This is a genomic window from Collinsella aerofaciens (assembly GCF_039752955.1).
Classification (GTDB): domain Bacteria; phylum Actinomycetota; class Coriobacteriia; order Coriobacteriales; family Coriobacteriaceae; genus Collinsella; species Collinsella aerofaciens_BI.
This window is the reverse complement of the sequence record NZ_JBDMHB010000003.1, coordinates 36,350-94,020: the sequence shown is the minus strand read 5'-3', so window position 1 is coordinate 94,020 and position 57,671 is coordinate 36,350. Positions and strand designations below refer to the sequence as shown.

Annotated in this window: 52 protein-coding genes, 1 pseudogene and 1 riboswitch (1 of these 54 cut by a window edge); of the genes and pseudogenes, 17 read left to right on the top strand and 36 right to left on the bottom strand. The window is 58.7% G+C overall.

Annotated features, from left to right (window positions below):
• The 9 genes from ABHR75_RS01695 to rnd all read right to left on the bottom strand — a co-directional run.
• Positions 1-904, bottom strand: the 5' portion of a protein-coding gene (locus tag ABHR75_RS01695; protein ID WP_138112164.1) for an acetate/propionate family kinase. The gene continues 275 nt to the left of window position 1, outside the view; 904 of the gene's 1,179 nt are visible here — the first part of the coding sequence; it begins with the start codon at positions 902-904; its stop codon lies beyond the left edge, outside the window.
• A 164-nt stretch (positions 905-1,068) separates the two neighbouring features.
• On the bottom strand, positions 1,069-2,247 hold the full coding sequence (locus tag ABHR75_RS01690; RefSeq protein WP_138112162.1) for an acetate/propionate family kinase: 1,179 nt from the start codon (positions 2,245-2,247) through the stop codon (positions 1,069-1,071).
• A gap of 120 nt (positions 2,248-2,367) precedes the next feature.
• A complete protein-coding gene (locus ABHR75_RS01685) occupies positions 2,368-3,528 on the bottom strand; it encodes an MFS transporter (RefSeq protein ID WP_138112160.1) in 1,161 nt (386 codons plus the stop codon).
• A 119-nt stretch (positions 3,529-3,647) separates the two neighbouring features.
• Complete coding sequence (locus tag ABHR75_RS01680; RefSeq protein WP_346963482.1) at positions 3,648-4,538, bottom strand: LysR family transcriptional regulator; 891 nt, start codon at positions 4,536-4,538, stop codon at positions 3,648-3,650.
• Positions 4,539-4,579: 41 nt separating this feature from the next.
• Positions 4,580-4,915: a histidine triad nucleotide-binding protein gene (locus ABHR75_RS01675; RefSeq protein ID WP_035137921.1), complete on the bottom strand. Its 336-nt coding sequence runs from the start codon at positions 4,913-4,915 to the stop codon at positions 4,580-4,582.
• A gap of 155 nt (positions 4,916-5,070) precedes the next feature.
• Complete coding sequence (gene xseB, locus ABHR75_RS01670) at positions 5,071-5,337, bottom strand: exodeoxyribonuclease VII small subunit (protein ID WP_006234311.1); 267 nt, start codon at positions 5,335-5,337, stop codon at positions 5,071-5,073.
• Between the two features lie 42 nt (positions 5,338-5,379).
• Positions 5,380-6,831: an exodeoxyribonuclease VII large subunit gene (gene xseA / locus ABHR75_RS01665; RefSeq protein ID WP_411161047.1), complete on the bottom strand. Its 1,452-nt coding sequence runs from the start codon at positions 6,829-6,831 to the stop codon at positions 5,380-5,382.
• A 115-nt stretch (positions 6,832-6,946) separates the two neighbouring features.
• Entirely contained in the window at positions 6,947-7,651 is a 705-nt protein-coding gene (locus tag ABHR75_RS01660) for a zinc metallopeptidase (RefSeq protein WP_138112154.1), read from the bottom strand.
• A gap of 64 nt (positions 7,652-7,715) precedes the next feature.
• Positions 7,716-8,849, bottom strand: coding sequence for a ribonuclease D (gene rnd, locus ABHR75_RS01655; protein WP_117797979.1), 1,134 nt, complete (start codon positions 8,847-8,849; stop codon positions 7,716-7,718).
• 98 nt (positions 8,850-8,947) lie between these two features.
• On the opposite strand from rnd, the gene ABHR75_RS01650 reads away from it, so the two are divergent.
• The 5 genes from ABHR75_RS01650 (at position 8,948) to ABHR75_RS01630 (ending at position 15,760) form a co-directional block, all read left to right on the top strand.
• Entirely contained in the window at positions 8,948-9,865 is a 918-nt protein-coding gene (locus ABHR75_RS01650; RefSeq protein WP_022094107.1) for a diacylglycerol/lipid kinase family protein, read from the top strand.
• 409 nt (positions 9,866-10,274) lie between these two features.
• Positions 10,275-12,077 carry a C69 family dipeptidase gene (locus tag ABHR75_RS01645; protein ID WP_175406014.1) on the top strand — a complete coding sequence of 601 codons (1,803 nt, stop codon included), beginning with the start codon at positions 10,275-10,277 and terminating at the stop codon, positions 12,075-12,077.
• A gap of 408 nt (positions 12,078-12,485) precedes the next feature.
• Positions 12,486-13,058: a hypothetical protein gene (locus tag ABHR75_RS01640; RefSeq protein WP_225093417.1), complete on the top strand. Its 573-nt coding sequence runs from the start codon at positions 12,486-12,488 to the stop codon at positions 13,056-13,058.
• Positions 13,059-13,269: 211 nt separating this feature from the next.
• A complete protein-coding gene (locus ABHR75_RS01635; RefSeq protein ID WP_346963481.1) occupies positions 13,270-15,021 on the top strand; it encodes an ABC transporter ATP-binding protein in 1,752 nt (583 codons plus the stop codon).
• Entirely contained in the window at positions 15,014-15,760 is a 747-nt protein-coding gene (locus ABHR75_RS01630) for an energy-coupling factor transporter transmembrane component T family protein (protein WP_022094111.1), read from the top strand. Before ABHR75_RS01635 ends, ABHR75_RS01630 begins: the two co-directional genes overlap by 8 nt.
• A 124-nt stretch (positions 15,761-15,884) precedes the next feature.
• Here ABHR75_RS01630 and ABHR75_RS01625 read toward each other — a convergent pair whose 3' ends face one another.
• Entirely contained in the window at positions 15,885-16,631 is a 747-nt protein-coding gene (locus ABHR75_RS01625; protein WP_035137908.1) for an aspartate/glutamate racemase family protein, read from the bottom strand.
• An 84-nt stretch (positions 16,632-16,715) separates the two neighbouring features.
• A complete protein-coding gene (locus ABHR75_RS01620) occupies positions 16,716-17,972 on the bottom strand; it encodes a carboxylate--amine ligase (RefSeq protein ID WP_035137907.1) in 1,257 nt (418 codons plus the stop codon).
• Between the two features lie 234 nt (positions 17,973-18,206).
• Here ABHR75_RS01620 and ABHR75_RS01615 point away from each other — a divergent pair, with 234 nt between their 5' ends.
• Both ABHR75_RS01615 and ABHR75_RS01610 read left to right on the top strand, forming a co-directional pair.
• Entirely contained in the window at positions 18,207-18,839 is a 633-nt protein-coding gene (locus ABHR75_RS01615) for an MOSC domain-containing protein (protein WP_238057665.1), read from the top strand.
• 233 nt (positions 18,840-19,072) lie between these two features.
• Positions 19,073-20,206 carry a coiled-coil domain-containing protein gene (locus ABHR75_RS01610; protein WP_195520508.1) on the top strand — a complete coding sequence of 378 codons (1,134 nt, stop codon included), beginning with the start codon at positions 19,073-19,075 and terminating at the stop codon, positions 20,204-20,206.
• A 37-nt stretch (positions 20,207-20,243) separates the two neighbouring features.
• On the opposite strand, the gene ABHR75_RS01605 is transcribed toward ABHR75_RS01610, so the two are convergent.
• The 6 genes from ABHR75_RS01605 to ABHR75_RS01580 form a co-directional block, all read right to left on the bottom strand.
• On the bottom strand, positions 20,244-21,623 hold the full coding sequence (locus ABHR75_RS01605; RefSeq protein WP_346963480.1) for a serine/threonine protein kinase: 1,380 nt from the start codon (positions 21,621-21,623) through the stop codon (positions 20,244-20,246).
• A 98-nt stretch (positions 21,624-21,721) separates the two neighbouring features.
• The gene (locus ABHR75_RS01600) at positions 21,722-22,144 is read right to left on the bottom strand and encodes an XRE family transcriptional regulator (RefSeq protein ID WP_346963479.1); all 423 of its coding nucleotides are present in this window, start codon (positions 22,142-22,144) and stop codon (positions 21,722-21,724) included.
• 32 nt (positions 22,145-22,176) lie between these two features.
• Positions 22,177-22,620 carry an FxLYD domain-containing protein gene (locus ABHR75_RS01595; RefSeq protein ID WP_195245727.1) on the bottom strand — a complete coding sequence of 148 codons (444 nt, stop codon included), beginning with the start codon at positions 22,618-22,620 and terminating at the stop codon, positions 22,177-22,179.
• A gap of 164 nt (positions 22,621-22,784) precedes the next feature.
• The gene (locus ABHR75_RS01590) at positions 22,785-23,108 is read right to left on the bottom strand and encodes a hypothetical protein (protein WP_346963478.1); all 324 of its coding nucleotides are present in this window, start codon (positions 23,106-23,108) and stop codon (positions 22,785-22,787) included.
• A gap of 29 nt (positions 23,109-23,137) precedes the next feature.
• Complete coding sequence (locus ABHR75_RS01585) at positions 23,138-23,479, bottom strand: HigA family addiction module antitoxin (protein ID WP_346963477.1); 342 nt, start codon at positions 23,477-23,479, stop codon at positions 23,138-23,140.
• Positions 23,480-23,643: 164 nt separating this feature from the next.
• Entirely contained in the window at positions 23,644-24,831 is a 1,188-nt protein-coding gene (locus ABHR75_RS01580; RefSeq protein WP_346963476.1) for an N-acetyldiaminopimelate deacetylase, read from the bottom strand.
• A gap of 144 nt (positions 24,832-24,975) precedes the next feature.
• Positions 24,976-25,144, top strand: a riboswitch (Lysine riboswitch).
• A 65-nt stretch (positions 25,145-25,209) separates the two neighbouring features.
• Here ABHR75_RS01580 and dapA point away from each other — a divergent pair.
• Genes dapA through dapD form a run of 3 tightly spaced genes read left to right on the top strand, consistent with a single transcriptional unit; the run spans position 25,210 to position 29,011 of the window.
• Positions 25,210-27,519: a 4-hydroxy-tetrahydrodipicolinate synthase gene (dapA, locus tag ABHR75_RS01575; RefSeq protein WP_346963475.1), complete on the top strand. Its 2,310-nt coding sequence runs from the start codon at positions 25,210-25,212 to the stop codon at positions 27,517-27,519.
• Positions 27,512-28,252 (top strand): 4-hydroxy-tetrahydrodipicolinate reductase, encoded by a 741-nt coding sequence (gene dapB, locus ABHR75_RS01570; RefSeq protein ID WP_195569093.1) that lies wholly within the window; start codon positions 27,512-27,514, stop codon positions 28,250-28,252. Before dapA ends, dapB begins: the two co-directional genes overlap by 8 nt.
• Positions 28,253-28,291: 39 nt before the next feature.
• Positions 28,292-29,011: a 2,3,4,5-tetrahydropyridine-2,6-dicarboxylate N-acetyltransferase gene (gene dapD, locus ABHR75_RS01565; RefSeq protein WP_229065262.1), complete on the top strand. Its 720-nt coding sequence runs from the start codon at positions 28,292-28,294 to the stop codon at positions 29,009-29,011.
• 245 nt (positions 29,012-29,256) lie between these two features.
• Here dapD and ABHR75_RS01560 read toward each other — a convergent pair whose 3' ends face one another.
• The 5 genes from ABHR75_RS01560 to ABHR75_RS01540 all read right to left on the bottom strand — a co-directional run bounded on the left by ABHR75_RS01560 (position 29,257) and on the right by ABHR75_RS01540 (position 36,076).
• A complete protein-coding gene (locus ABHR75_RS01560; RefSeq protein WP_022094136.1) occupies positions 29,257-30,261 on the bottom strand; it encodes a nucleoid-associated protein in 1,005 nt (334 codons plus the stop codon).
• 111 nt (positions 30,262-30,372) lie between these two features.
• Positions 30,373-31,533 carry a DUF2974 domain-containing protein gene (locus ABHR75_RS01555; RefSeq protein ID WP_006234342.1) on the bottom strand — a complete coding sequence of 387 codons (1,161 nt, stop codon included), beginning with the start codon at positions 31,531-31,533 and terminating at the stop codon, positions 30,373-30,375.
• A gap of 129 nt (positions 31,534-31,662) precedes the next feature.
• The gene (locus ABHR75_RS01550; protein ID WP_006234343.1) at positions 31,663-32,613 is read right to left on the bottom strand and encodes an L-lactate dehydrogenase; all 951 of its coding nucleotides are present in this window, start codon (positions 32,611-32,613) and stop codon (positions 31,663-31,665) included.
• 201 nt (positions 32,614-32,814) lie between these two features.
• Positions 32,815-33,978, bottom strand: a complete 1,164-nt coding sequence (locus ABHR75_RS01545; RefSeq protein WP_006234344.1) for a pyridoxal phosphate-dependent aminotransferase — start codon at positions 33,976-33,978, stop codon at positions 32,815-32,817.
• Between the two features lie 118 nt (positions 33,979-34,096).
• The gene (locus tag ABHR75_RS01540; RefSeq protein WP_346963474.1) at positions 34,097-36,076 is read right to left on the bottom strand and encodes an NAD(+) synthase; all 1,980 of its coding nucleotides are present in this window, start codon (positions 36,074-36,076) and stop codon (positions 34,097-34,099) included.
• Between the two features lie 203 nt (positions 36,077-36,279).
• On the opposite strand from ABHR75_RS01540, the gene ABHR75_RS01535 reads away from it, so the two are divergent.
• Positions 36,280-37,242, top strand: coding sequence for a hypothetical protein (locus tag ABHR75_RS01535; protein ID WP_346963473.1), 963 nt, complete (start codon positions 36,280-36,282; stop codon positions 37,240-37,242).
• Positions 37,243-37,382: 140 nt separating this feature from the next.
• Positions 37,383-38,690, top strand: coding sequence for a hypothetical protein (locus ABHR75_RS01530; RefSeq protein ID WP_346963472.1), 1,308 nt, complete (start codon positions 37,383-37,385; stop codon positions 38,688-38,690).
• Between the two features lie 46 nt (positions 38,691-38,736).
• Here ABHR75_RS01530 and ABHR75_RS01525 read toward each other — a convergent pair whose 3' ends face one another.
• The 5 genes from ABHR75_RS01525 to ABHR75_RS01505 form a co-directional block, all read right to left on the bottom strand.
• The gene (locus ABHR75_RS01525) at positions 38,737-39,138 is read right to left on the bottom strand and encodes a hypothetical protein (RefSeq protein ID WP_346963471.1); all 402 of its coding nucleotides are present in this window, start codon (positions 39,136-39,138) and stop codon (positions 38,737-38,739) included.
• Positions 39,116-40,243 (bottom strand): hypothetical protein, encoded by a 1,128-nt coding sequence (locus ABHR75_RS01520; protein ID WP_148345610.1) that lies wholly within the window; start codon positions 40,241-40,243, stop codon positions 39,116-39,118. Before ABHR75_RS01520 ends, ABHR75_RS01525 begins: the two co-directional genes overlap by 23 nt.
• A 280-nt stretch (positions 40,244-40,523) precedes the next feature.
• Complete coding sequence (ettA, locus tag ABHR75_RS01515) at positions 40,524-42,203, bottom strand: energy-dependent translational throttle protein EttA (RefSeq protein WP_055251458.1); 1,680 nt, start codon at positions 42,201-42,203, stop codon at positions 40,524-40,526.
• Between the two features lie 177 nt (positions 42,204-42,380).
• Positions 42,381-43,085: an SdpI family protein gene (locus ABHR75_RS01510; RefSeq protein ID WP_195503310.1), complete on the bottom strand. Its 705-nt coding sequence runs from the start codon at positions 43,083-43,085 to the stop codon at positions 42,381-42,383.
• Positions 43,078-43,356, bottom strand: coding sequence for an autorepressor SdpR family transcription factor (locus ABHR75_RS01505; protein ID WP_022094448.1), 279 nt, complete (start codon positions 43,354-43,356; stop codon positions 43,078-43,080). Before ABHR75_RS01505 ends, ABHR75_RS01510 begins: the two co-directional genes overlap by 8 nt.
• Before the next feature lie 179 nt (positions 43,357-43,535).
• Between ABHR75_RS01505 and ABHR75_RS01500 the strand changes: the two genes are divergently transcribed.
• Positions 43,536-44,333, top strand: a complete 798-nt coding sequence (locus tag ABHR75_RS01500) for a tRNA threonylcarbamoyladenosine dehydratase (RefSeq protein WP_346963470.1) — start codon at positions 43,536-43,538, stop codon at positions 44,331-44,333.
• 14 nt (positions 44,334-44,347) lie between these two features.
• On the top strand, positions 44,348-45,130 hold the full coding sequence (locus tag ABHR75_RS01495; protein WP_346963469.1) for a TatD family hydrolase: 783 nt from the start codon (positions 44,348-44,350) through the stop codon (positions 45,128-45,130).
• A gap of 124 nt (positions 45,131-45,254) precedes the next feature.
• Here ABHR75_RS01495 and ABHR75_RS01490 read toward each other — a convergent pair whose 3' ends face one another.
• From ABHR75_RS01490 to ABHR75_RS01455, 8 genes are all read right to left on the bottom strand, one after another.
• Positions 45,255-46,118: a PfkB family carbohydrate kinase gene (locus tag ABHR75_RS01490; protein ID WP_215673803.1), complete on the bottom strand. Its 864-nt coding sequence runs from the start codon at positions 46,116-46,118 to the stop codon at positions 45,255-45,257.
• Positions 46,119-46,132: 14 nt separating this feature from the next.
• Entirely contained in the window at positions 46,133-47,101 is a 969-nt protein-coding gene (locus tag ABHR75_RS01485) for an SIS domain-containing protein (RefSeq protein ID WP_022094440.1), read from the bottom strand.
• Positions 47,102-47,162: 61 nt separating this feature from the next.
• Positions 47,163-48,014, bottom strand: a complete 852-nt coding sequence (locus ABHR75_RS01480) for a sugar phosphate isomerase/epimerase family protein (protein WP_195503316.1) — start codon at positions 48,012-48,014, stop codon at positions 47,163-47,165.
• Between the two features lies 1 nt (position 48,015).
• Positions 48,016-49,599, bottom strand: coding sequence for an amidohydrolase (locus ABHR75_RS01475; RefSeq protein WP_346963468.1), 1,584 nt, complete (start codon positions 49,597-49,599; stop codon positions 48,016-48,018).
• Between the two features lie 9 nt (positions 49,600-49,608).
• Positions 49,609-51,072 carry a YfcC family protein gene (locus ABHR75_RS01470; RefSeq protein WP_346963467.1) on the bottom strand — a complete coding sequence of 488 codons (1,464 nt, stop codon included), beginning with the start codon at positions 51,070-51,072 and terminating at the stop codon, positions 49,609-49,611.
• Between the two features lie 218 nt (positions 51,073-51,290).
• Positions 51,291-52,034 carry a GntR family transcriptional regulator gene (locus tag ABHR75_RS01465; RefSeq protein ID WP_217749971.1) on the bottom strand — a complete coding sequence of 248 codons (744 nt, stop codon included), beginning with the start codon at positions 52,032-52,034 and terminating at the stop codon, positions 51,291-51,293.
• Between the two features lie 150 nt (positions 52,035-52,184).
• Positions 52,185-52,844 carry an HAD family hydrolase gene (locus ABHR75_RS01460; protein ID WP_308196326.1) on the bottom strand — a complete coding sequence of 220 codons (660 nt, stop codon included), beginning with the start codon at positions 52,842-52,844 and terminating at the stop codon, positions 52,185-52,187.
• A gap of 64 nt (positions 52,845-52,908) precedes the next feature.
• Positions 52,909-53,751, bottom strand: coding sequence for a Cof-type HAD-IIB family hydrolase (locus tag ABHR75_RS01455; RefSeq protein WP_346963466.1), 843 nt, complete (start codon positions 53,749-53,751; stop codon positions 52,909-52,911).
• A 489-nt stretch (positions 53,752-54,240) separates the two neighbouring features.
• Here ABHR75_RS01455 and ABHR75_RS01450 point away from each other — a divergent pair, with 489 nt between their 5' ends.
• The 3 genes from ABHR75_RS01450 (at position 54,241) to ABHR75_RS01440 (ending at position 57,109) form a co-directional block, all read left to right on the top strand.
• Positions 54,241-55,131: a hypothetical protein gene (locus ABHR75_RS01450; protein ID WP_346963465.1), complete on the top strand. Its 891-nt coding sequence runs from the start codon at positions 54,241-54,243 to the stop codon at positions 55,129-55,131.
• A gap of 63 nt (positions 55,132-55,194) precedes the next feature.
• Entirely contained in the window at positions 55,195-55,812 is a 618-nt protein-coding gene (locus tag ABHR75_RS01445; RefSeq protein ID WP_346963464.1) for an ATP-dependent Clp protease proteolytic subunit, read from the top strand.
• On the top strand, positions 55,805-57,109 hold the full coding sequence (locus tag ABHR75_RS01440; protein ID WP_346963463.1) for a VirD4-like conjugal transfer protein, CD1115 family: 1,305 nt from the start codon (positions 55,805-55,807) through the stop codon (positions 57,107-57,109). The genes ABHR75_RS01445 and ABHR75_RS01440 overlap by 8 nt, the downstream gene beginning before the upstream one ends.
• A 141-nt stretch (positions 57,110-57,250) precedes the next feature.
• Here the strand turns inward: ABHR75_RS01440 and ABHR75_RS01435 are convergent.
• Positions 57,251-57,671: pseudogene (locus tag ABHR75_RS01435) on the bottom strand (glucose-6-phosphate isomerase); the annotation flags it as partial.

Below are 57,671 nucleotides of genomic sequence, written 5' to 3'. Positions count from 1 at the left end.
GCATGGCCTTGTAGGCGAACATGTCGAAGGCGAGCAGGCAGCGCTCGTCACCCTCGGAGGCGCGCGTGCGGATGTCGCGGGCGTCGTTGGAGATACCCGAGATGGCAAGCAGACCGGACTGCTTGTTCATCATGTCGTCGACTTCCTGGTAGCTGTAGCCGCCCTCGCGCTGCAGGTAGCACACGGTGGCCGGGTCGATGGAACCGCAACGGGTGCCCATCATCAGGCCGTCGAGCGGCGTGAGGCCCATCGTGGTATCGCGGCACACGCCGTCCTCAATAGCGGCGAGCGAGGCGCCGTTGCCCAGGTGGCACGAAAGCAGACGGTGGCAGCGCGTGCCCAGGATCTCCTTGGCCATCATCCACTCGTAACGGTGGCTCGTGCCGTGGGCGCCGTACTTGCGCACGTGATACTTGTCGCACACGTCCTTGGGCAGCGCGTAGGTGTAGGCGACCTCGGGCATGGTCATGTGGAACGAGGTGTCGAAGACGGCCACGTTGGGCAGCTCCGGATACTTCTCGCGGCAGTATTCGATTGCCGCGGCCTCGCCGTAGTTGTGCAGCGGGGCGAGCGGGGCCACCTCAAGAATCTTAGCCATGACCTCATCGTCGACGACCGCGGAATCATCGAAGTGCCAGCCGCCCTGAACGATACGGTGGCCGATGCCATCGATCGTAAAGTCGGTCTTCTCGAGCTCCTCGAGCACGCGAGCGATAGCAGAGCGATGATCGGGGAAGGGAACCTCCTCGGTCTGCTTGGTGCCACCGTTCTCGGAGTGACCAAAGACGCCCATCTCCGATCCGATACGCTCGCAGTTGCCCTTGGCGAAAACCTCGCGGGTATCGGTATCCAAAAGCTGATATTTAAGGCTCGAGCTGCCGGCGTTGACAACAAGTACGTTCATGAGACTCCTTCGTGATTACAGTACGGTCGGCAAACCTATAAGGCGGCCGTACCTTTAATAAGAAGTTATCAGAATTCAATAAATATCTATTAAGCTCTTCGCCCAAAGAGCATAAAAGGGGGCTGAACGGCACAAGGCCATCCAGTCCCCTCCCCTTGCATCAATTACTTACCGCTAACGATGCGCTCGACGTCGGAAGCGATCATGAACTCCTCATCCGTGGGGATAACGAAGATCTTGACCTTGGAATCCTTGGCGGACAGGCACCAAGCGCCGTCGCCGCGCAGGGCGTTGCGGGCATGGTCCATCTTGACGCCCATGAAGGCCAGACGGTCGGCCACGCCGGCGCGGACAGCCGGAGCGTGCTCACCGATGCCGGCGGTAAAGACCAGGGTGTCCATGCCGCACATGGAAGTGGCCATCTCGGCGGCCTTGGCGGCAATCTTGTAGACGAACATATCGAAGGCGAGCTGGGCCTCGGGGTCGCCGGCAGCGGCGAGCTCCTCAACGTTGCGGCAGTCGTTGGTCTTGCCGCCGGTCACAGCCAAAAGGCCGGACTTCTTGTTCATCATCTCGTCGACCTCGTCGAAGGTGAACCCGCCTTCGCGCTGCAGGTAGCACACGGTAGCAGGGTCGATGGAGCCGCAGCGGGTGCCCATCATGACACCGTCGAGCGGCGTCAAGCCCATGGTGGTGTCCATGCACTTGCCGTCCTCGATGGCGCACAGGGAAGCACCGGAACCGATGTGGCACACGACGACCTTGCGAGCCTCGCCGTTGGTCATCTCGGCAACCTTCTTGGAGATGTAGCGGTAGCTGGTGCCGTGGGCGCCGTACTTACGGATGTGCAGCTTGTCGCAGACGTCCTTGGGCAGGGCGTAGGTCTTGGCGACCTCGGGCATATTGAAGTGGAAAGCAGTGTCGTAGACCGTGACGTTGGGCAGGTCGGGATACTGCTCCAGGCAGTACTCGATAACGTTGGCCTCGGGGTTATTGTGCAGCGGGGCGAGCGGAGCGACCTCGCGAATCTTGGCGAGAACGTCCTCGTCGACGAGGGAGGAATCGCCAAAGTACCAACCGCCCTGAACGATGCGGTGGCCGATGCCCTCGATCTTGACGCCGTTGGCCTCGAGGTCCTTCAGGACGACCTCGATGGCGACCTTGTGGTCGGGGAACTCGATGTTCTCGGTCACCTTCTTGGAACCGTTGGCAGCGTGGGTGAAGGTACCGCCGGTAAAGCAGACGCGCTCGCAGGAGCCCTTTGCGGACACCTTGTGGGACTTGGTATCGATGACCTGATACTTAAGCGTCGAAGATCCTGCGTTGACGACCAGAACGTTCATGTGTCTCCCTACTAACAGGCGGTGTGGCGCCGCCAGGTTACATACGCTTCAATAATAAACCCAAACGCCCTCGCGCTCGGGTTTATTGCGTTGATATATAAGTTATCGGTGCCCAAATACTCATGGCCTTTGACTTGTAAGACGAAAGAGCGCGGGGATATACACCAAAGAAGATATCCCGAGCGCTACAAGCAATATGACTCGAATGCCCGCGATGCTGCTCAACGCAGCATTGAACAGATAGAAAAGGATAGCGCCCACCGCCACCATCTGGCTTTGGACCGAAATTAGTGAACAGCGCATCGAAGAATCGACAGCATTTTGAAAAATTGAGTATTTAATTGGCGCAAATAACGAGTAAGCGACCGTCTGCAGTACATAGAACACGGGCAGCAAATAGACCGGAGTAAAGGGAATCAAAAACAGAGCAGTCAGGGAAAGGCGCACGATGCCGCAAATACGCGCAAAACGGCCCTTGTCGACATGAGCAATCACACTGGGCACAATAAGCCCCATGGAGGCCGAGGCAAGGAGCTGGACCGCAATGATCACACCCGAAGCGACGGCATTCATTCCGCGACCCGCAAGCAACAGTGAGAAAAAGTCTTCCAGGGCGACAAAAGCAAATGCCTGAGAGCAGTCCATGATGAACGCTGAACGAAGAATGCCGTTACGCGCAATAGCGGCACCGATCATCTTCGGGCTAATTCCACGCTTAGGTGTCGCTGCAGTGTCCCCTCTTCGCATCTCAGGAATGCAGACAACGACAACCAACGTCAACACCATTGCGATGATATCTGCCGAAAGACCAATGAGATATGCACCGACAGACGAAATGAAACCGCCCACGCAAGCGGAGATGGCATAAGAGGCATAGAAAACAAATCGCTCAACGACATTAAGTCTTACGAGCTGGTCCTGAGAGACGCTGTCAATGTAGATCGCTTCTATGGATCCGCTCACACATGCAACTGCAAATCCTTTGAGAGCAAACGCGCCGATTAAAAGCAAAGGAGAACGGGTGAAAAGTAGGGCGGCGTAGTATCCAAGCATTCCCACGACGCCAACGAGACCGCTTGTCTTTCGTCCAAACCTGTCAGCAATATAACCAGTAGGAACCTCAAGAATGAACTTACTCACTTGGTATGCAATCATCATGCTAGAAATCGCTACCATCGAGAATCCGACGAATTCAAGGTAAACCGTCAGAAAATACAAAATGGTGCTGAAGTTCGACAGAAAAACGAACGTCATATAAAGCAAAACCGTACGGTTTTTCATGCTCCGCCCTCCAAGAGCCAGCAATCTAAATCAGAATCTTGGAAAAGCATGAGGGCAAAGCTGTCAGCTATGTGTTACAAGGCGTCAATAATCACTTGACGTCTCGAAGCCAATTAATTTCACGAAGCAAGATGACGCAATAGGTGCAGAAAAACCGTCTGGTGTCGATCGGTCCAGGCATTTTGTCGATAGCAAAAATAGATGGGCAAGGCCACGTCATGCGAGGCTTCAATGGAGCACTCACTCACTTCTGATCCATCCGATGCGAGAGAGGACCCAGACAAACTCAATATCAATCCCCCGGCTTGAAGAAACTCAGCCTGAGCCCTGCTTCCGTATTCAACATCACGGAAGCGAAAAATGACGAGCTGGGCTTCAGGGCATTGGTTAATCGCATTGAGACAGGGTGACAAATTAATGGGAACAGCGAGCCTGCCGCTCAGTAGCTCGCGAATGGTCATGGCGCCCACAGATTGATGACCCGCTGGACACGAAAGAACCTTGAGCTCCTTTTCACCCAAGTATTTCGAAGAAAGGACGCTGTCCCTTGGTTCCTCAAATGAGATGGCCGCGTCCGAAATTCCAAGCATAAGCGACTCAAAGCATGTGGCCGTTGGCTGATGCCAAACATCAAGGTGAATCTGGGGGTGCGAGCTTTCAAACGAGTCATACCAGTTTTCGGAAAAAAGACGCCCCCGCCCGTGAAGACAGGGGGCGTAAAGACGGAAGTGGCCGTCGGGCGAAACGCCGCCGTTCCCCGATTGAGCGTACTTTTTGAGATCGTCGACTTGTGCCAGGATCACGCGTGCACGACACGCAAATTCTCTGCCCGCCGGAGACAAAACAGCCTCCCCCGCCGATCGGTCGAGCAAAACAATCTGATACTCAGATTCCAACTTTTTGATTGCCGACGAAACGGCCTGTGGGCTCACGTGAACGGCGCGAGCCGCTTTGCGCACGCCGCCGTAGTTCGCTACCGCTTGAAGGTATTCGAGTTGAGAAAGCTGCATAGGTTACTCCAAAGGCAGCCAAGGCGACGGGCTGTGCGTCCTCAGATGAGGTTCTCGCCCAGGTTCTTGCCGCCGAGGACGTGCATGTGGAAGTGCATGACGGTCTGACCGGCGTTGACGCCCTTGTTGGAGATGACGCGGAAACCGTCCTCCAGGCCCTTGGCCTTAGCGACCTCCTGGATGGCATGGGCCATGGCGCCCATGGTCTCGGCAGGCACGTTGTCGGCGATGTCGCTGTAGTGCTTCTTGGGGATCACGAGCGTGTGGACCGGCGCCTGGGGGTTGAGGTCGTCGAAGGCGATGACCTGGTCGTCCTCGTAGACAACAGTCGAGGGGATCTCGTGGTTGGCGATTTTACAGAAGATGCAATCACACATGGCTGGTTCCTTTCTTACAGACCAAGGTAGTCTTTTTGGGACGGGGCTTTTTTGACTACTTTTTCGCAAAAGCAAGTGCTCGGCGAGCCGTCGCCAAAGGGTAGTCAAAAAAGCCCCGTCCCAAAAAGACTACCCCAAAGTGGGCTGTGGGATGGTTAGAACGAGAGGTTGTCGTCGGTGTTGGCGGCTTCGCCGTCGGCGAGCACGTCGTTGCCGTCGACGTCCTTAAGAAGCACCGAGACCTTCTGCTCGGCATCGGACAGGCGGGTGCGCAGGCTCTTGAGGAGCTCGACGCCGCGGGTATAGCTCTCGAGCGACTCCTCGAGCTCCATATCGCCCGACTCCAAGCTGCGGATGATGAGCTCCAGCTCCTGCGAGGCCTGCTTGTACGTAAGCTGCTCGACCGGGGTCTTCTCTGCCATATCTGTTTCCTTTCCTAAAGGTTTATCGCTATGAAACGCGGGTTACTCGACCGTATCGACCGTTGCAGCCACGTTGCCGTCTGCCATACGCACGCGGATGGCATCGCCGGGCTTAAAGCTCTTGGCGCTCGTAGCCACACCATCATCGCTGTACGCGATGGAATAGCCGCGGGCAAGTACCTTGAGCGGCGACAGGGCATCGAGCGAAGCCGCTGCACGGCCCAAGTCGGAAGCTGACTTGTTGAGCATTGTGCGCCCCTGATGCTCCAGACGGGAACTCGCAAGCGTGAGCGCATGGCGTTTGCCATCGAGCCCCGAGGTGCTTGCGATCAAGCGCTCGGGCAGACGCTCGAAGTTGGAGCGGAAGGCCCCAACCGAACGCGTTATGGCGCCCGACAGTCGATCGGCAGTCAGCGCAAGCTCGGACTCGCGACGCTCGACCATAAACGTTGGATCGTTGAGGCACGGGCGGCACGCGGCCGCATCGAGCGCGTCAACCAAACGAGCCGTATAGGTGTCCCAGGCACGACGACCGCGCTGGTCGAGCATTTCCAGATCGACCTGATCCGACCCGATCATCGAAGCCATCGCGGCACCCAGACGTTGATGGCGCGTCTCGAGCACGTCGGCCAACTCCGTCATAGCCGGCGCCACCGATTCTGCCGCTGCCGTTGGCGTGGAGGCGCGACGGTCGCTCACCATGTCGCAAATCGAGGTATCGGGCTCATGGCCAATGCCGGTCACCACGGGCACGGGGCAAGCCGCCACCGCACGGGCAAGCTCCTCGTCGTTAAAGGTCATGAGGTCCTCGAAGGAGCCGCCGCCACGGACAAGCAAAATGCAATCGGGCGCCGGCGTAATGGCAGCGGCGCGGCGCAAGCCTTCAATAAGCTCTGCCGGCGCGCCCTCGCCCTGGACCTTTGCGCCCACGCAGACAAGCTCGACGAGCGGGTTGCGACGGCGCAGCGTACGCTTGACGTCGTCGATCACGGCGCCCGAAAGCGAGGTGACGACCGCCACGCGTGAGCAGAACACCGGGATACGGCGCTTGCGCGCTTCGTCCATCAGGCCCTCGCGGCGGAGCTTTTCGGCCAGTTGCGCCACTTGTTGACGCAGCAGGCCCTCCCCCGCCAGCGAGAATGAGCGAGCGACAAAGCTCATGCGACCCGTAGGCTTGTAGAGATTGAAGCTGCCCTTAAAGCTTACCTGCATGCCGTCGCGCAGATCGAAGGTGCGCTTAAGGTAGGCGCCCTTCCAGATGATGCAGTCGACGGCCGCCGAGTCGTCCTTAATCTGGAAGTAGCAGTGGCCGCTTCGGGCATTGGGACCACGAAAACCCGTGACCTCACCCAAAACGCTCAACTGCGGAATGGCATCGAGCGCGCCGGCGGCGATCTCCACCGCTTGGCTCACGCTGAGCTCTTTGCGCTCCTGCTCGTCCGATCCGTCGAACTCGGCGGAAACGGTATTGCCGGTCAGATTCCAGCCTGCCACGCAGCCCCCTTTCGTCATCGAGCACAAGGGCTTCGACCCTGCGCAGATTCAAGTCCAACACATAGTACAGCGCCGCGGGGACAAGAATCTCCGCGGCGCCTGTCAAGCCAACTTGTTATCGGTTGGAGTTTCTGTTGTAGCGAGCCATCAGGTAGAGCAGCTGAATAATCGAGGTGAGCGCCGCCGCCACGTAGGTGAGCGCGGCCGCCGTCAGGACCTTCTTGGCACCGTTGACCTGCTTGGAGCTCATGCCCGACTGCTCGATATACGCCACGGCGCGTCGGCTGGCATCGATCTCGACCGGCAGCGTAACCAGCTGGAACAGCACGCTAAACGAGAAGAAGACCAGCGCGAGGGTCGTGAGCCCCGCGATGTTCATGAACAGGCCCATGAGCAGCACGATCGTCCAGGTGTTCTGGGTAAAGTTGACGACGGGAACCAAAGCGGTACGTACCTTCATCATGGCATAACCACTTTGACGCTGGGCAGCATGGCCCGCCTCGTGACAGGCCACGGCAACGCTTGCAACCGACCCGCCCGAACGGTTGGCATCCGACAGATACAGGTTGTTGTCCTGCGGGTTGTAATGATCGGTGAGCTCGCCGGCAACGCCCTTGATACCCACGGCGTTGCAACCGTTGGCATCGAGCATGCGACGAGCGACCGTGGCACCCGTGTCGCCGTCCGAGCGAACCTTGGACCACGTCTTGTACGTCGAGTTGATATAGCTCTGCGCGGCAAGGCCAAGCACCGTGCAGACAAGAACAACCAGCAGGTACAGCGGGTCAATGCCAAAGCCGTATCCATAGTAATAAGGCATGCGAATTCCTCCGAATCGAGTTACACGTTGGAGGCATTCTACCCACTCAGCCGGCTAGGCTTCCCTATAACAGTTCAATCTTTCCGTCCTTCACGGTGAGCCCCATATTGCCGGAAAGCAGATCGTCCAGACGCGAACCCACGAGCTCAAAGCGCCAGCCTTCGCGCAGGGGGCTCTGCTCGGGATGCTCAATATAGTCGGCCAGGTCATCGCGCGAGGCAATGACCGAGGTCGCCACGCCCGAGCGCTCGGCAACCAGGCGAATGAGCGCATACATCAGGTCCGTCACGCTCTCCAACTCCGGCGAAATCTGACGGTGCCCGCGCACCATGAGCGGCAGGCGATCGTGTGGGCAGCTCGCACCGCGCTTAATGGCCATGAGCGCGCCGTCCACGTCGCGCTCCCCCAGCTGGTCGGTACCGCGAATGCTGCGGAACTCCTCAACACGAACGGGATTACGTTTAACCAGGGCCAGCAGCGTATCGTCGGACATGACCCACTTGCGCGGGATGTTGCGGCGCTCGGCGCGGTCCTCGCGCCAAGCGGCAAGCTCGCGTGCGATGCCCAACTGGTGACGGCTACACGAGTTGATGCGCTTGACCTTGCGAAACGCCTCATGGCGGTCGGCGCGGTAGTGCGACTCGTCGGCCAGCGGACGCAACTCGTCGAGCACCCAGTCCACCCGGCCCAGCTCGCGCAGGCGACTCATCATCTCGGTATAGGCGACGATCAAGTACTTGACGTCATCGATCGCGTACTCGACCTGCTTATCAGTCAGCGGGCGGCGCGACCAGTCGGTCAGCGACTCGGTCTTGGGCAATGAGACGCCACAAAACGTCTGCACGAGCGCGCCGTAGGAAATCTGCTGGCGCTCGCCCAAAAAGGCGGCGGCCACCTGCGTGTCAAAAATGGGACGCGGCAGCACGCCCACGGTATGGAGCATGACCTCCATATCCTGCGAGCAGGCGTGGAAGACCTTAGTCACGCTCTCGTCGGCCATAAGCTCGGCAAGCGGCGACAGGTCGTCGATCACCAAAGGATCGACCGCGACGCTCTCGGCAGGGGTGGCAATCTGAACCAAGCACAGGCGCGGATGGAACGTGCGCTCGCGCAAAAACTCGGTATCGACGGCAATCGCGTCGAACTCACGGGCGCGCTGGCAAAAGTCGAGTAGAGCCTGATGTGTGGAAATGTACATATCAACCCATCGAATAAGGTTAGGCCCGAAAAACACGGGTAGGATATCGGCATTGCCTTACAACTATACTCGGTTAGTCACAGAACGGGAACGTAAGTATGCGCTGCCTTATCATCCACAACCCGGCATCGGGCCCCAGCTCAGATGAAATCTACGCATTCACGCACGCCCTCGCGCAGGGCGGCGACGAGGTCGTGATGCGTTTTATCGGCGATGGCATGGAGCCCGAGGACGCCGTGGCAGACGTGCGCGAGTTTGATCGCGTGGTCGTTTCGGGCGGCGACGGCACCGTCTCCAACGTGCTCGACCAGATGCGCGGATGCGGTGTCCCCACGCTCGTCTTCCCCTCCGGCACAGCCTGCCTGTTCTTCAACAACATCGGCAATGCCCCCGAGGCAGCGGCGCTTGCCAAGGCTTGCCGCGCCGGTCGCACGGTCAAAGTGGACATGGGCGAGCTCTTTTGGCTCGACGAGAACGGCAACGAGAAGCGCCACGGCTTTATCATCATCGCCGGCTCGGGCTTCGACGCCGAGATCATGATGAAGGCCGCCCCCGCCAAAAACGACATCGGCGAGATCGCCTATTTCCTGTCGGCGCTCGCCACACCCAACCCCACGGTGGCGCATTTTACGATTGAGCATGACGGCATTGTCGAGGAGCTCGATGGCATCTGCTGCATGGCCGGCAACACCTCGGTCATTCAAAACGACATCAACCTGTTCCCCGACTGCCGCATGAACGACGGCATGGTCGACATCGCGGTCATCGAGCCCGTAAAAACCGTCCAGCTCCTGCCCACTGTGATCACCGCCGCGCTCGACCCCGCCGGCAAGGTGCTCGGCCGTCCGCAGTTCAAGATCATCCAGACCAAGGAAGCCAAAATCACCTGCACGCCGTCGCTGGGCATGCAGTTCGATGGCGAGATCATCTCCAGCAACTCGGGCGTCTTTGGAGCCCGCGCGCTTCCGCAATGCCTCGACCTCATCGTCGACGAATTCTCCCCGCTCGGAAAATAGGAGGACCCCATGAACGACAATCCCCTGCTCGGCTTTATCGTCATTGTTCTGGCCATGCTCGTCGGCTATGCGATTAACGTGATCCACCGCCGGAAGAAGTAATTCCACATTGGTATGATATTCATCCAATTATCGTCTCCCCTGTTGTTTATGCATTTGCACGACAGCGGGGGTTTTTCTTTGTGCCCCGTGCAAGGCGCTTTATTCAGGTACAGTAATTGCAGGGCGTCTTTATTTAAATAAAGCTAGATAATGAGTATTCTTGTCCGCTCATCGCATATTTTAGGACGCTCATCGAGTATTTCATCGAAATAGATGAATACTATTGAGACTTCCTATAGGCTAATAGATGTATTTATTAGCTGAAATCCTGCACGGTTCCGCGGGGTTTCAACGGTTGGGAGGGATTATGAGGTTTACTCATCCTGTCAACACGCTCAAAAAGCTCGGCTGCGGCCTTGCGTTTGGAGCAACGGCCATCATGGCCATGCCGACTTCGGCACTCGCCTGCACCCAGATCTACATGGGCAGCAAGCTCACGGCAGACGGCAACACGTACTACGGCCGTTCCGAGGACTTCGGTCCGCGCTATGTCAAGCACTTTGGCATTGAGCCCGCACACAAGGACGGCAACGAGTACACCTCGGTCGAGTCCGGTTTTGAGTACAAGTCCAAGGGCGCAACCTACCGCTACACCTTCGTTCGCGACAACCCCTCGCAGTGGGAAGATCGCTACGACGCATATTCCGAGGCAGGCATCAACGAGAAGGGCGTCTCCTGCTCTGCCACGCTGAGCACCTCCTATAACGAGAAGGCCGAAGAGGCCGACCCCATCACCGAGGAGACTGGCATTGGCGAATACAGCTATGCCAGCGTCATCCTGGGCGAGAGCGCCACGGCCCGCGAGGGCGTCGAGCTCATCGGCAGCCTGATCGACGAGCAGGGCGTCTGCTCCAACGACCAGATCATCATCGCCGACAGCACCGAGACCTGGTTGTTCGCCGCGCTTTCCGGCCATCAGTGGATTGCTATGAAGCTCGCCGATGACATCGCCTCGCTCAACCCCAACATCGGCAACCTCACCTATAACGTCGACCTCGATGACACCGAGAACTGTCTCCATTCCGAAGGCATCGAGTCCATGCCTAAGGAGAAGGGCTTTGCCGAGTACACCGACGGCAAGTTCGACGTCGCCAAGACCTACGGCGAGGAGATTAGCGAGGCCGGTATGCACCAGTGGTCGCGCTATATCCAGGGTCGTGATTACTTCATGGCTCCGCTTGCCGAGGGCACCGACTACGAGATCGTCAAGGACGAGCGCGAAGAGGCTCGCGCCACGACCGGCGCCCTGGTCCACGAGATGCAGCCGCTGTTCTTCCAGCCCGGCAAGTCCGACTGGAACACCTTTGAGATGATTCGTTCCTTCGCCGCTCGCGGCGAGAATGTCGCCGGCCTCAACGCCAACACCGACGGCGCCTATGCCATCGGCTCCAACCGCAACACCGAGATCCACACCTTCCAGATCCGTCAGGGCATGGACCCCGAGATCGCGACCATTCAGTGGGAGATGCTCTCCAACGCCGAATTCTCCGTCGCCATCCCCTTCTACTCCGCACTGCTCACCGAGGTCAGCCCCTACTTCAGCGATCAGGATGTCTCCTTCGATCACTGCGAAGAGGAAGACGTCGTGAACAACGAGGAGCCCAAGAACTCCATCAACTACGTCCTCATGGACATCAACACGCTCGCCTATGAGAACCGCGACCACTGCGCCACCGGCGTCCGCGCCTATCTCGACGCCCTGCAGAAGGAACTCATCGAGCAGAACCTGACCGTCGACGAGGCCATGCAGGCCGAAGAAGGCACCGAGGCCCGTACCGCCCTGGCCAACAAGGCCGGCAAGGCTGCAACCAAGAACACCTATGTTAAGTGCAAGGCCATGCTCGAGGAGATGCGCGACTACCTCAAGGAGGGCGATTTCTCCGAGGAGTTCGTCCCGAGTGACTACGATGCTGACAACGACTGCCTGGTCGAGTCCATCACCTACGCCGACGAGGCCCTTTCCGATGAGGACGTGGCCGAGCCCGAGGCCGAAGAGGAAGAGGCCGCCGAGGAGAAGTCCGAGGGCAACAACATGGCCGCCATGGCCGTTGGCGCCGTCGTCATCATCGGTGTCTGCGCCTACGTGATCTATCGTCGCAAGAAGGCCTAAGACCCTCATGTCCTAGCTGAGCGGGCGGGGCACATGAGTCACCTCACCCGCTTAGCCCGCTCTTATTGACCGACGGGAAACCCGCCTGAAATCTTTTCAAAAAAGATTCCCCCGCACACACTTCGCTGTGCTATAGTGCAGCGCAACAGCAACTAGGTGCGACCGCGCCATGGCATCACGAAAGGAGTCACCAATATGAAGGACACGATGACGTCTCTCAACAACTGGTGGTGGCGTGATGCGAATACGATCGGTCGACAGTGAGTCTCTCATGCCTGTTTTTGCGCTCTAGGTGATTGGAAGGCCTCCGGTTTCGACCGGGGGCCTTTTTCTATCTCGAGCCCGATCGCATTCGCATCACGCGCCTCCGCTTTTCTCTTGCACTCCCCTTCCGAAAGGATTTTCACCATGTCTCAGAACACCACCGCCGCCCAGCCCCGCACCGTCCAGACCGCCGACCGCGGCAAACTCGATGTCCGCGCCCTCGTCCTGCTCGCCATCCTGCTCGCCGCCGGCTTCATCCTCAACTTCACCGTCGGCAAGGCAATCTCGGGCATCTCGGGCGGCATGATCAGCCCCGAGTTCATCATCTCGGCCTTCTGCCTCACCATCCTGGTCGTTCGCCCCAACATCGGTCAGGCGCTCGTCATTGGCCTCATCTCGGCTGCCGTGATCCAGATCACCACCACTTCGCCGTTCGTCGATTTTGCCGCCGAGGGCATCGCCGCCATGCTCATGGCCGGCATCGTCAACGCCGCCGGCAAGAACGGTCAGGTCAAGCCCGCCATCGCCATTGTCGCAACCTTCCTGACCACCTTTGTCTCCGGCGTCATCTTCATGATCATCAAGATGGCCATGCTCGGCGTGGTCGGCGAGCTCGCCGCCGCCATGCTGCCCGTCGTTGCCATGACCGCCGTCTTTAACGCCATTCTGGTCGGCGCCCTCTATCTGCCCATCCAGAAGGCCCTGAAGCTCAACTAACCCGCTCGGCTTTACGAGCCACCCCATCTTGGCGTTCATTCGTCGCTCGCGTACCCAAGTACGCTTCGCTCCTCTTTCACGCCAACCTGAGGCCCCTCGTAAAGCCGTCTCCGTGCTTCACCACCAAAGACTGTCCCAAACGGCTAGCTCTTGGGACGTTCTTAAACGACTAGTCATTTAAGAACGTCCCCAATGACTATGAAAGATATCCATGGAAACGATCATCAACGTCGACGACGTCTCGTTCTCCTATGGCACGCAGACCGAGCAGGCGCTCAGCCACATCTCGCTCAGCGTGAACAAGGGAGATTTCATCGGCATCATCGGGCCCTCGGGCGCCGGCAAGTCCACGCTTGCCGCCTGTCTGTCGGGCGCCGTGCCCCACCACTACACCGGCACGTTCTTTGGGTCCGTCATGGTCGACGGCCACGACACCTGCGAAGTCTCGCTCACCGACGTGTCGCAAATCGTCGGCAGTGTGCTGCAGGATATCGACACGCAGATGGTCGCTTCGGTCGTCGAGGACGAGATGCTCTTTGGCCTCGAGAACTTTGGCGTTCCCCACGACCAGATCGAGCAGCGCGTGAGCGAAACGCTCGAGACCGTCGGCATCAGCGACCTGCGCGACCGCGAGATCGCAACCCTCTCGGGCGGACAGAAGCAAAAGGTAGCCATCGCCGCCATCCTCGCCATGCGCCCGCGCGTCTTGGTTCTCGACGAGCCCACCGCGGCACTCGACCCCGCCAGCTCCACGTTGGTCTTCGAGACGCTGCGTGAGGCAAACCGCGCACTTGGAATCACCATCGTCGTCGTTGAGCAAAAGGTCGCCCTGCTCTCGGAGTACTGCAACCGCGTGCTCGTGCTCAACCATGGCGAAATCGCGCTGCAGGGCGAGCCACACGAGGTCTTCGCACATACCGACGAGCTCCGTGCCATCGGCGTCGACTGCCCTCGCGTCACGCGTATCTTCAATAGCCTCGAGGCCGATGGCCTGGTAAGCGGTACCCCTTGCTTGGATGTCGATGAGGCCGAACGCCTGATTTCGGGCATCGTCGACCCCGCACACGCAGCCATCGAAGCCCAGGCGCCCACCGGTTCCCCGCATGCACCGTCGTTGCGTCCTCATGCCAAGGACGCCGAACCCGTGCTCACCTTCGACCATGTTGAGTTTGCCTATCCCAATGGCGGCGCCGCCGTACACGACCTTAGCCTGACGCTCTATCCTGGCGAGCTCGTGGGCATCGTCGGCCAGAACGGTGCCGGCAAGACCACGCTCACCAAGCTGCTCACGGGCCTGCTTAAGCCCGCCTCGGGCAGCGTGCGCGTTACGGGCCTGGATACTGCCGCGGTCCCCACGAGCCGTATCGCCCGCGAGGTCGCAACGCTCTTCCAAAACCCCGACCGCCAGATCTGCAAGGACACCGTGCTCGACGAGGTCGCCTTTGGCCTGGAGCTTGCCGGCATCGACCGCACCGAGGCTCTGCGTCGTGCTCAACTCGTCATCGACCGCTTTGGCCTGCCTGCCGACGAGGCGCCCTTCTCGCTGTCGCGCGGCCAGCGCCAGATGGTGGCACTCGCCTCCGTCGTGGTCGTAGAGCCCAAAATCGTCGTGCTCGACGAGCCCACGAGCGGCCTTGACTACCGCGAGTGCATGACCGTCATGGAAACGGTGCGTACCATGGCCGAGCGCGGCTGCGCCGTAATCATGGTCTGCCACGACATGGAAGTCGTCTCCGACTTTGCCGAGCGCATTGTGGTAATGGCCGACGGCTGCATCCTCGACCGCGGCCGCACGCACGAGCTATTCTCGAACATCGATCTCATGCGGCGTGCCTACGTGGAGCCTCCCCAGGTTATTGAACTCTCGCGCCGTCTGGCATCTTCCGTCTCGCCCGCTTTTGCGCAGGTGAGCGAGGTCACCGATGTCGTTCGAATTGCCAAGGAGATGGTCCACCGTGGTTAACGTCATCGACTACATGCCGGGCGATACGCTGCTGCATCGCCTGAATCCCGTCGTCAAACTGGGCCTCGCCGCCGCCATCATCGTCGGCATCTTCTTGTCCGACACCTATGTGGCGCTGCTGGGCTTTTTGGCACTCACCCTTGCGCTGGGTGCCTATGCCGGCGTCGTCGACCGTCTGTTCTCGCTGCTCAAGTTGCTGATTCCGCTCGCGCTTATCATGCTGGTGCTCCAGCTGGCCTTTATGCGCGATGGCAACGTGGTGTGGGGCTTTATCACCGACACGGGTCTCATCACAGGATCGAAGGCCTGTCTGCGCCTGCTGGGTGTGGCGTTACCGCTCATCCTCATGCTCATGGTGACCAAGCTCAACGACCTTGCCAACGCCTGCGTCGAGGTGCTGCACGTGCCGTATCGCTATGCCTTCACCTTTACCACGGCGCTGCGCTTTGTGCCGGTGTTTGGTCAGGAGATGAACGCCATCATGGAGGCGCAGACCGCACGCGGCGTCGAGTACGACACCAAGAACCCCATCAAGAAGCTTAAGCTCATGCTGCCACTGTGCGTGCCGCTGCTCATCTCGAGCGTGGGCAAGACCGATGCCACAGCCTTGGCGGCAGAACAGCGCGGCTTCTATCTGCGTACGCGCGCCAGCTCGTACAAGCGCTACCCCATCAAGGGCCTAGACATCGCCGTGCTCATCGTCAGCATCGCCCTCATCGCCATCGGCTTCCTGTTCTAGTTCACCACTGACAGCAACCGCCCAACGCAAAAGGCCTCGGCTCGCACCAAACGAGCCGAGGCCTTACTGTTTCACCAGATAAAACCTACCAAAATTAACCTGTCCCTTTTTGACAGGTCGGAAGCTAGAGGCGGTAGGGGGCACCGCTACGGATGATGGATTCGCGCACCAGGACATCCATGGCGTCGAGGGTGATCTCGGGCATCTCTCGGTACTTCTGCAGCACCGAGAGCTCGGTGCAGGCCAGAATGACGCGGTCGCAGCCGCTACGGGCGAACTCCCACATCACGCGGTCGAACTTATCCATATCGGGCTCACGTCCGGCCTTCACATCATCGTAGATAAGCGACATCACATCGTTCTGACGTTTCTCGCTGGGATAGACGACCTCAACACCCGCAGCCTTACATTCGCGGCCGTAGACGCCCGCGCCCACGGTGCCATCGGTGCCCATGATGCCGATCTTATGCACCGGCTCGGCCGGCACACTCAGGTTGGGGTCGAACTCGCACTCCCCCATCACCGCACCCGCAAGGGCATAACGAACCGACTCACGCGGCATGTGGATAATCGGCACCTTCGTAAACGACTGGATCTGGTCGTAGAAGTAGTGCGACGTGTTGCAGGGAATGGCAATGTGCGCACAGCCCAGCGACTCGAGTGCCCGGGCACACTCTTTCATGGTCGCCAGCAGCTTGGCATGCTCGCCGGTCTTAATGGCCAGCGTGCGGTCGGGCATGGTCGACTTGGAGAGCACCACCATGTCGATATGTTCCTGATCGCAGGCAGCAGCCGTATGACGCACCACTTGGTCGTAGTAATACGACGTGGCCTCGGCGCCCATGCCGCCGATAACTCCCAGCTTTTCCATCGCCGCCTCCTTGGTGACGCTTGCGCAATTGCGCGTATCATACCCGCGCCCGCCCGATGCAAACCGGACGGGCGCCGCACTCATCTACTTGTAATACGTCTTGAACAGCTTAAAGTGGCGCAGCTTGGTGTGCCACATGCGCAGCCAGCGGTTAAAGACAAAGTCGCCCTTCATAAACGAAGGGTCGGCGCCCTTGCCTTCCTTGTCCAGGCGATGCACCTTAGCGCGCAGCTCGGGATCCTTGACGTACTTGTCGACGACGCCCATGGGGACGACCATCCACAGGGCCTCGTCCTGCGCCGTCACAAACTCCGGCTCAAACGGGCGGTTGAACACATACTCGTCCACCACATACTTGGCAACGTTAAAGCCGCTGTTGGTAACGTAGTAGTTGCTGCGACCCTGGCGCGTGTTGAAATCGAAGAACTTAAACGAGCCGTCGCGCTCGTCGTACTTAACGTCAAAGTTGGAATAGCCCACAAAGTGAAGGTCCTCGAGCAGCTTGCGCACGCCGCCCATGAGTTCGTCGTTAGGCTCGGTAATGATACAGGCATGGTTGCCGACACCGTGGGGCTGATGCTCCTCGAGCAGCACATGGCCCAGGCACATCATGCGGACCTTACCGTTGCGGTCGGAATAGCTGGTGAGCACGCGCATGTACTCGTCGTTGCCGGGCACGCGATCCTGCAAGATCAGATCGTCGGTGTAGCCGCTGGCATACGAATCGCGAATGACCTGTTCCAGCTCGGCGCGGTCGGCAATCTCATAGGCCTTCTTCTGGCCCTCGAACTCATGCTGCCACCACATGATGCCGTCAGAAGGCTTCAGAATCATCGGGTAAGGAAAATCGATCTGGTCGAGCACTTCGGCAGGCGCCTCACCCTGAGCATTGAGCATCGCCTTGGTAAAGGTAAACGTGTGTGGATAGGGCACGCCATGCTTCTCGCACAGCTCGTAGAAGATCTCCTTCTTCTGGCACTGCTCGAGCATGCTGTAGGGCGCGTAGGGAGCGACGATGTTATCCGCCAGCTCATGAGCATCCTTGGCTTGAGCCACGAGAGCGACATAGTTGTCGCCGCAGCCCACAAGGACAATAGTCTTGTCGGCATGCGCTTGGGCAATGCCGTTGACGGTTTTGAGCATCACGGGCATGGTGTCGATATCCACGTTGGGCGTGTAGTCGATAATCTGGCTGCGGTACGCGGGACCCGTCTGATACTTGCCAAAGACCAGACTCTTGACCTGGTACTCCTCGTAGAAGGCGCGCGCCACCGAATAGGCGTTGATGTCGCCACCAAGCAGCACGGGAATGAACTCGCGCTCTGTAAATTGCAATGCCATGGAAACTTCCTATCATGAACTGCCCACACAACGGGCGGTCTTTGCGCAACTGATTTATTCTAGCGTGCCAAGCCGCCGGCGCCCAAAGCTCCACCGTATCTATGGCAATCGACGTAATCGTCCAGCACGAAGGCCAGCACGAAGACGGCGCTCACCGTTGTATGACAATGGGCAATGAACCTACCATTGTTGTAGGATTCAGCGTATTGACATCCTCAAACGAAAGGCGCACACGTGCCCCAAGACCATCCGACCGATAATCCCATCCTCAATGCCGCGAAGCGCGAGCTGGCGGAACGTGCGAAAGCGACCGCTCCCCTGTGCATGGCAAACGACGCCTACAACGGACCCGCCCGCATCGTCTCGATCAACACGTCGGCGCACAAGGGCACGCGCAAGTCGCCCGTCGCCGATGGACACGACACCGTTATAGAGCAATTTGGCCTCGCCACCGATGCGCACGCCGGGCATTGGCACCGCCAGGTCTCTTTTTTAGCCGCGGAGTCCATCCAGACGGCGCAGGCACGCGGGCTCGACGTACACGAGGGTGACTTTGGGGAGAACTTCACAACCCGGGGCATCAACCTGCTCTCGCTCCCCTTGGGCACGCAGCTCAAGCTTGGCAGCGAGGTGCTTGTCGAAATCAGCCAAATCGGCAAGGCCTGCCACACACGCTGCGCCATCTACTATCTCGCCGGCGACTGCATCTTTCCCCACGAGGGCGTTTTCGGCGTGGTACTAAAGGGCGGAGAGGTCTACGCCGGCGACGATATCCAGGTAATCAAACTCGGCGACGGCACCTGTTCGTTCACCCCCGCCGAGGCCCTCGAAGAGATTGAGCGGGCTCGCCAGAAGGGCACGCTGTAGTTATAAAACCCCACGTTGAGATGGCTTTTACAGCCCAAAACTCCTCTCAAACAGAGCTCTGTAACGTTAAAGTTGAACTCTATGGTTTCTCAACAATTCATCATAACTGCAGGTCAAAGCCAAGCCTTAAGTTCAACTTGACCCTTTGGAACCTTTAAGGTTCAAGTTGAGGTCGAAAGCAGTAGTAGAATACCGTTCGAACCATAACCTACGATTGATTGCAGAGGGACTGGATGCAGCATTCGAATCATCGCACCGCAGCGTTCATTGCGTCGAAGCCGGCTCGTATCATCACGAGCGCCGTGCTCGCCGTTGCGCTGACGGCCACGCCGATGCTCTCCCCCGTTGCGGCGTATGCCGCCTCGCAGGCAACGCAGGACCAGCTTTCCGCAGCCCAGCAGAAGATCGAAGCCGCCACGAGCGCATACAACGACGCCCGCACCAAACTCGATGACCTGCAAAAGCAGATTGACTCCAATGAGGCAAGCATCGAGGAAATCGAGGCCAAGCTTCCCGAGCAGCAGGCCAAGGCAAGCTCCGCCATGCGCGATCTGTACAAGTATCAGAAGGGCACCAATCCCATCGTGAGCTTCCTGGTCAACGCACAGAGCCTGGGTGAGTTCATCACGACCTGCAAATACACCAACCAGATCACGAGCTCGAGCGTCGACGAGATCGAACAGCTCAATAACATGCAAACCGAACTCGAGCAGAACAAGGCTGAGCTCCAGCAGGCCAAGTCTCAGCTTGAGGCAGAGCAGAAAAACGCCGAGGATGCGCTGGCACAGGCCCAGCAGCTCCGCAGCGAGGCACAGGCAAAAGCCGAGCAGGAAAATGCCGCCGAGCTTGCCAAGCTTGAGGCCGATAAGGCCGCTGCCGCCGAGAAGCTCTCGGGCGAGGGCGTAAGCGGCAGCAATTCCAGCAGCCAGGCCACCAACACCAACACCACCATCGACACCACGGTGAACAACGCCAATACCGGTAGCTCCGATTACGATTCGTTCATTAATGAGTGGACGAGCCGCATCGACAATTATCTCGCCGGCTCCCCCATGGCAGGCCAGGGCTATAACTTTGCCGTCGCCGCTTGGAATACCGGTGTCGACCCCCGTTGGTCCCCCGCCATCGCCTGCATCGAGAGCACCAAGGGTGCTTATTGCGCCAATTCTTACAACGCCTGGGGCTGGAGTGCCCGTGGCGGCGGTTGGCGCAGCTTTGGCAGCTGGAGCGAGGGCATCTCCGCTCACGTTGCCTATCTGGGCGCCAACTACGGCTCCACCCTTACCCCGGCAGCAGCCAAAAAGTACTGCCCGCCCACGTGGCAGGACTGGTACAACAAAGTCGCCGCTCAGATGAACCGCATCTAAGTGCAACTGCAAAGGGCCCCAATGGGGCCCTTTTCTTTTAGGTAGCGGAGGTATCGACGACGCCGGTCGCATTGGCAACCGCGACTATGACGATCATGCATAGGAGCAGCACACCCAATGCCTTGAGCCAGAGTTTCGCGAGTTTCTTGCCGCGATAGCTGTCGAGCAGCGCGAATCGCCGACGAAGACGACGCTTGTCGAACAGCGCAAAATGCATAAGCACCATAAGGCCATCGACAAAGAAAAAATACTCGATTATGAGAAGCCACGTCGGGTAGCTTTGGTTTGCTCCCGTGGGGTGAAAGACGGCAAAGTGACTTCCGGCAAAGAACACAAGCAGCGAGAAGAAGACGAGCGTATTCCAAATGCGCCCCAGAGACTCCGGAACGCGAGAGAGCAGACCGCATGCAGTGGAGGCGGCAGGCCTAGGAAGCCCTGTGGGGTTCTGGAGTCCTTGGAGCGTCAACACCGTCTCCGAGGCCGGAGTACGGACAAGCACAGGCGCAGGAGGCCGCACGGGGCGACTTAGATCGTATGCCGCGCGCGTCGCCCGTCCCAACGCTTCCGCGCTCGCAAAACGCTTGACCGGGTCGAGCGCCATCGACATGCAGACGGCATCGGCAAGTGGAGTGGGAATGCCGCATGCCTCACATTGCTCGCGCATGTCGAGCCCTGGTTTAGGGTCGACTCCCGTCAAGCAAAAGAACAACAGGGCCCCAAGTGCGTAGACATCGCTGCGCACACTCGTCTGCCCAAACCCATACTGCTCGGGCGGCGCATAGGGTCGCGTGCCAAACTTGACGGTGTCAGCATCGGCGCCATCGCGCCATACGCGCGCGATCCCCAGGTCGATAATCACCAGCGATGAAAATGCCAGGCCGTCATCAGGCGTATAGTTGGCACCTGTCACGATGATATTCGACGGCTTGAGGTCGCGATGGATCACCGGCGCCGACGTCTCCCCCACCATTGCAAAACCGGCATGGAGCTCGCCCACGGCATCGCATAGGGCAGGATACAATTCACGCGCATAATCGGGGGTGGCTCCCAGACGGTCCACCAGCGCCCCGAGTGTCTCCCCTTCGATGTATTCCATAACCACGTTGAGCTCGTCGCCCACACGACGACAATCGACGATTCTGGGCAGGTGCTCAAAACGCCTGCCTGCCCGCTGAGCGGCAAACAGACGCTCGTATGCCCCGCCGATTTGAGCCGAGGCATCGATGCGTTTACGAACAAAGGGACCGAGCGAACCACCGCCGGTTCCTTCAAAGTACACGAGCTCGGTTGTTTCGACGGACGAGCGCTTAAGTACACGCTCCACGCGATAGCTGTCGTCGCGATCGAGCGACGCCAGGTGCTCGGCAAGCGCTGCGGTCAGCTCGTCATCGGAATATGTTGGGCTCTGAGTATCCATAGCCTCCATCATAGCGCAGGGCGCAGACACCCCATGGCATCTGCGCCCCGTTCGTTTGCGTCGTTGTTCGGCAGCTCCGCCAGCTCAGATATCAACCGCTAACTCACCGTCTCCTCGCCAAAGCGATACAGCTCCTCGTTGACCTTTTGGAGGCTGCACCCGCGATCGATACAAAAGATGATAATCGCATCGCGGCGGTCCTTGCAGTTAAGGACGCTTACCCCGGCAGCCGTCAGCGCACGGTTGGTCTCTTTGAGCGTCAGCGCCATCGCAAAGGCAATCTGCAGCACCTTATTGCGGCTCGGATACCGCGCACCGGTAAAGATCTGATACCCAAAGGTCTCATTGAGATCGGCCATACGAACCACGCGCGAGCGCTCCAAGCCCTTTTCCTGCAGTAGCTGCTTCAGGTAGTTCGAAAGCGACGGAGCGGCAAAGTCGTGTTCTTTGATATAGCCATCGATGTTCGGCGCATCGAGAAGCTCATTGAGCAACTCCTCGGTCAGCTTTTTATCGGACATACGACTTCACCTCCCCCAGTGCATGCAACATGCTAGAAACCGCTTACGTCCGAACGCTCCCAGCTAGCAACCTGGTCGGGAGACACCGTACCCAGCGCCTCGAACTTCCAGGAGCCGCCCGCCTTCAGATGATTGGTGTTTGCAAGAGCCGTTCCAACCTGGTTGCCATCGGCATCATACAGAACATATTCAATCTGAATGTAGCTCTTTTCCTTGTCCGTGTTATTGGTCAGGGTGCCCGTGATCTTATAGGTAAACTGATTGGAAGTGTCTTCAGCCTCGTCAGCAATGGTATACGGTTCTTGCGGTTCTTTTTGCTCCTTAGCCTGCTGTGTCGTCTCGGCAGGTTTTGCCGAATCGCTCGCAGACGAATCGGTTGAGTTGCCGCCCATAGAGCCCACGGCACCGACAATAACCAGCACCACGATGATGCCTAGGACAATCTTACCGATTGGCTTCTTTCCCTCTTTTGCCATTATTCATCCTTCCTACGATCCGGCTACCGTGCCGGCACACAGCACATCGTAGGAAGGATTAAACTTGAATTCATTAGCTGAGAGCTAAGGCTGCGGTAAACGGCCAATGCAGTTATCCAAACGTTGGGCAAACGCACTTTGCGCAACCGTCTGCTGGCAGCGCATCAACCCACCGTGACGGATTCCCCGGTAAAGGCACTGACCATCAACAGGACAAAGAACACCAGGTAGCTGACACTCAGCGGGTACGCAATGACCAGGAATACAACCCAGCCGACATTGGTTTTACCGTCGGCACGACGTTGCTCGCGGCAACGATAGAGCCAAATCGTCACGCCAATGGCCACAATCAGCAACACGAGTGCCGCTGCTGCCAACCCGGCAAGCGCAAACATCACGCCAATGCTCACAGCAATAACCGGAAGCAGCAGCAGGCCGCACCCGCATCCACCCGGACTATATACGGCAGACTGTCGGCGTCGCTTCATCGCCGCGCCACCCCCATCATCTCTGAGCACTACAGTGCGATGGCCTGCTGGACAGGAACGATCTTATCCAGTTCCGGTTCGATGCGCCTCTTCTCCGCCTCGAGATCAAACGCTATCTGGGCGCGCAGCCAATAACCATCCGTCAGGCCAAAGTAGCGGCAAAGGCGAAGGTCGGTGTCGGCCGTCACGCGACGTTTTCCCAAGACAATCTGCCCGATACGCTGAGCCGGAATCCCAGTCTCTTTCGCAAGGCGATATTGAGAAATGCCCATGGGAACAAGAAACTCCTCTTTGAGAAGCTCACCAGGAGTCACCGGCGACAGCAAATCGGCCGAAGTCTCATCACTTGTGATAATCGACGATTTCGACATTCCAAGCCATCTCCTGTCTCCACTCAAAACAGACCCGATAGCGCTCATTACGATGCAATCATAGTATCGCCTTACGTTAGTAACGTCAAACGTTTCTATAGACTTACATCTCTATTATATCGTACGTTTGTTCGTGTTTTCTAGAACAAATAGTCCTTCACACCTTAGTCAAGCAAAAGCAATCGTTTGTAGACATCGAGGCCCTTGAGTAGAATTTCCTCGTCAAAGAGCATGCTATCGGTATGCAGAGCGCTTGTGGCATAGGCGGGGCAGCCATCCGAATCACTCGGGTTGTCTTGGTCCTCTGGCATACCCGTGCCCAGCAGGAAAAACACGCCCGGCAGATGGCGCTGATAGAACGCGAAATCCTCGGCGATTAGCAGCGGCTCGTCCACGAGCTGCAATTCGGGCAGAGCGGGCGCGATTCGGGCAAACAACTCAGGGTCGTTATCGACCGGTGGATAGCCCTCGGCAAAGTCAAGATCATACGTGCAGCCCGTTGCGGTGCACGCCTCGTCGAGCGCACGGCGTACGCCCTCGCGCGCACGGTCGAACATGGCGTCCGTAAACACACGCAAGCTACCGGCAACATGGGCCTCCCCCGCCACCGCATTGCAGACGGTGCCTGCCTGCAGCAGGCCGAACTTGCCAATGCAGGGCTCATCGGCACCCAACTCGTCCATGAGCTCGCGCTCGGAAACTAAGAACTTGGCCGCTGCCAGCGCGGCATCGTGCGATTCCTCGACTGGAACGCCGTAGGTCTTGGCGATATGGATACTCGTTCCATGGATATGAATGTGTGTCTCACTCGAACGCGCCAGCAACGGACCGGAGCAGCTCGCCAACGTGCCGGCGGGCAGATCGGGCCACACATGGAAGCCAAAAATGCGGTCGGCCCCATAGCGCTCGAACACACCGCTCTCGCATACCGTCTTGGCACCACCGGTCGTTTCCTCGGCCGGCTGGAACACAAAGAGAACATTGCGCCTAATGGCGCCCGGATGCTCGCGAATCGTACGGTCGACATACGTCGCGGCGGCAAGCGCCATGGCCATGTGTCCGTCATGTCCGCAAGCGTGCATCTTGCCGGGATGGGTTGAGGCAAAGGCCGCTCCCGTCGCTTCCGCGATGGGCAGCGCATCCATATCGGCGCGAATCGCCGTGGCATGCGCGGCATCAACGCCGGCGTCGAAGAAAGCACAGACGCAGCTGGGGCACGGATGGGTCACTTCGCAGGTGAGCGGTGCCAGCACGCCCTCGATATAGGCAATGGTTTGCGGAAGATCGAAATCGAGCTCCGGAATGCGATGGAGATCGCGGCGATAGCGACGGAGTTCTTGGAGCTCGGTCATAGAGGATCCCTTCGTGAGGCACATCTGTTGCAACTTATTGTGATACAGGATTGTGGCGCACATGTTTCCAGCATATCCCTGCATTTTTTAAACGTTATATACGAATACTCTTGTTTGGTAAAGTGCAACGTGGTAGGGTCGTTACCACTTGATAGAGGCGCGGGCACGAAGAACCGCGGGCGAGCCGGCAGGCTTTGACCCCGTGGGGAGGCGAAACCCGCCGAACTGGGCTTTTCGGGCACGAACAACCTGGTGGGCCTGTGGGAAACACCCACAGGACTGTCTGCAGCAATGCGGGAGCGCTATCCGGACATTGGGTCCACGCTATGCGGATTCGATGCGCAGATGGCGCCGTCTGGATAGCGAGGTTTACGGGACATGGCATTGACCCCCAACGAGGCATATGCGGCCAAGCAGCCGTTTGTGGACAAGGAGACACTCGAGCATATCGTCGAGCAGTTCCCCACGCCGTTTCATCTATACGACGAGGCGGGCATCCGCCGCAACATGCAAGAAGTGCGCGACGCCTTTGCATGGAACCCGGGCTTTAAGGAATACTTTGCCGTCAAGGCCAACCCCAACCCGGCGCTCATCTCCATTCTCAACGAATACGGCTGCGGCTGCGATTGCTCGAGCTATACCGAGCTCATGATCGCCCGCTCACTGGGTATCACGGGACACGACATCATGTTCTCGTCCAACGACACACCGGCTGCCGACTTTGAGCTCGCCGACAAGCTGGGTGCCATCGTCAACTTTGACGACATCAGCCACATCGGGTTCTTTGAGCGCGTTGCGGGGCCCATCCCCAAGACGGTCAGCTGCCGCTTTAATCCAGGCGGCCTGTTCCAGCTCTCCAACGGCATCATGGACAACCCGGGCGACTCCAAATATGGCATGACCACCGAGCAGCTCTTCGAGGCCTTCCGCATGCTCAAGGCCAAGGGCGCCGAGGACTTTGGCATCCACGCATTCCTTGCCAGCAACACTGTCACCAACGACTACTACCCCAAGCTCGCGCGCATCCTCTTTGAGCTTGCCGTACGCCTGGAGCGCGAGACCGGCGCACACGTCGCCTTCATCAATCTGTCCGGCGGCGTCGGCATCCCCTACCTGCCCGAGCAGCAGACCAACGACATTCGCGCCATCGGCGAGGGAGTACACGCGGCATACGACGAGATCCTGGTTCCCGCCGGCATGGGCGATGTGGCGATCTGCACCGAGATGGGCCGCTTTATGATGGGCCCCTACGGCTGCCTGGTCACCAAGGCCATCCACGAGAAGCAGATCTACAAGGACTATATCGGTGTCGATGCAAGCGCCGTCGATTTGATTCGCCCTGCCATGTATGGCGCCTACCACCACATTACGGTAATGGGTCAGCCGGGCGGCGCCGACAAGGCCACAGCGTCCGTCACGAACACCTATGACATCACGGGCAACCTATGCGAGAACAACGACAAGTTCGCTATCGATCGCGAGCTGCCGCATATCGACATGGGTGACCTGCTTGTAATCCACGATACCGGTGCGCATGGCTACTCCATGGGCTACAACTACAACGGACGGCTGCGCTCGGCCGAGGTCCTGCTGCGCCCCGATGGCGCGGCCGACCTCATCCGCCGCGCCGAGCGCCCGGGCGATTACTTTGCCACGCTCGACGTGCTGCCGTGCGGCCGAGAGCTGCTGGCCAAGTCGCGCGCCGAAAGTGCACGCCGTCGCGCCAAAGACGAGCGCTTGGCAGTCGCAGCTCAATGGAACAAACGCATCCAGATCGCAGAGGCGAAGGGGAAGAACATGGACATCCGCAATCTCGAGGGCTCAACCGTCGCCCTAGTTACGCCGTTTAAAAAGGACGGCAGTGTCGACTTTGACGCGCTTGGGCGCCTTATCGATTTCCACCTGCAAAACGGCACCGACGCCATCCTCACCCTAGGCACCACCGGCGAGAGCGCCACGATGACCGACGACGAGGACAACTCCGTTGTCGCCGCGGTGGTCAAGCAAGTTGCAGGACGCGTCCCCGTCATCGCCGGCTCGGGCTCCAACTCCACGCAGACCATGCTCACCAAGTCGCTTACTTACCAGGGCTTGGGAGCCGACGGCCTGCTGCTCATTACCCCCTACTACAACAAGTCTAACGAAGAGGGTATCTATCAGCACTTTAAGACCGTAGCCGATGCCGTGGACATTCCCTGCATCCTGTACAACATCCCCGGTCGTTGCGGCTGCGGTATCAGCGAGCACAACGTAGAGCGCCTGGCCGCACATCCCAACATCATGGGTATTAAGGAAGCCTCGGGCGACGTCGCCTACGCGGCCAAGATCGCTCACCTGCTGTCAGACGACTTCCACATGTACTCGGGCGAGGACGCGCTTACCGTGCCGCTCATGAGCCTGGGCGCCTCGGGCACCATCAGCGTGTGGGCCGATGTTCAGCCGCAGCTCGTGCACGACATGTGCCACGCCTATTTGGACGGCGACGTGGAGCGCGCCCGCGATATCCAGATTGCCGGTCAGCCGCTCATCAATGCCCTCTTTAGCGAGGTCAACCCCATCCCCGTTAAGGAAGCGCTCGCCCAGATGGGCATGATCGAGGCAAACTACCGTATGCCGCTGTGCCCCATGGCAGACGACACGCGATCCGCACTTACCGATGCTCTGAAGGGAGCTGGTCTGCTTGATTAAGACCGTCATTATGGGAACGGGCCGCATGGGCTCGCTCATCCGCACCACCGCCGAAAGCATTGTCGATGCCGCCGGGCAGCCCGTTTTTGATATCGTGGCCCAGATTGGCTTCGATTTGAGCGAGCTCGAGAACGCACCGGCTGCCGATGTGATTATCGACTTCTCGAACGTCGCGACCTTCGACGCTGTCGTCGCCTATGTCGAGCGCACGGGCGCGGCGTTGGTCTCAGGCACCACAGGCTACACCCCCGAGCAGATGGACCGCCTGCGTGAGCTGGGCCAGAACACCCGCGTTATGCACTCGGGCAATTACTCCATCGGTATCGCAGCCCTGCGCCATCTGGTAGCGCAGGCTACACGCGAGCTGCCCGGCTTTGACTGCGAAATCGTCGAGACGCACCATAACCAAAAGGTCGACGCCCCCAGCGGCACTGCCAAGTTGTTGCTCGACGCCGTCGTCGAAGCCGAGCCCGAGGCAGGCTACCACCCCGTCTATGGCCGCGAGGGCATGTGCGGAGCACGCGATCCCAAGGAGATCGGCATGCACTCGCTGCGCGGTGGCACTGTCGCCGGCGTCCACGAAGTGAGTTTCTTTGGCCAGGACGAGGAGGTCACGCTCACCCACCGCGCCACGAGCCGTCAGATCTTTGTCAACGGCGCCCTGGCAGCCGCGCAGAAGCTCGTCGCCCGCGAACCCGGCTTCTATACGTTCGACCAGGTCATGTTTGCCTAACCAGGTATCAACCGAATCCACCCAAAGGAGAGATAGCGAATGAGCAACGCAGCCGAGATGGATGCCCAGGAGATTATCAATTACATCGCCACCGCGCCTAAAAAGACGCCTGTCAAGCTGTATGTGCGCGAGAAACCCGGCATGAAGGTTGCCTGGGGCGACGCACATGTCTACGGCGGCCGTCGCGGCAAGACCGTCTTTGGCGACTGGGACGAGCTCAAAGCCATCCTGGACGCCAACGCCGATTCCATCGATTACTACGACGTCGAGAATGACTGCCGCAACTCCGCCGTCCCCATGCTCGACCTTAAGGGCATCAACGCCCGCATCGAGCCGGGCGCGATCATCCGCGACCGCGTCGAGATTGGCGACCGTGCCGTCATCATGATGGGCGCCATCATCAACATCGGCTCCGTTATCGGCGAGGGTTCCATGATCGATATGGGCGCCGTGCTGGGCGGTCGCGCCACCGTGGGCAAGAACTGCCACATCGGCGCCGGCACCGTGCTGGCAGGCGTTGTGGAGCCCGCCAGCGCCACGCCCGTCATCATCGAGGACGATGTCATGATCGGCGCAAACGCCGTGGTCCTGGAAGGCGTGCACGTGGGCAAGGGTGCTGTAGTTGCCGCCGGCGCCGTGTGCGTCGAGGACGTCCCCGCCGGCGCCGTCGTGGCCGGTGTCCCCGCCCGCGCCATCAAGATGCGCGACGAGAAGACCGACAGCAAGACCGGCCTGGAAGAGGGCCTGCGCCAGCTTTAATAGTTACGGCGTTTTACCAAACGCCGTAACGGCCCGACGCTGCAAACGCCCCTAAGCGGCAATCTGACGTTCAATCGTCGGTCGCGTACCGAAGTACGCTTCCCTCCTCTTTCACGTCACCTTGCTCGCTTAGGGGCGTTTTCGCTGACGTATGCTCGACCTGCAACGTAATTCAGCCCCAAGTAAAAAGGCCGAAGCCCTCATCCGGGGCTTCGGCCTTTATTTTTGCAGCGTCCAAGCGCAGTTTATCGATTCTCAATTGACCCGATATTCTTGAGCTCGATGGAGATGAGGCCGTTGGGCTCGTTGACAAACTCGATGTACTCAGAGTTCGAACCCATCTCGGCCGGGAAGCTGATCTCGATGCCCGTGTCGGTACGGATCTTGTGGTTGCGCACCGCCGCGCGTTCGACCTGCTTGCGCTCCACGGGCACACGCTCAGGCACCTTCTCCTCAGTCAGTGCCGCGCGCACGCTCTCCTTGATAACCGGCTCGTCCTCAAAGACCTCATCGACGATATCCCAAGGGGGCAGTTCCTCGTCATCCTCAACTTTCTCGGCAACAGCAGCCTTAACCTTGGCGAGTGCTACAGCCGTGTTGGCACCGTGCTCCTCGGCGACTTCCTCGACCACACGCGTCACGGTGTCGATGACCTCCTTGCCCGATACCCCCGTGTCGCACTGCAGCAGGCCATCGGGAATGAGCATGCGATCCTCGCCGGCAATCTTGCGCTTCTTATCCACATAGCCGATCTCCATGGTGCTTGCACGCACGATTGCATAGCTCGGCACCTTTTGCGAGGGATTCGGCAGAATGGCGTAGTGGCGCGCAATGTCGTTGCGCACCTCGCCCTCTTCGCGACCCACCTCGTGCATAAAAGCCTGCTTGGAGCCCAGCAGCATCACGGCAAACCAGCGGGCATCCTCATCGTCATCAAAGTCCGCCACAAGCACGTCAGTGGACTCGGCTTTCTCGGCCTTGGTAAGTTCAGAAGAGATGAACTCCGCAATCTGCTGAGACAGATCCACGAACTCACGCTCACCAAAGAAATAGCCCTTGAGCTCGCCGCCGAATGCGGAGTTCTCGGCAAACGTGGCACGCTTGTTATCAGCCGAGGTACGAGCGCGCCGCAGGTGCGTGGTTACGAAATTACGCACGGTGCGGCTCTCGATATCGAGCTCGCGCTGGCTCATAACGTTGACGGCAGAGTCAAAGTCCAGGATATGCAGAATCGCGTGATTGATTTTCATATACGGCATTCCGTTCTAGATCGATTTCGGCACGAACCAGTATAGCGGTCGATCCCGCCCCAGGCGCATCGAAGATTGGTGCATCGGGGACAGGTTGCTTTGCACCAATGGTTAGCGCAGGAGCTCGGACTGCCAAGCCTCGAGCTGTTCTGCCAAGCTCTTGCCGGCAGCGGGCATGTCGATCTGGGGACGTTTGGGCAGAAGCGCACACTTAAGAATCGCAACGATAGTCTGCGAGACAAAGCGTCGCGTATCCTTGTCAAAGCCTTGCGCAGCCTGGAGCATCACGGGCAGGCTCTCGCGCAGATTCCCAGCGATATCCGCAAACCGCTCAGCACCCGTAGCCTCAAGCACGGAGAACAACGCATCTACAAAACGCTCGCGCTCGTTAGGCGACACCGCAAGCAGCATCTCGCGAATGGAGCCATCAACGTATCGAGCACCGGCGGACAGGCGCTCACAGTACACGAAGTCGCGACCATCAACCACCCAGCTAAAGGGATTATGCTGAAGCAGGCTGAACTCGGTGCTCTCAACGATGGCATAGTCCTCCTGTGTCTCGAACATCATGCCAAAGATCGACGACCGAGGTAGCGTCTTGTCGATTCGACCGGATAGATCGGCGAAGGCGTTGCCGCTCAGAAACTCCTCGACGAAGCCCGGACCATCATGGGAATACGCCCGTTCGATTCGCTCACGGGCGACATCGGGGCACATCGCCGCACCGTACACCGCAAGGTTTCCACCCTTGGAATGACCTCCGCACAAAAGCGGCCCGTCAATCGCATCCGCCGCCTCGTCTACATAACGCGCCGCGGATTCCTGGGCCGGCACAGGACACCGGAACGCCATGTTAAAGTCCTCTTTCCAGCCCACAATCGTGCTGTCGGTCCCCCGGAAGGCAAGATAGCTAAACCCCGCCGGAAATCGGAACGTCATGGCCGCAAACTGCTCCGTTGTCTCGGCATCACTCACGCTACGATAGCCGCAAACACGAACGCCACGGTAGCGAGGGCTTGCTGCCACAGCCTCCAACAGGGCACGACTCCCCTCCGGATCCCACAGGTCGCCAATCATGTCTTGGTAGCACTCGGCGCGCAGCAGCTCGCGTACGTCTAGGCCCTGCCAGTTCGTCAGCTCCGCCATATCACCCGGCAAACGCAAATAGGACAACCACGCAAAGACCAGGCTATCCACCGCGCAGAACGGCCGTTCCTCAAACGGATCAAACGCCGTCTGGGCATAGGTCAAAAAATTAGGCGAATCCGACATGGCCCTCCCATCAACTATGGTGCATTGGGGTGGTGCAAAGTAACCTGACCCCCCCTCGCACTAAAAAGGCGCCCGGACCGTGTGGCCCGGACGCCTTTCATTGTAGCCTGTTGCCCAAACGAGCCGAATTTAGCAGGAGAAGTCGACGCTGTCGATGATGTCCTTGAGGGCCTTGGCGGAGGCGGTGAGCTCATGCTGCTCGTCATCGTTCAGCGGCACGGGGACGCGGCAGACGACGCCGTCGCGGCCAACGACCGTCGGCATGGAGATGGCCAGATCGGACAGGCCATACTCGCCCACCATGAGCGAGGAAACGGGCAGAACGGTCTGCTCATCACGCATAACAGCGGTGCAGATGCGCTTAACGGCCATGGCGACGCCGTAGTAGGTGGCGTGCTTCTTCTCGATGATGGTGTAGGCGGAGTTCTTAACGTCCTCGGCGATGCGCTTCTCGGCAGCCTCATGCTCCAGGTGGCCGTGAAGCTCGCAGAAGGTGTTCAGCGGCACGCCGGCAACCTGGGCGCTGGACCAAGCGACAAACTCGGAGTCGCCGTGCTCACCCATGACATAGGCCTGAACGTCGCGCGGGTCAACCTCGACGTGGGCACCAAGCATCTGCTGCAGACGGCCAGTGTCGAGCACGGTGCCGGAGCCGATGACATGGCCCTCGGGCAGGCCGGACATCTTGATGGCAGCATAGGTCAGAACATCAACCGGGTTGGAGACGATTAGCAGAATGCCGTCGAAGCCGGACTTCTTAATCTCGGGGATAATGGACTTAAAGATGTTGACGTTCTTGTTGACCAGGTCCAGGCGGGTCTCACCGGGCTTCTGGGCAGCGCCAGCGGTGACGACGATCATGGCGGCGTCGGCGACATCGGAATAATCGCCGGCGTAGATCTTCATCGGCTCGGCAAACGTCATGCCGTGCGCGATATCCAGAGCCTCACCCTCGGCGCGGTTCTTGTCCACGTCGATGAGGACCATCTCGGAGAACAGACCGCTCTGCATCAGAGCGAACGCCGAAGACGAACCGACGAAACCGCAACCGACAATAGCGACCTTCTTCTCGTTAACCATTAGAAACTCCCATCTCTCTCAACAAACAAGCCGCCCGGGAACGACCCGAGCGGCTTGCCGTAATCCCAATACATCCAATCGGGACTTTGATTATGCTCCTATTCGCAGCCAAAAATCGACCGTTTACCGAAATTGTTTGCAGAATTCGTAAAATAACTGCACGAAATCGGTTTCGAGCTATTGACGAGTCGAAATAGGTTTCTAATACAGGCCCGCCTCGCGAATGGCCTCGACAGCCAAAGCGATCTGATCGGGCGGCAGGACCAGCGCCATGCGCACGTGCCCCTCGCCCGAAGGACCAAAGCTCGCGCCCGGCGTCACCACAACGCCGGCCTTCTCCATGAGCTCCTCGCAAAACGCCATGGAATCGGTGCGACCACCGGGAAGCTTGGCCCACACAAACATAGAACCATGCGCGTTGGGACGCTCCCAGCCCAGGCCCTCAAGACCGTCGCACAGGGCATCGCGGCGTTCCTGATACTTCAGACGCTGCGCCTCAACCTCATCGCGCGGACCGTTCAGGCAGGCGATAGCAGCCTTCTGGATCGGGAAGAACATACCGAAATCGATCTGACCACGCAGCTTGGCAAAGGCCGAGACAACATCCTCGCGACCGACCAAAAAGCCGATGCGGGCACCGGTGACGTTAAACGACTTGGAAAGCGAGAAGAACTCCACGCCCACCTCAAGCGCACCGGGATACTGCAAGAAGCTGCCGCCGGGCTCGCCGTCAAACACGATGTCGGAGTACGCGTTGTCGTGAACGATGAGCAGATCATGCTCGCGGGCGAAAGCGATAATCTCCTCGTAGACCTCGGGTGTGCCCACCGAGCCCACCGGGTTCGCAGGCAGCGACACGATCATATACTTGGCACGATCGGCCACCTCGGGATCGATGCCCGCCACATAGGGCAGGTAATTATGCTCGGCAACCAGCGGATAGTATTCGAGCTTGGCATCGGCGATCTTGGCACCCGCCTCAAAGACCGGGTAGCACGGATCGGGAACCAGAATGGTGTCACCCGGATCGAGCAGGGCCAGGCCCAAATGGCCCACGCCCTCCTGCGTGCCGTTGCACGACTGCACCATAGACGGCGTAATGCCCGAAACGCCAAAGCGGCGCTCATAGTAATCGCACACGGCTTGCTTGAGTTCGGGCAGGTCGCGCAGGGCATACTTCCACATCTCGGGATCTTGGGCTGCCTGCGTGAGCGCCTCGACCACATGGTCGTACGGCTTAAAGTCGGGCGTGCCCACGCTCATGTTGTAAATGGTCTTGCCCTGAGCCTTCAGCGCGAGAAGCTTGTTGTTGAGCGAGGCGAAGACCTCCGCGCCAAAGCGGTCGAGACGCTGCGATGCCTGCATGGTGCCACCTTTCGATATAAAAAACGCGGCGCTCCGACAAGAGCGCCGCGCGATACGGGCCATCAGATTGCAAAAGTGTAACGCTTGCAACCCCCGTATTGGTTCAATTTAGCCAACCTTAGTCAACTGGATTGAGCGCGTCGATCTGCGCAAGCCACAGACGCGAGCTAGCGTCACTCGGCATACGCCAATCGCCGCGCGGGCTGAGCGTCACCGAACCCACCTTGGGACCATCGGGCAGGCAGCTGCGCTTAAACTGCTGGGCAAAGAAGCGACGGTAGAACGTACGTAGCCACGTGTGGACGGTCTTGGCGTCGTAGACGCCCTCGAAGCTCTTGAGCGCCATGCGGTAGATCTTGCCCGGCTCAAAGCCAAAACGCAGCAGGTAGTAGAGGAAGTAGTCGTGAAGCTCATACGGGCCCACCAAATCCTCGGTCTTCTGCGCAATCTCGCCGTCGCCCGTGGGCGGCAGAAGCTCGGGGGACACCGGCGTATCGAGGATGTCGAGCAGCGTCTCGGCAATACGCCCGCCAAACACATCGGCCGCATAGCGCACCAGATGGCGCACAAGCGTCTTAGGCACGCTCGCGTTGACGGCGTACATGCTCATGTGGTCGCCGTTATAGGTAGCCCAGCCGAGCGCCAGCTCCGACAGGTCGCCCGTGCCGATGACAAAACCGCCAGCCTGGTTGGCCAGATCCATCAGAATCTGCGTACGCTCGCGCGCCTGGCTGTTCTCGTAGGTCACGTCCTGCACGGCCGGATCATGCTCGATATCCTTAAAGTGCTGTTCCACGGCAGCATGGATTGAGACCTCGCGGAAGCTCACACCCAAGTCACGAGCGAGCGACTCGGCATTGGACTTGGTGCGGTGCGTCGTGCCAAAGCCGGGCATGGACACGGCCGTGATACCGGTGCGCGGCAGGCCCAAGGCGTCGAACGCACGCACGGTCACGAGGAGCGCCAGCGTGGAATCGAGGCCGCCCGAAAGGCCGATGACGGCCGCCTTGGTGCCCGTGTGGGCAAGGCGGGTCTTGAGGCCCGCAGTCTGCAGGTCGAGGATAGTCTCGCAACGCTCAGCCAGATCACCGTGGTCGGCCGGCACAAAGGGAGCGCGGGGGAAGACTCGGTCGATGTCGAGCGCATCGCGCAGGACAGGTTCTTCGGCCAGTACGCCCTCAAACGAAAACTCAACGGTCGCGGATTCCGGCGCATCGTCGGTGCGCGTCCACGTCGTCGAGCGACGGCGCTCGGCAACCAAGCGGTCAAGGTCAACGTCGGCGATGGCCATATCGCAGGTAAGCAGTTTGGTGGCGGCGAGCTTGGAGCCATTTTCGTAGATAAGGTTCTCGCCCGCAAAGACCATGTCGGTCGTGGACTCGCCCTCGCTCGCGTCCGCGTAGGCATAGGCGCAGTACAGGCGTGCGCTCTGGTTAGAGATGAGGCTGCGGCGATAGTCTGCCTTACCGATGATTTCGTCCGAAGCCGACGGGTTGAGAATCACCGTCGCACCGGCAAGCGCCATCTCGGTCGAAGGCGGCGCCGGCACCCACAGGTCCTCACAGACCTCAACGCCCAGCACCATATCCTCGGCACCCTCATCACAACAACGGTAGATAAGCCCCGAGCCCAGCGGAACCGGACCCTGACCGGCAAATTCAACCCACACGGGATCCGCAGGCGCCGGAGCAAACCAGCGACGCTCATAGAACTCGCCATAGTTGGGCAGATACTTCTTGGCCGTGAGGCCCAAAAGCTCGCCCGCGCAGCACACGGCGGCGCAGTTGTAGATATTCTCGGCAACTGCAACGGGAAGACCAATGGTAAAGACAATCGGCAACTCACGAGTCTCGTCGAGGATATGCACCAGAGCAGCCTCGCAGGCATGCAGCAGCGTGCGGTTATGGAACAGGTCGGCCGCGGTATAGCCGGTCAGGTTAAGCTCGGGCAGCACCAGCGCGCGAACGCCGCGCTCGGTAGCCTCGCGAACAGCCGCCAGCGCAACCTCGGCATTGCCCTCGACATCGGCCACGCGAATCCGCGGCGAGGCCGCCGCCACACGCAAAAAGCCATCAGACTGAGAAAGGTGAAGATTCATAAGAATGCTCCCGTGCGTAAACGCTATTCAACACAATTAGCAAGCCCTATTGTAGTTCAACCGCCGGGTGGAACCGCATCCCACCAACTTGGTGAGCAATTGATGAGTTGATGGTATCTGTTAAATGTCACGTACGATTCACATCTGGTGGGTACCCTGATGGCTACACGAAACGAAGCAGATTTACACCGGGAGGACCCCGTATGACAACCAAGTACACCGACGCGCCGCGCACGCGCGTCATGACGCCGGCATCGCTCAACAACGGCGTGCACGAGAACCATTCCATCGGACAGACCATGGCCATCGCACCCAAAAAGGGCCTGTTCGACGACATTTCCATTCCCCAGATCATCGCCGGCGCCGCGGCTGCCGCCACGAGCGTCGCGCTTGCTTCCAAGATTGGCATCGCTGGTTCAGTAATTGGTGCCGCCGTGAGCTCGGTCATCACCGTTGTGTCATCGCAGGTCTACCGCCACTTTATCTCCGCCAGCGCCGAAGCAATCAAGGGCACGCATGCCGCTGTCGACTACCCTGCCGGCGCCTATGAGCCCGTTGAGCCCGATGTCAAGGAGCACCTAGGTGGCGCCGCGACCACGCAGGAGATGCGCCAAGTTGCGGGGCGCGCGACCACGGCGCGCGTCGCTCCCGACAGCCTGCGCGCCAAGGCGGCGGCAGAGCGCAGCCAGACGCAAAAGAAGGTCATCGTCTTCTCGATCGCCATCGCCATCGTCGCGGTCATCGCCTGCGCCGGCGCCATCCTTATCACCACCGCCGGTGAGGGTCTGGGCGAGCGCCCCGAGCCAATCCTTTCGTCGCGCACGACCGAGAGCGATGCAAATGACAACACCCAGTCTCAAGATCAGCAGACGCAAACGGACGACACGCAAGACAGTTCCACCTCTGCCAATTCGTCCTCGAACACCCAAGACCAATCGCAGGGCACCGATTCCTCTACGGCCAACAGTGGCACGCCATCCGGCACGACCGACTCAAGCCAAACGACTGACGGTTCGCAGCCAAGCACGGGCGGCCAGACGAGCGACACCGCTTCGGGAACGGGCACAGCAGACAGCAGCAACGTCAACAGCTCGAACAGCTCGAGCGGAACCGCGTCCGGCACGGCATCTGACAACTCGAGCCAAGGCACGGCATCGGGCAACTAAGCACATTTGTCTCTCATAGATAACCGACCTGTACAACGGGCGCGAATCGACAACGGTTCGCGCCCGTTTGCCTTGGGCGCCGCCATGGCGAACGCTATGCGATGGTAAGATGCTTTACATGTGTAAAGAGGAGATTTGCCATGAGCAAGACAATAGTTAGGCCCACGCTTTCGCTGGGCAACCACATCTATCTGTATCGCCTGCTGCGCGATGCGATTGGATGCGGCAAGCAAACGTTTATGACGCAGGTCGAGGAGGCGCTCGCCGCCGGCGACATGACCGCTTATGACCTGGGCTTCGAGTCCACGCGCGAGCTGCTCGAGGAGCTCGATGACTGCATTAAGCTGACCGTCTTTAAGGGCGGTCGCCTGTATGCCACCGTCATCGCCAACGAGGCATGGGATGCCGCCCTTGCCAAGGGCGAGGACAAGCCCAAGGCCACCAAGGGCGCCAAGCAGTCCTACAAAAAGAAGAAGCGCGGCGAGAAGGACCTCAAGGCCGTGCGCCCCAAGCACGTTAAGCGTCCCGAGCCCGAGCCCGTGGCTGAAGCTGTGCCGGAGCCCGAGCCCGAGACAGAGATCGAAGTCGCTATTGAGGTAACGGCAGAAGCCGAAACCGAAATCGCCGCCACGACCGATCCCAAAGTCATATCCGAGCAGGAAGCCACTGCGGAGCTCAACGAGACTCCCAAGTCGACAACCGAAGAAGTCGCTAACCAACCTGAGACGCCTGCGTTCCAAAACAGCGATGTCTTTGGCAACGAGGCCGAGGACGATCAGTCCGACGAGCCCGCCGATCAAGGCGCTACCGAGTCGACGCCGGAGCCCGAGACGCCGCAGCCCGCCATCTCGCTCACGGTCGTCTATGACCCCGAGAACGCCAACGCCGGCATCACCACCATGGCATCCACGCCCATCGAGGCAAAGTCGAGCGTCGAGAATGAGAGCGTGACGCAGGTTGAGGTTAAAACTGCAGCCGCAGACGCGCCCGTCACCGTGAAGCCCGCAGCTTCCGCGATCAAGCCGGATTCGACGCCGGAGCCCGCACCCGTCATCGAATCCGTGCCCGCCGCTGCTTGCGACCAAATTCCCGCACCGGCACCGTCTCCGGCTCCCGCTGCAGCACCGGCCCCTGCACCCGCAGCTCCGACCATCCCCGAGGACTTCCCCATCGATTTCGCAACCGAGGTCTTCTGCCCCGGCCCGCTTCTGCACCAGCTGTCGACCTATCTCCCCTACGGCGCCGACACGCTCGGCATCGTCGGCGAGTACTACTGGATTGCCCGCGAGCGCGGTACCATCGAGGCCGCGCGAAACCGCGCAAGCTTCCCCCTGCGCTACACGCAGGCCGGCGAGCGCCACGAAGTCACTGTGCGCATCCGCCACAACACCACCGGTGGCCTCGGTGCCGCCTGGGTCATCGACAAGGTCAACGCCCCGGCCGAGTGACAAAACGGCCCTGGATAGCCATTTGACCATCCAGGGCCGTTTGAAATCAGACCTTTTGGCTGTCATCAGCACATATAGACACCAGAGAAGCAAGCTCCTCCTCAAGTTGCGGAGCAAAATACCTAAAAGAAACTTGTGCTCCAATCGGTATCGACTCAATCATATTCGCAGCATTATCTGAAACACGGTACGATGCAGTTTCACCTGTCTTCAAATCCTCTATTGAGCAGACAGCGTCTTCAGCATCAATCGACCTAAGCACGCCTTTTCCTTGTAACATCACATCGGCATGCCCGCCAGCTATTTCTAATGAACCTGAGTCTGTCGCAGTCACTTCTCCGGAACCTCCGCGCGATATCTCTTCCTTTGTTGAACAGCCCACCAATGAAGCCATCAGCACCAAAGACAGAGCTAGACGAATCGCCCTACTTCGAAAAAGTCGTTCCATAAGTCCACGCATAATAGCTCTGATCATACTTCAGGAAGGATAAAGATGAATTCCAGCCGTCCGCTATGCCAATCATCTGCCTTGTCTCTCCAGTTTTCTTACCAGTAAGTGTGGCGTAAGCCTCCGCTGTTACAGAATGGGCTGATCCGTTGTACAAACTCGCATGTAAAACATTCGGTCTATTAGAGTTAATCTCATTTTGAATGCTCGCGATAGCCGGAGAGGAGACAGTGCGGGCGATAAGAGTACTTCCTCTGCTTGCGCAGTAATTTGTAAACCCCGTTGCACAGGTTGATATCGGCGTTCCACCCAAAACAACGCCGGGAACAGTCTGTTCTTCATCGGAAAGAGCATGGGTATTGGTGTAATTCCATATCTGCATATATTGCGAAGGGTCGCTATATAAATTGGCAATGCCATACAGTTCCGCAACGTTCGAAAAAGCTGTCACCATACAAGCATAGTGGGCGGTAAGCCTCTTAATCTCGCTTTCATCATATGACATAAACTGAGAAATGGAACGAAATCCAGATACTGTGTAATCCTGCATTTGAGTTGCGTAAATTACAACATCGTTCCAGCTTGAAGGTTTATTCGATAAAACGACAGGCCGTCCTTCTATGGAAACAGCCGGGATTGTTCTTCCGCAATTTGTTGTTATTGAACCGTCCAAAGATTGCACGCCGAATTCGAATGGATTGATCATTACGACTGGGTTATTGAAAGAATAAGACTCGACACCAAGATCTCCTCCCCGATCCATAGGGCTGACTAAGCCGTCTCCAAAACGATATCCCGTAAGTATTTCATCATCTGAAGCATCTAAAACCAAATAGCCCGCGGCTCTATTGGATGTCACAACCGGAACAATGTAACCAAGCGGGGACCCATCAACATCTACAAAAGGAATAGGGTCAGAAGGCGTATACGAATAGCCGAGGAGTCCCTTTATATATTTATCGGCAAGCTCTTGCGCAATTTCAGAAGTAAATTGTATCTGCTCACCATCAATATTGCCCGTCGAAGCAAAAACCTCTTTCGGACGTGCGGCTAAGGCGACAATTGAAGACGCGACAAGTTGCAGAAAACGACGACGCGAAAGCATATGTTCTTCTTTCTAGAGAAGCGACTTATAAGGTACTCCTATTCTATAATCTTTTTTGTAACGTTACAGCACTGGTTATATTTCAATTCGATTTGCTTATGTCCTTGCAACCCAATGCGTCTTTACGTTTTAAACGGAATTAGAAAATCACTCATAGCAAAAACGGGCTTTAATCCCAAAGAGATGACTTTGATTATGAATCAAACCAGCAGCCAGGGCATAGCTGCAGTGCAATTGCTACAAGAAAGGCCGCCCTTGGTGGCGGCCTTTCTACTTGCTACTAGTCGCGCGTCAGCTTGCGGTGAATACGATGCGGCTGGGCTGCGTCCTCGCCCAGGCGCTCGATGCGGTTGGCCTGATAGGCCTCGAAGTTGCCCTCGAACCAATACCAGTTGCCCGGATTCTCGTCGGTGCCCTCCCACGCCAGAATGTGCGTGGCGACGCGGTCCAGGAACATGCGGTCGTGGCTAATGACCACCGAGCAGCCCGGGAACTCGAGCAGCGCCGCTTCGAGCGAGGACAGCGTCTCGACGTCGAGATCGTTCGTGGGCTCGTCGAGGAGCAGCAGGTTGCCGCCCTGCTTGAGCGTGAGCGCCAGGTTCAGACGGTTGCGCTCGCCACCGGAGAGTACGCCAGCGCGCTTCTGCTGGTCCTGGCCCTTAAAGCCAAAGCTCGCCACATAAGCGCGGCTCGGAACCTCGGTCTCGCCGACCATCATGTGGTCCAGGCCATCCGAGACGACCTCCCACAGGTTCTTATCGGGGTCGATGCCAGAACGGTTCTGGTCGACATAGGAGATCTTGACGGTCTCGCCCACCTCGAGCTCGCCCGAAGTCAGCGGTTCCAGACCCACGATGGTCTTGAAGAGTGTGGTCTTGCCCACACCGTTGGGGCCGATGACGCCCACAATGCCGTTGCGCGGCAGGGTGAACGATAGGTCGTCGATGAGCACGCGACCGTCGAATTCCTTGTGCAGGTGATGGGCCTCGAGCACCTTGTTACCCAGACGCGGTCCAACGGGAATGCGGATGTCGGTCCAGTCGAGCTTCTGGCTTGCGCGGGCCTCGGCCTCCATCTCCTCGTAGCGAGCCAGACGGGCCTTGTTCTTGGCCTGACGGGCCTTAGGGCTGGAGCGTACCCACTCGAGCTCGGCCTCCATGCGCTTGGCGAGCTTGGCGTCGCGGTTACCCTGCGCCTCGATACGCGCGGCCTTGGTCTCCAGATACGTGGAGTAGTTGCCCTTGTAGGGATAGAGGTGACCGCGGTCGACCTCGCAGATCCACTCGGCAACGTTATCCAGGAAGTAGCGATCGTGTGTGACGGCAAGCACCGCGCCCTGGTAGTTGTGCAGGAAGTGCTCGAGCCACAGGATCGACTCGGCGTCCAGGTGGTTCGTGGGCTCGTCGAGCAACAGCAGGTCGGGAGCCTCGAGCAGCAGCTTGCACAGGGCCACGCGACGGCGCTCGCCGCCGGAAAGTACGTTGACCGGCATGTCGGAATCGGGCAGCTGCAGGGCGTCCATGGCCTGACCGAGCTTGGAATCGATATCCCAGCCGTCGGCGGCGTCGATCTCGTCCTGGAGCTTGCCCATCTCGGCCATGAGGGCATCCATGTCGCAGTCCGGGTCGCACATCTCCTCGCCGATTTTGTTGAAGCGATCGACCTTGGCGATCATATCGCCAAACGCCATGCGCACGTTCTCGATAACGGTCTTGTCGTCGTCGAGCGGCGGCTCCTGCTGCAGGATGCCCACGGTGTAGCCGGGGGTGAGCCTGGCATCGCCGTTGGAGACCTCCTCGATGCCGGCCATGATCTTGAGCAGGGTCGACTTGCCCATGCCGTTGGGACCCACGACGCCGATCTTGGCACCGGGGTAGAAGCTCAGGGTCACGTCGTCAAGGATTACCTTGTCGCCATGGGCCTTGCGAGCCTGATACATCTGATAAATGAACTCCGCCACAGTCATTTCTCCTTATCTAGCTGCGGAAATCTTCTCCCCCTCTCCGTTTTGGAAAAAGCGGAGAGGCAGTTCGCGCGTTCTAATAAAAAGGGGCATGGTTGCCCACACCCCCTAATACTACCTGGGAAAAGTCCCCCGGAACATACTATGAACTGCGTACGCTAGTTTTCCGCAACCTTAACGAGCGGCTCGCTGCGATTTGCGCCACAACAGATACGAGTAGACGTAGACGGCTCCAACCGAACCAAACGCCAGAACCGCAATCACCGCGGCGACGACTTCACTCGAAAGCACGCTGCCTGCCACGCCCATCACAATCAGGCCAATACCCAGCACCATAAAGCAGGCGCCGCCAAAACGCTGCGTACGGCGCCAGTTCTCGGGATCGGCAAGCGCCCAGGGTGTCTTGATACCGAGCGTATAGTTCTGCTTCACACGCGGCAAGTAGTTGCCTACGCCGATGAACAGCAAACCGACAACACCGGAAATCAGCACGTTGACCGAACCGACCGCCGGCACCACGCCCCAGACCGTAAGCTCTCCCAGCCAGCTTATGGCGCACATGAACAAGGTGAAGGCGATTACGAAGCCCTGGTAGAACTTGCCCGAGGTTCGATATGCCTCACCTTTGGGGTCGATGCGCGGCACCACGCAGAACATTGCGAGAAGCGCCAGAGGCAGCGCGCCGAGCGCGGAGGCCATCCAGCTAGGACCCCAACCGTCGACGGCGCCGTTCGCGCCCCAGTGCGTGGGAATCTGCGCAGGCAAGCTCGGCATCACCATGAGGTGCGCTACGACATTGGCGGCGCACAGAGCGACCAGCGCAATCCACACGCGCGACGATACCCCCGTGGGGTGAATGCCCTTGTTTTCGTTATTCATCCTTATCACCTTCAGTGTTTGTAAAGCCCATAAACCAGCCAATTAAATCCTGCATGACGGTGGTGTTTAAGCTGTATACGATGTTTTGGCCATGGCGCTCGTCGGTCACCAACCCGGCATTTTTGAGCGTCGCCAAGTGATGGCTTAGCGACGGCTTACTGATATCGAAATGCTCGGCAAGCTCCCCCGCCGTGCAATTGCCCTCGCGCAGCAACTCCAAAATGCGCCGTCGCGTTGGATCGGCAAGCGCCTTAAAACCCTCTCCCGGCATAAGACCTCCTCTCATCATATCTCATGACGCGCACACTATACTCGATATTTAGATGTTTGTCTAACTGTCTAATCGCAATGCTTCAAACCACATCAAAGCAAACGCCATCGCAACCTATGGGCGATTACCTATAATGGCGATAGCTAAAACACGACCTGCTTCCCCATCGGAGGATATTTATGACCGAAACCACAGCCGCAACTCCCATCGAGACACGCGACACCAAGCTCGAGATCATCATGGGCCGCGAGGCACTCGATAAGCTCGCCAACGCCACGGTGCTGGTGCTCGGCTGCGGAGGCGTGGGCTCCAACTGCTGCGAGGCACTCGCCCGCGGCGGCATCGGACATTTCGTCATTCTGGATAAGGACATCATCGCGCCCAGCAATATCAATCGCCAGGCCATCGCCTTTCACAGCACCGTCGGCAAGCGCAAGGTTGACGTGATGGAGGCCATGATCCACGATATCAATCCTGCCGCCACCGTCATCAAGCGAACTGAATACCTGTTGAGCGATAACATCGACGAGTTCTTTGCGAGCGTTTTGGAGCAGACGGACGGCAAGCTCGACTACGTCGTCGACGCCATCGACACCATCTCGGCCAAGCTCACCATTGCCAAATATGCTCAGGACCACGACATCCGTTTGGTTAGCTCCATGGGCGGGGCCAACAAGCTCCATCCCGAGTGCCTCCGCTTTGCCGACATCTTCGATACGGTACGTGACCCCATGAGCCGCATCATGCGCAAAGAATGCAAGAAGCGCGGAATCAAGAGCCTGCATGTACTGTTTAGCTGCGAGGAATCGGTTAAGACACAGCCCCGCGACCCTTCCAACATCCACGAGCGTACCGAGTTGGGCACCGCCAGCTTTATGCCGCCCATCATGGGCCAGATGATCGCCGGCGAGGTTATCCGCCAGATCAGCGGGCGCGGCACCGAGCGCGTACGCGCCGATGGCCAGCGCCTGGACTAGCAGGATGCCCTGCGATGGAACCGCGATTCTTTGACACGCATTGTCATCTTGATTTGATGCTCAGCCCCGATGCTGCAGCCAGTGAGTCGGCGGCATTGGGTCTGGGGCTCTTTGACTGCGGCGTCAATCCACGCGACTTTTCGGCCGCTAACGAGCGCGCCCGTCGCCAACCAGGCATCATCGCCGGCATTGGGCTCCACCCCTGGTGGCTCGCCGACGGCCGCTGCGGTCCTGCCGAAGTCAATCTGCTTTGCGAAGTTGCTGCCCAAGAGCGCTACATCGGCGAGGTGGGACTCGACTTTTCCGCGCGCTTCGCCGGAAGCGAACTGCTTCAAATACAGGCATTTGACCGGCTCTGCGATGCGCTCGCGCAGCATCCTCTTGTCGGGCGTGTGATATCAATTCACGCCGTTCGTTCGGCAGGAGCCGTACTGGACGTCCTCGAATCGAATGGACTGCTCATCCCAAACCCCGACTCCCCCGCTATCATCTTCCACTGGTTTAGCGGTACTTCGGACGAACTCGTCCGCGCGCGTAATGCGGGCTGTTATTTTTCCGTGAACGAGCGGATGCTCGCCACCAAGCGCGGTCGCGAATACGCCCGACAGATCCCACTCGATCGTTTACTGCTCGAGACCGATGCGCCGGCGGAGGCAAACACCGAAACAAGCGCACAGTCGCTTATCAGATCGCTCACATGGACCTCAGAACGCATCGCCTCACTCAAAAACTGTGACGCAAAGCGCATCGAGTCGGTAGTTTTAGCAAATGCGCACGCTGTTTTTGACCTTCGCTAAGCTCGGTGTGCAAAAAACGCCAAATATGAGTACTGTTACCGGAATGGATACAGTACTCATATTTGGCGTTTTTTGCACACGAGGTCCCGGGGAGTCGACAATTCGACTCCCCGGCACTGCTCACCTATTCGGAAATCGGCGCTCCGTGGCCCCAAGAACCTTCCATGCCGCACACGGTCGAGGCAAACCCGGCAGCAAAGTCGAGCGCGCGCTCGATGGCCTCGGCGCCATCCTCACCGCGCTTGGCGGAATCGAGATAGCACATCAAAAACGAGGTGAGGAACGAGTCGCCCGCCCCCATGGTGTCCTTCATGTCCGTTACCGGTTTGGCCAGCTGGCGGTAATAACGCTCGCCGTCGTAAGCAATGCAGCCCTCGGCGCCCGCCGTAGCCGACACAAAACGCGGACCCAGGCCCTTCACCCATGCCAGACGCTCGCGAATCTCGTCCTCACTCGCAGCATCCGCCGCACTAAAGAAAGCAAAATCGACGTAGGGCGCAATCTGCTCGTAGTACTCGTCGGTGGAGTCGTCCGAAAAGTCAAAAGAGACCGTGACGCCCGCAGCCTTCAACTTGGGAAGCTCGCGCTCGGTAAAGCAATAGTTGCCCGAATGAACCACATCGAACTGCTTCATGTACGCAAGGTCAAAGCGATTGAGGACATAGCGCGCATCGCCACGGATACCGCCCTCGTTGGAGCCGAGGAAGACACGGTCACCGTCGACGACGGTCACGCGAGCCGCTCCGTTCTCGCCAATCATCTGCTCGCACTTGTCAAGCTCGATACCCTCATCCTCGAGGCTTGCAATGACATGCTCGGCAGCGGCATCATTGCCAAAAATTCCCATGTATGCGGAGCGTGCGGCACCGCATTTCTTGGCATAAACGGCGAAGTTCACCGCATTGCCGCCAGGATACATGGTGTGGATATGCTCGTAGCGATCGACGACGTTGTCGCCAAATCCGAGCGCGTTAACGTTAAATGCCATGGCCTTTGTCCCTTCTAGTACTCGACAACACCCATATAGCGACGGAAATCGGGGTCGTGATCAAACACCTTGCCGCGTGCAGCACGCAGCTCGCAGTTCATGGCGTAGAACAGCACCGGGTCCAGATAGGCGCGGACGCTCGCCGGCACGGCTTCCATACCGTACTCCTTGGCATCGAGCACCATCAGCGTATCGGTATGCGTCTTAAGAAACGCCAGGGCGCGCTCGTCCATAGCACGGCACTCGCTGGAGCCCATCTGCAGGAAGTAAAAAACGCCATCCTGAGTAGCCTCGAAGGGGCCGTGGAAGTACTCGGCGGAGTGGATGTAGCTGCAGTGCTGCCACTGCATCTCCATAAGAGAGCAGATAGCGAAACCGTAGGTCTGGCTAAAGTTGGGACCGCTGCCCAGAATATAGAAGAACTCGTGCTCCTGGCAAAGCTTGGCAAAGCGATCGCCCAGCTCGGCATTTACCTTCTCGCGTGCCGGGGGAAGAATCTTATCCATCTCGGCGATACCGGCATACATATCGGCAAGATCGGCGTAGCCCTCCTGCTGATCGAGCAGCTCTGCCGCAAGCGACAGCGAAATACCAGCGGGAACCTCGGCCTGCGGCACGCCCTCGCCCCATGGGTAGACCCACGTGGTCCACTTGCCGGAGTCGATCTTGGATCCAGCGTTGTCGGTCTGGGCGATCACCGTAGCACCGGCAGCAAGGGCAATCTCGCAGCCCTCGACGACCTCCGGGGTGTTGCCGCTGTGGCTGCAAGCGATGACCAGGGACTTCTCGCCCAGACGACGCGGACGCATGATATCGAACTCGCGAGCCGTATAGATATACGAAGTGAAGGTGGTTGCCTCGCGCTGCAGAAGCTCATGAGCCGGGATCAAATCGATCATGGAGCCACCGCAAGCAATCCAGTAGACACTGTCGAACTTGCCCTTCTCGGCAATTGCCTCTTTGATCAGATCGTGTGCGTTCATATCCAGTTCCTTTCTTGTTTGGCCGCAATCAATGACGTTGGCTGCGTGGCCGATAGTTGTTTTAGTCAATCAGATATTTCTCGAATGCGGCCATGTTCTTGGCATCTGCCGCCGCCGGGTCATCGTAGTAACGACCGTCCGTGATTTCCTGGCCCAGCATGCCGTCGAAACCATGGGCGTTGAGCGTGGCGACGAAGGCGTCCATATCGTGCTTGCCATCGCCCCACACCAGATGGCCATACGGGTCACCGTCGATAAAGTGCATCTCGTGAATTGCCCCATCACCAAAGGCGGCAAACCAGTCCTCGAGCGTCTCGCCTGCAACGCCCATCGCGGTTGTATCAACCATGGGCTGTAAGTACGGGCTCGCGACCTCGTCAATCATGCGCTTCGCATCGGAAACCGTCGTCACAAGGTTGCTCTCCTCGGGACGCAGGCTTTCCATCGTAAGCACCAGACCGTGCTCGCCGGCATACTCCGCCAGAATGGACAAGTGCTCGCGGCTGCGCTTCCAGGCTTCCTCGCGGTCCTCGTCCCAGTCGCCCCAGCCCGAGTTGATGGACATGCGGTCGCACCCAAGTACCTCGGCAAGCTCAATGCCGTGCTTAAAGTACGCCAAGCTGCGCTGTTCATGCAGCGGTTTGCGTGCGCAGTACTGCCAAGGATAGACAACATTCTCGGGACACAGAGTACGATACCTAAGCCCACGGTCTGCAGCCTTTTTCGCCAGGACCTCAGCCTCAAAGTAGCCCGTGTGGTCGAGCGTCACATGCGGCTCTGCACACCACAGCTCAATGGACTCAAAGCCCAAGCGCTGCTGCACATCAAGGAAGTAATCGAGCGACCACATGATGTAGTGGATATTCATGCCCGCAATCTGCTCGCGGTGCAGCGTCGGTTTGGATTCAGACATCTTATGCCTCCTTATTTCGATCGAACACGATTTGTCCGTCCGACATCGTCATGTCAACCGCAAGATCGCGTGCGTCGCGATAATCGAGGTCGAACACATCCCGATCGAGCACGCAGATATCGGCAAGCTTGCCAACCTCGAGCGTACCCAGCTCGTCTTCGCGCATCAGATCGTACGCGCCCCCGGCAGTCCAAGCACGCAAGAGCTCGACAAGCGTCAGCGCGTTGGCCTCATTCACGGGCAGTCCATCGTCGAAGTATCCGCCGCACGCACTGTAGATTGACTCGCCCAGGCTCGGAATCAGCAGCGGCAAATCCGTACCACAGCACACCGTGCATCCGGAATCTTCCATGCCGCGGCGATTCCAGCTGTGCAAAAGTCGCGTCTTGCCAATTTGTCGACGCATCATCGACAGGCAATCCTCGCGCCGGTCCAGCGTCAGAATCTGCGGATAGACCTCGCAAATTCCACCTAACTTGCCAAACTTGACAAGATCGGTCGGATCAGAGTTCTCGAGATCGGTAATCGCATGGCGGCGAAGCAACCGTCCATGCTCGTCTCGAGGCAGCGAGGCATAGAGCGCCACGGTGCGACGAACGGCGCCATCGCCCTGGCAATGCAAGGAATATCGGAAGCCGTCAGCATCAATTGCGCGCAGCTCGTTCTCAATCAGATCCCACTCGGGCTCCTCGACAACCGTCTTGCCGGCAGCGCCCGCATCGGCCGTGTCCTCATAGGGGTCAATCATCTCGGCAAGCCCCGCCCATACGCCGCGATCGGTCATACGGTTGAAGCCAGAAAAACGAACGAACGGTCCCCGGAAGCGCTCTCGTGCCTCGCGGGCATATGCCAGATTTGCACCGGCACCCACCGGCTGCGACATCATAGAGACGCGAACCGTCAGCTCACCAGATTCCTCACGGCGAGCCATTTCGTCGGCAAAACCGTAGTAGTCATCAAACGCCATCTCCTTGATGGCGGTAACGCCGCGCTCGTTAAGCATGCTCATGTAGTCCGAATACCCCGCACGTACCTCGGGCAGCGCGAGGAAATCGCTCATCATGCGCCAGATCTTCTCGGCATAGCACGCCTGGGGTGTAAAGCCGTATCGTGCACTGGCGGCAGCATTGAGAACGCAGGTCTCCGCACCCGGTGTAAAGCAGACGACAGGGATATCGCCAAAACAATCGTCAAACACAGCTGCCGTATTTGCGTTCTCGGCATCCGATGCCAACGTTTCGGGTAGGCTGTGGCCAAAAGCCGCCGCGCAATCCGGATGATCTTCTTTCCATGCACGCAAGAGCGACACGGCCTCTTTGGCATCAGCGATGCCGGACAGATCAGACCCCAACGTCCGCAGCGCCCAGCCTGTATAGAAGGTATGTACATCGATCAGGCCAGGCATGACGGTGCGGTCGCCCAGGTCAACTACCTCGTCCGCCTGGGTCAAATACGAAGCTACCTCACACTTGGTGCCAACAGCCTCAATTCGATTGCCACGGACCGCTACGAAACCTTCAAACGGCAGGTCCCCCGTACCGGTAAAGACGCTCTTAGACGTCAGGACCGTCAAACGATCAGACATCACAACCACCTACACCGGAAGCATGCCAGAGATTGCCGTTACGATCAGGCCAAAGACGACCATGAAAATGAAGAACTTCCAAATGGTCTTCCACCATTGGCCAAACGAAATCCTAGCCACGGCAAGACCGGCGACCGTCATGCCCGCCACGGGGCTGATGGTGTTGATGGTCTGGTTGGCAAACTGGAGCGCGGTGACGGCCGCCTCGGGATTGAGGCCCATGAGCTCGGTCAGGGGGCCCATAACGGGCATGGTGAGCGCCGCCAGGCCAGAACTCGAGGGAACCAGCAAAGAGAGCAGGCCAAGGACGATATACATAAACGTGGTGTAGACGGCGGCGGGTGCACCGGCAAGCGCGGTAGCGAGCGCCTGGAGGATGGTGTCGATGATCATGCCGCCCTCGGCGATGACCAGAATACCGCGAGCGATACCGATAACGATGGCAGCGTACGCAAAGTCGGCGAGACCCTTAACGAACTCCTCTGCGATCGTCTGCTGGTCAAGGCCGCCCAGGATACCGGCAAGCAAGCCCATGCCAAGGAACACGGCGGAAATCTCATTCATGTACCAGCCCTGGGTAACAAGACCCCAGACGATAATGCCCATACCGCAAGCAAAATCGATAAGCACGAGCTTCTGACGGATAGTGAACTCTTCCTCGATGGAGGCATCGGTCACGGAAAACTCAATACGCTTGAGCTTATCGTCCTCGTACACAATGGACGACTCGGGGTTTTTCTTGACGCGCATGGCGTAGCGCATGGCCCATGCGATACCGACGGCAGTGAAGATGACCCAAGAAACGGCGCGCAGCCACAGTTGCGGATTGCCCTCGATGCCAATGATGCCTTGGGCGATCAAAACATTAAACGGGTCGATGGTCGAAGCACAATATCCCAGGTTAGGACCAAGGAAGCAGATGATGAATGCCGTCATCGAGTCATAACCGATACCCATCATGATGGGAATGAAGATGGCATAGAACGGCAGGGCTTCCTCAGACATGCCAAACGTAGTGCCGCAAATGGACAGCAATGTCATCGTGATGGGAATGATGAGGATGTCCTTGTTCTTGAGCTTTTTAATCACACGGCTCATGCCGGCATTCAAAGCGTTGGTCTTGGTGATGATCGCGAACGATCCGCCAATCAATAAGACGAACGCAACGACGTCGGCAGCCTCTTGGATACCCTTGGTGGGCGCTTGCAGAACCGCGAAGATATCCTGGCCCAGATTGATGGTCTCGCCGGTCTCGGAATCGGTGTAGTTCTTATCGACCTGTTCATAGGTTCCAGCAACGGCGACTTCACGATCGCCCGCCGCTGTCGAAATCGTCTTGCGCTGATACTGACCAGAGGGAACGATCCAAGTCAGGACCGCAAAGACAACGATCAGCAAGAACATGATCGTATAGACATGCGGTAATTTGAACTTAAAACGTCTGTTTGTCTTCTTCGCCTTCGTATCTGACATAGATACCTCCAAAGAACTCGAGACTGCATCGCATCTCGCTTCAACGTTTGCACAATGCAAACGTTCTATGACGTCCCATAGATTACCAGCAGCTTTTCCCTTCATCAAGATAATTTCAAACTGATTGCCGCAACGCGGTTGAACGGTCGCGTTTGCGCCATGAACGGTATGGAAACGCCCGGTGAGATGATCCACCGGGCGTTTCCATTCGCAATGTCCTAGATGTCAAAAACGTAGCGAGACCCAACGATCCGCTGACGACCGATGATAAACGGCCGCCGCTGCTCATCGAAAAAGAAGGCTTCCATATAAAACAAGGGTTCGCCAACGGGAACTGCCAACAGTCGAGCGACCTCGGGCGACGCGCACGCGATCTCGAGCGTGCACGGGTCGGTAAACGCGGGCGTGCGGCCCGTCCGGTTGCGCACGAACTCAAAAATGGATTGGTTAGATAGAAGTGCCGTTGATAGATAGGCGTTGTCCTCGTAAACATATATGTTGTTCTCGAGCATGACAGGGACGCCATCGGCAGTGCGCACGCGCTCAACGCAAATCAAGTCAGTTCCAACGGGAACACCAAAGAACTGCGCTTCGGTGGAATCCGCCGGCAGTATCTTTCTCGAAATGACACACGCCCCCGGTTCCATTCCGTTAACGCGGCATGCGTCCGAAAAACTCTGGACGTCATCCTTCTGGCGAATCTTGCGCTTGAGCTTGGGGGCATTGACAAACGTGCCTTTCCCCTGTCGCTTCGTTAGATAGCCCTGCTGGACGAGCTCCTCAATAGCGCGTCGCACGGTAACGCGGCCAACTTTATAGCTCTCAGCCAATTCGAATTCGTTGGGTATCCGCGCGCCTGCCTTGTAGGCGCCGGAGTTGATTTCGTTTTTAATGATATCAATGACCTGTTGGTACAGCGGTATCGCTGCTTTACCGTCAGTTGGCCCTTCAGTCGGTGGCATATACCCTCTCCCAGCACAATTAATTCTAAAACGGGCTTAAGGGCATTCAACAAGCCCTTAAGCCCGCATTAGCTTAAAGTATGCTAGGTGTCGCACCAAAATGTTGGCTATTTACTCATCAGACCCGAAAAACGCGCAACTACCGCGCTCCTAAGAAAGCGTGAGCAGCTCCGGCAGCTGGTCGATAATCTTGTCCGCGGCATCCTGGCTAAAGCCAAAGCGTTCCTCGCGCTTGGCAATGACTGTCAGGCCGGCTCGCTTGCCAGCGGTGATGCCAGGCACCGAATCCTCGACGCAGCAGCAGCGATTCGCGGGCAGCCCCAGCAGGTCCAGCGCATGCAGGTAGATGTCGGGCTCGGGCTTGCTCTCCTTAAACTGCTCGCCGCTCACCACATACTCAAAGGCATCCGACAGCCCGCACGCATTGAGCACTTCCTCGATACTAACCATGGGAGACGAGCTGGCAAGCGCCACGCGAACGCCGCGGCGCGGCAGCTCTCGAATCGTATCCACGGCGCCTGGGTTAATCAAAGCCTGATAGTCGCGCGGACGCTTATGAGCCCATTCGTCCCAACGGGCCAACGCTTCCTCGCCAGTGAAATGCCCCTTACCGGCACGCTCAAACCAATCGACCAGCATATGCAGGAAGAACTGATGCGAGGTACCGACCTGCCCATTCAACTCCTCTTGAGTCAGATTAAGCCCAAGCTCCTTGGCAAACGCGGCAGTCTCGCCCAGGTAGTAATACTCGGTATCGACAATCACGCCGTCCATGTCAAAGATAACGGCATCGAACGGAAATGCGGACACGGCACCCTCCCTAACAAAAGGACGCCCGCGAGCAGGCGCCCGAACCATGCATTAATCGGCGATTCTAACCCAGCAGCTTATCCAGCGCCACCGCAATACCATCTTCGTTGTTATTGGCGGTCACCATCTGGGCCACAGCCTTAACCTCATCGACGGCGTTGCCCATGGCAACGCCGGTGCCGGCCCACTCAATCATGGACTTGTCGTTCTGGCCGTCGCCAAACGATACGACCTCACCGGCATCGATGCCGAGTTTGGGCAGGGCACCCTCGAGCGCACGGGCCTTGTCGATACCGGGCGCCGTGTACTCAAAGTACCAGTCGGCCGTAAACATGCCCGAAAGCGTCTGGGTAAAGGGCGCGTACATCTCCTCGTGATGCGCTTGCAGATAGGCCGGGTCGCCCGCAGTGAGCAGCTTGTCCACGGGATAAGCATCAGCGACCTCATGCAGGCTCTCCACCTCGCGGATCTTAAGGTCGCACGCATCGCGCTCGTATTTGACGATGTTTTTCTGCGAGCCATCCGGCAGCGTAATCATGCAGCGGTACGAATCCTCGACATGCAAGTCGCGACCGAGCGAGATCATGGGGATCACACCATAGTTTTGCAGATGATCAATCAGACGGTGCAGTTCGTCAGCCGGCATGGCCTGGTCAAAAAGGACCTCATCGGTCTGAGCGTCGACCACATGCGCGCCATTAAAGGCAACTAGCAGACCGTCATGGTTTTGGAGGTCGAGCTCCTGCGCCAAGGCGTGCAGCCCCCATGCGGGACGGCCCGAAGCCAAAATGAGCTTAATGCCCGACTCCTGCGCCGCAAGCAGCTTCTCGCGCGTACGCGGGCTAATCACTTTCTGGTCGTTGGTGAGCGTACCGTCGATGTCCATCGCGATGGCTTTGATTGCCATATGTGCCTCCTTGCATCGTTTTTATCGCGCACTATCTTATCCGAGCCGGGGCACGTTCGCACAGCGCGCGCATGACGGTTGCAAAACCACCCCATTTGAAACAAACGCAAAAAAGTACTTGCAAAGACGCGTTCTGACATATAAGTTGATAAAAGACCGCCGTTGCGGTTTTAAGTAGATCGAGCATATGAAGTTTGAGTTTTAGCGTGTAAGAGAAGGAAGATCGGCAAAGTACAACCCCAAACGCAATGACAACTTAATGAGGTAACTGCCACATGTGAGGCACCCAGGGCATTGCTGTCTCGATTTTGAGCACGATGCCTTCCGCCTTGCATGGGCCGTTCCATCCCGCCCCTGCAGCAACTGCCTCACGGGCTCATTGAAAACCGCATAGCACCCCAACGTCAGCACATCACCCACGGCAAGCGCATCACTCACGACAACCAGCACATCAACAAACAGCACGAACATCAACCGATTGGAGAAGCTATGACAAACCACCACGCTGAAGACGGCGATAAGAAAAGCATTCTGGATGCCCGCATTGAGCGAGCATATGCAAACGAATATGACGCCGCCTTTGCCGCCGCGACCATCAAGAACTACGCGTCGCTACCGCTCGCGACGATCTTGGCCGACCACCCTCAACTGCTGAAGCGCTGCACAAAGATCATGGGCGACCCCGACATTCGCAAGCTGACAGACCCCTATGCCCCAAAACGCGACAACGATTCGTACGTTCTTACCGTAGGCTGCCTAGCCCATATGCTTACGGCGCTCGACACGAAACTCAAGCTCGAATGGGAACCCGACGAGCGTCATGAACTCGAAAGCAAGTGGAACACCCTGCGCACCGCACTGTTCCTTCCGTTGGACGGCCTCAAGCGCTGCAACGTCGAGCTCAATACACAGGCGCGGCAAAAGCCCGGGACCACGGGGCAGAAAACTCCAAGACCCCATGTGGCCATCGTCGACCGCAACCGATATAACCGCATGACCGCGCACTTTTCCGCCGAGGGAGCAGCCATAAGGACGCTGATCGACCTGCTGTGCCTCCTGAGCATCAACGAGCTATTTGAGGGCTATCTCGCCCTTGTTCCTGCGACGGCACCCAAGTCGGTAGCAAAGATCATCGAGACCTGCAGACGCCAGTTTGAGCGCCATCGCAATGGCAGCGAGATGAACGCCAGCATCGCGCAGTACTACGCGGCTCATTACAAAAATGACGGATGTGCCCCTATCGAGCATCAGCTGCGGCTCGCCTACACCACGCCCGTCGCAACGCTCCATCGCTTTGGAGCCCTTGGCGCTTGCGAGCCGCACGGACAGGCAGCCTGCCCCACAACCGAGCTCGATCTCAGGCTCGGACGAACCCCGTAGCCCGCCAGCCCCTCCGCGGGCAACAATCCTATTCCACAACACAACCAACAGAAAGGAGTCCTCATGGGCACCAATCATTCCCCCATCATCAGCCCCCTCACCATGCGTGAATCCGCCCGAGGTATCACGCTCACCAGCATTTACGATGAGATGCTCGCCCGTCGCGAGCTCTCCGTCATGGGAAACATCGAAACCCCGATGGCCCACGACCTATGCCAGCAAATCCGCCTGCTCGATGCCACCGACCCCAGCCGCCCCATCACCATATTTGTCGCCAGCGCCGGCGGAAGCGTGCGATCGGGCCTTGCGATCTATGACGCCATGCGCCTCGCATCGTGCCCCATCCGCACCGTCTGCCTGGAATTCGCCGCGTCCATGGGCGCCGTGATCTTTATGGGCGGCGACGATCGCCGTATGGCGCCCCATGCAGAGCTCATGATTCACGACCCGCTGATCCCCCAGGGGGCAGGCGGCTCGGCACTTGCGCTGCAGGAAACCAGCCGGCGTCTCATGCAGACCCGCAAGACCCTCACGCAAATCCTCTCGGACCGCAGCGGCCTCACGCCCAAGCGCATCCAGTCCCTCACCGCAAAAGACACCTACCTTTCGGCCGAGCGCGCCGTCGAGCTCGGCTTTGCCCACGAAATCCTCTCGACCACCAAGAAGGTCGCCCATGTCTAACCTCGCCAGCCGCCTCGCCGCATCTAAGTCCGCATCGTCCACCATCCTCGCCAAGGATCGAACGCTTTCCTGCGACACCCGCCAAACGGGACTCAACAACAACGCACTTGTGATCGGCCCCTCGGGAGCCGGCAAGACCCGAAACGTCCTCAAGCCCAACCTGCTGCAAATGAACGCAAGCTACATCGTGCTCGACACCAAAGGCACGCTCTGTCGCGAAGTGGGACCCGTGCTGGCAGCCCACGGTTACCGCGTGCAATGTCTCAACTTCGCCGACCTCAACACCGTCCCGGCCCTTGCGCCCGGCATCGAGCGCTGCGGCTACAACCCCCTGAGGCACATTCGCCGCAAGGCGGACGGCAGGCCCAACCAGCAGGACATCCTCTCGGTGGCAAAGGCCATCTGCCCCATCGAGGACAACAACCAGCCTTTTTGGGATCATGCGGCGGCAAACCTGCTGTCGTGTCTTATCGCCTACGTCACCGAACAGCTACCCGCCGACGAGCAGACGATCAGCTCGGTCATCAAGCTGATCGAGCACCTGCAGGACGGTGCCACGGGTCGATTGTTTGACGACCTGATCACGACCGACCCCCAAAGCTATGCCCTCTCGCTATGGCGGCGCTACGCCATTACGCAAAATGCCGAGCGCATGCACGCGAGCATCGTCGGCATCCTTGCCGAAAAGGTCATGTGTCTGGGATTCGACGGTGCGGCACAGCTCTATCGTGAGTGCCATCAGGTGAACTTCGCTTCCATGGGACACACCCCCTGCGTCCTGTTTGTAACCGTGAGCGATATTGACCGCAATCTCGATCCGCTGACCGGCCTCTTTATTTCGCAGGCGTTTATGGGCCTCATTCGTGAGGCCGATAGGCAGCCCGACGGCAGCCTGCCCGTGCCCGTGCGCTTTATGCTCGATGACTTCGCAAATCTGCAGATCCCCCAGATCGACAACGTGCTCTCGATTATCCGAAGCCGCAACATCTGGGCAACGCTGCTGCTGCAGTCGACCAACCAGCTCGATGCGCTCTATGGCGAGGCACGCGCACGCTCCATCATGGGCAACTGCGACACGCATCTGGTGCTGGCGTTCCAGGATCCCGAGAGTGCCCGGGTGTTTTCCGACCGCGCCGACGCGCTGCCCAGCACGCTCATGGCGACGCCGATCGATCGCTCGTGGCTCTTTGTGCGCGGTCGCACTCCCGAACAGGTCGAGCGCTTTAGGCTCGAAGACCATCCGCTCTACGGGGAGCTGCCCGAGGCGCAGCGAGACCATGCGGAGGCCGAGATCTAGGCGCAGGGTTCTCGCGGCGCGCGGCGCCCCAGCGATGTTCCACAAAGGCCGTGCGCCCCGGGACTACGGCAAAGCAAAGGGGCCCGCATCCGATAGGATACGGGCCCCTGACTATAAGGCGCGATGCGTTAACAGCAGCGACTACTTGCGATGCGCGCGATAGAACTCGATGAGCGCCTGGGTCGAAGCGTCCTGCTCGGCCTTGGCGGCGTCGTCGTGGAAGGCCGGGGTGATCTGCTTGGCAAGCTGCTTGCCCAGTTCAACGCCCCACTGGTCGTAGGAATCGATGCCCCAGACCGTGCCCTCGACAAACGTGATGTGCTCGTACAGGGCGATGAGCTCACCGAGTGCGAACGGGGTCAGCGTGTCGCCGAAGATCGAGGTCGTCGGGCGGTTGCCCTCAAAGCAGCGGGCCGGGACGATCTGCTCGGGCGTGCCCTCGGCACGAACCTCGTCGGCCGTCTTACCAAAGGCGAGCGCCTTGGTCTGGGCCAGGAAGTTGCCCAGGAACAGCTCGTGCACGTCCTGACCGCTGTCGGTCGCAGGGTTGGCAGTGTTGGCG

Excerpts from the sequence above, each read along its gene's own strand:
- ABHR75_RS01690 (WP_138112162.1), bottom strand. The coding sequence starts at position 2,247 with ATGAACGTTCTGGTCGTCAACGCAGGATCTTCGACGCTTAAGTATCAG.
- ABHR75_RS01685 (WP_138112160.1), bottom strand. The coding sequence starts at position 3,528 with ATGAAAAACCGTACGGTTTTGCTTTATATGACGTTCGTTTTTCTGTCG.
- ABHR75_RS01680 (WP_346963482.1), bottom strand. The coding sequence starts at position 4,538 with ATGCAGCTTTCTCAACTCGAATACCTTCAAGCGGTAGCGAACTACGGC.
- ABHR75_RS01675 (WP_035137921.1), bottom strand. The coding sequence starts at position 4,915 with ATGTGTGATTGCATCTTCTGTAAAATCGCCAACCACGAGATCCCCTCG.
- xseB (WP_006234311.1), bottom strand. The coding sequence starts at position 5,337 with ATGGCAGAGAAGACCCCGGTCGAGCAGCTTACGTACAAGCAGGCCTCG.
- ABHR75_RS01660 (WP_138112154.1), bottom strand. The coding sequence starts at position 7,651 with ATGCCTTATTACTATGGATACGGCTTTGGCATTGACCCGCTGTACCTG.
- rnd (WP_117797979.1), bottom strand. The coding sequence starts at position 8,849 with ATGTACATTTCCACACATCAGGCTCTACTCGACTTTTGCCAGCGCGCC.
- ABHR75_RS01650 (WP_022094107.1), top strand. The coding sequence starts at position 8,948 with ATGCGCTGCCTTATCATCCACAACCCGGCATCGGGCCCCAGCTCAGAT.
- ABHR75_RS01645 (WP_175406014.1), top strand. The coding sequence starts at position 10,275 with ATGAGGTTTACTCATCCTGTCAACACGCTCAAAAAGCTCGGCTGCGGC.
- ABHR75_RS01640 (WP_225093417.1), top strand. The coding sequence starts at position 12,486 with ATGTCTCAGAACACCACCGCCGCCCAGCCCCGCACCGTCCAGACCGCC.
- ABHR75_RS01635 (WP_346963481.1), top strand. The coding sequence starts at position 13,270 with ATGGAAACGATCATCAACGTCGACGACGTCTCGTTCTCCTATGGCACG.
- ABHR75_RS01625 (WP_035137908.1), bottom strand. The coding sequence starts at position 16,631 with ATGGAAAAGCTGGGAGTTATCGGCGGCATGGGCGCCGAGGCCACGTCG.
- ABHR75_RS01620 (WP_035137907.1), bottom strand. The coding sequence starts at position 17,972 with ATGGCATTGCAATTTACAGAGCGCGAGTTCATTCCCGTGCTGCTTGGT.
- ABHR75_RS01610 (WP_195520508.1), top strand. The coding sequence starts at position 19,073 with ATGCAGCATTCGAATCATCGCACCGCAGCGTTCATTGCGTCGAAGCCG.
- ABHR75_RS01605 (WP_346963480.1), bottom strand. The coding sequence starts at position 21,623 with ATGGATACTCAGAGCCCAACATATTCCGATGACGAGCTGACCGCAGCG.
- ABHR75_RS01600 (WP_346963479.1), bottom strand. The coding sequence starts at position 22,144 with ATGTCCGATAAAAAGCTGACCGAGGAGTTGCTCAATGAGCTTCTCGAT.
- ABHR75_RS01595 (WP_195245727.1), bottom strand. The coding sequence starts at position 22,620 with ATGGCAAAAGAGGGAAAGAAGCCAATCGGTAAGATTGTCCTAGGCATC.
- ABHR75_RS01590 (WP_346963478.1), bottom strand. The coding sequence starts at position 23,108 with ATGAAGCGACGCCGACAGTCTGCCGTATATAGTCCGGGTGGATGCGGG.
- ABHR75_RS01585 (WP_346963477.1), bottom strand. The coding sequence starts at position 23,479 with ATGTCGAAATCGTCGATTATCACAAGTGATGAGACTTCGGCCGATTTG.
- ABHR75_RS01580 (WP_346963476.1), bottom strand. The coding sequence starts at position 24,831 with ATGACCGAGCTCCAAGAACTCCGTCGCTATCGCCGCGATCTCCATCGC.
- dapA (WP_346963475.1), top strand. The coding sequence starts at position 25,210 with ATGGCATTGACCCCCAACGAGGCATATGCGGCCAAGCAGCCGTTTGTG.
- dapD (WP_229065262.1), top strand. The coding sequence starts at position 28,292 with ATGAGCAACGCAGCCGAGATGGATGCCCAGGAGATTATCAATTACATC.
- ABHR75_RS01560 (WP_022094136.1), bottom strand. The coding sequence starts at position 30,261 with ATGAAAATCAATCACGCGATTCTGCATATCCTGGACTTTGACTCTGCC.
- ABHR75_RS01555 (WP_006234342.1), bottom strand. The coding sequence starts at position 31,533 with ATGTCGGATTCGCCTAATTTTTTGACCTATGCCCAGACGGCGTTTGAT.
- ABHR75_RS01550 (WP_006234343.1), bottom strand. The coding sequence starts at position 32,613 with ATGGTTAACGAGAAGAAGGTCGCTATTGTCGGTTGCGGTTTCGTCGGT.
- ABHR75_RS01545 (WP_006234344.1), bottom strand. The coding sequence starts at position 33,978 with ATGCAGGCATCGCAGCGTCTCGACCGCTTTGGCGCGGAGGTCTTCGCC.
- ABHR75_RS01540 (WP_346963474.1), bottom strand. The coding sequence starts at position 36,076 with ATGAATCTTCACCTTTCTCAGTCTGATGGCTTTTTGCGTGTGGCGGCG.
- ABHR75_RS01535 (WP_346963473.1), top strand. The coding sequence starts at position 36,280 with ATGACAACCAAGTACACCGACGCGCCGCGCACGCGCGTCATGACGCCG.
- ABHR75_RS01530 (WP_346963472.1), top strand. The coding sequence starts at position 37,383 with ATGAGCAAGACAATAGTTAGGCCCACGCTTTCGCTGGGCAACCACATC.
- ABHR75_RS01525 (WP_346963471.1), bottom strand. The coding sequence starts at position 39,138 with ATGGAACGACTTTTTCGAAGTAGGGCGATTCGTCTAGCTCTGTCTTTG.
- ABHR75_RS01520 (WP_148345610.1), bottom strand. The coding sequence starts at position 40,243 with ATGCTTTCGCGTCGTCGTTTTCTGCAACTTGTCGCGTCTTCAATTGTC.
- ABHR75_RS01510 (WP_195503310.1), bottom strand. The coding sequence starts at position 43,085 with ATGAATAACGAAAACAAGGGCATTCACCCCACGGGGGTATCGTCGCGC.
- ABHR75_RS01505 (WP_022094448.1), bottom strand. The coding sequence starts at position 43,356 with ATGCCGGGAGAGGGTTTTAAGGCGCTTGCCGATCCAACGCGACGGCGC.
- ABHR75_RS01500 (WP_346963470.1), top strand. The coding sequence starts at position 43,536 with ATGACCGAAACCACAGCCGCAACTCCCATCGAGACACGCGACACCAAG.
- ABHR75_RS01495 (WP_346963469.1), top strand. The coding sequence starts at position 44,348 with ATGGAACCGCGATTCTTTGACACGCATTGTCATCTTGATTTGATGCTC.
- ABHR75_RS01490 (WP_215673803.1), bottom strand. The coding sequence starts at position 46,118 with ATGGCATTTAACGTTAACGCGCTCGGATTTGGCGACAACGTCGTCGAT.
- ABHR75_RS01485 (WP_022094440.1), bottom strand. The coding sequence starts at position 47,101 with ATGAACGCACACGATCTGATCAAAGAGGCAATTGCCGAGAAGGGCAAG.
- ABHR75_RS01480 (WP_195503316.1), bottom strand. The coding sequence starts at position 48,014 with ATGTCTGAATCCAAACCGACGCTGCACCGCGAGCAGATTGCGGGCATG.
- ABHR75_RS01475 (WP_346963468.1), bottom strand. The coding sequence starts at position 49,599 with ATGTCTGATCGTTTGACGGTCCTGACGTCTAAGAGCGTCTTTACCGGT.
- ABHR75_RS01470 (WP_346963467.1), bottom strand. The coding sequence starts at position 51,072 with ATGTCAGATACGAAGGCGAAGAAGACAAACAGACGTTTTAAGTTCAAA.
- ABHR75_RS01465 (WP_217749971.1), bottom strand. The coding sequence starts at position 52,034 with ATGCCACCGACTGAAGGGCCAACTGACGGTAAAGCAGCGATACCGCTG.
- ABHR75_RS01455 (WP_346963466.1), bottom strand. The coding sequence starts at position 53,751 with ATGGCAATCAAAGCCATCGCGATGGACATCGACGGTACGCTCACCAAC.
- ABHR75_RS01450 (WP_346963465.1), top strand. The coding sequence starts at position 54,241 with ATGACAAACCACCACGCTGAAGACGGCGATAAGAAAAGCATTCTGGAT.
- ABHR75_RS01445 (WP_346963464.1), top strand. The coding sequence starts at position 55,195 with ATGGGCACCAATCATTCCCCCATCATCAGCCCCCTCACCATGCGTGAA.
- ABHR75_RS01440 (WP_346963463.1), top strand. The coding sequence starts at position 55,805 with ATGTCTAACCTCGCCAGCCGCCTCGCCGCATCTAAGTCCGCATCGTCC.